We start from the raw sequence: 56,923 nt of genomic DNA, 5'->3' as shown, positions 1-56,923 counted from the left end.
GCCAGTTCCTCGTCGGTGAGCGGCGGGAATCGCAGGGCCGCGAGGTTGTGGTCCAGTTGCGCGGTGGAACTGGCGCCGATCAGCGCCGAGGTGACCTCGGGGCGGCGCAGGACCCATTGCAGCGCCAGCTGCGCCAGCGACTGGCCGCGCGCCTCGGCGATCTTGTTCAGCGCGGCGGTGCGCTGCCGGTAGGTGTCGTCGATCACCTCCGGCGACAGGAACGTGCTGTTCTGCGCGCGGGCGCCCGCCGGGATGGCCTCCAGATACTTGTCGGTCAATAAACCCTGTGCCAGTGGCGAATACACGATCGCGCCGAAGCCCTCCCGGCGGGCGGTGTCGAACAGGCCGTTGCGTTCCGGGCGGCGGTCGTAGATCGAGTACCGGGTCTGGTGGATCAGCAGCGGCACGCCGGCCTGCCGCAGCAGACCGGCGGCGGCCTGTGCGCGATCCGGCAGGTAGTTGGAGATGCCGACGTACAGGGCCTTGCCCTGCTGCACCGCGCTCACCAGGGCGCCGACCGATTCCTCCAGCGGCACTTCGAGATCGGGGCTGTGGTGATAGAAGATGTCGACGTGGTCGGTGCCCAGGTCGCGCAGGCTGTGCTCGAGCGAGGTCAGGATCGACTTGCGGGAACCGCCGCGCAGATAGGGGCTCGCGCCGATCGGGTTGCCCGCCTTGGTCGACAGGATCAACTCGTCGCGGTACCGGGCCAGATCCTTGGTGAGCACCGCGCCGAAGGTCTGCTGGGCGGCGCGATGCGGCGGGCCGTAACGGTCGGCGTTGTCGAAGTGGCTGATGCCGAGATCGAAAGCGTGCAGGATGATTTCGCGCTGGGTGGCGAACGGGTAGTCGGCGCCGAACTTCTGCCACAGGCCGAACGAGAAGGCCGGCAGATCCAGCCCGGAGGCGCCGCTGCGCCGGTAGGGCAGCTGCTCGTAGCGGTCCGCCGCGGCGGTGTAGGGACTTTCGGTCATCGGGGTCCTCTCGGATCGGTGGGGCCGGACGGTCAGAACAGTCCGGTGGTCGGTGGTTCTTCCCCGGTCAGGTGGTAGGCGCCGGCGACGGCCAGCTTCCACTGCCGCGGATTGTGATTGGCGACGGTGCGGGCGTTGCGCCAGTGCCGGTCGAAGCCCAGGGTGCGGTCGGTGATCGAGCCGCCGCCGACATCGAACAGCAATTCCGAGGCGGCGAGGGCGGATTCGGCGGCGGTGACACCGGCCTGGGCGACCTCCACCGCGGCCGCGGCACGAGCGGCGCGCGCCTGCGGGCCGGTGACGCCGCGCACCTCGGACAGGGTTTCGGCGGCCAGCAGCACGACCGCGCGCGCCGCCCGCGCCAGGGTCGCGATCCGGCCGACCGTGTGCCGGACGTAGGGGTCGTCGGTGCTGCGGGTCGCGGAACTGTGCTTGATCGGCCGGGCCCGCTCCCGGGTGTAGGCGACCGCGTCGTCCAGGGCCCGCGCGGCGATTCCGGCCTGCACGGCGGCCAGATACAACTGGGCGAACGAACCCTGCCAGGGCTGCGCCGGCGCCGGGTCGCCGACGCCGGTCACCTCGTCGGCATGGATCCGCACCTCGGTGAAACGCGTGGTGCCACTGGCGGTCAGCCGCTGGCCGACGGCGTCGAAATCGTCGAGCCGCTCCAGGCCGGCGCGATCGATGGGCACGGTGAACCGGATCAGGGTGCCGTCCTCGGCGACGGCCTGGGTGGAGAACCACGAGGCGTACAGGCCGCCGGTCGAATAGTACTTCTCGCCGTTGACGATCCAGTCCTCGCCGGCACGTCGCGCGGTGGCGTTGGTCTGCCCGCTGGCCCCACCGGTGCGCTCGTTCGCCGTGCCCGCGAACAGATCTCCGTGCCGCAACCGCTCCAGCACGGCGGCGCGATGCGGCAGATCGGCCCGGTCGGCCACCTGGTTCGCGATCAGGAATGTACTCCGGAGAGCTTGCGCCACACTGGAATCCGCGCGAGCCACCGCGATCACCAGCTCGGCCACCGCCCGCACCGAACCACCGGCGCCACCGTCGTGCCGCGGGATGCCGGTCAATGCGACACCCGCGGCCCCGAGCGCTCGTACCTCGGCGAACGCGTACTCCCTGGTCTCCTCCCGGGTCCGGGCGGACTCGCCCAGTCGCCGGAGGATCGGCTCGATCGCGGTGTGGATCCCGGTCACCGTGGGCGCGGACCCGGCGGAATCGGTCGGTCCTGCCACCGTCGCCCCCTCCTCCGGATATACTGCGGTCATCGCGGCACCGCCGCGGTCTCGTACAGGCCCAGCGAGGCCCGCAGGGTCGCTGCGGGCGAGGCGGCCAGCAGCGGTACCAGCTCGCGCACCAACGTCAGCAGCGCCTCCGCTCCCCCGGCGGTCGTCGGCTCGAGGCCGTCGAGCCGGTGGGTGGCCGCCCACTCGGCCAATTCGTCGGCTACTACTCGTGGATCACGGCCGAGGTCCACCGCCACTCGGCCGATCAGCGCGATCCCGGTGCGCCGCCGGTCCACCCGGTCCAGCGCCTCGGTCAGCGCGGCGTCCGCACCGGCGACCACGTCGGCCTCGACAATCACCACGTCCGCCGCGCCCGCGACGACCGCCCAGCCCAGTTCCGCCGGATCGGTGGCCGCGATCACCGGACGACCCTGCACCGACGACGGCCCGTCCAACGGGCCCGCGACCCGATACCCGCGGCCGTCGTGGTCGATCGCGGCGATCAGCGCGTCGTCGGCCACCAGGGCACGTTCCGCATCACCTATCAGCGCGACCCGAGGGAACGACTCCCACAGGCGGGCAAGGATTCTCGCGTACTCCGCCCAGCGTTCCGCGGCGGTGAGCGCAGTCGGGTCCGGCGTCGTCGCATCGCTGACCTCGTCGCCCGCGCCGGGCCGCAGCACCACGCCGGTGCGACCCGCGGTGGCCCGATCGAACGACAGGATCCGCCGGGCCGCGTTGTAGGGCGCGTTGTGGGTGGTGGGCAGGTCGACCAGGTAGCCGAGATCGCCGACCACGCCCGCCAGATAGGCGCCCGCGACACTCGGATCGAGGGCACGCCGCTCACCCGCCCGTTCCGGCAGCCGCAGCGCCGCCACCCCCGCCTCGCGCGCTGCCGCCGCAATGGCCACCGCATCGGACAGCGATACCGGTTCCGGTGGCGTGGCCGTATCCACCGCGGATGCCGTGCCGTCCGCCGCCGGCGCCGAGCGCGGCGGAAAATCGGCGGCCCCGACGGCGAGGTCGATCAGGATCGGGATGCCCATGGTGGTACCTCTCGGTCGGATGCGCTCATCGGGCGGCCTCCAGTGGGCCCCGATCCCACACGCCGGTCGGGACGGCGGGCAGGCCGAGGCCGAGATGGCCACGCAGCGTGGATGTTTCGTACTCGCTGCGGAACAGTCCGCGGCGGCGCAGTTCCGGGACCAGCTGATCGGCGAAATCGTCGAAGCCGGAGGGCAGTACGTCCGGCATCACGTTGAAACCGTCGGCCGCGCCGGTGCGGAACCAGTGCTCGACGTCGTCGGCGACCTGCTCGGGAGTGCCGACCACGATGCGGTGCCCGCCGCCGCCGGAGAGCTTCTTCAGCAACTGCCCCAGCGTCGGCCGCTCCCGGTCGATGATGTCCTTCACGACCCGGTAGAAGGTCTGGGAGCCACCGGCATCGTCCGGATCGGGTAGCCGGTCGGCGGGCAGGGGTTCGTCGTCGGCGAGACCGTCCAGCGAGATGCCGAGTTGGCCGGCGAGGCGGGCTCGCGCGTAGGCGTCGGGGAGCAGTTCGTCCAGCAGTTCCCGGCGGCGGGCCGCTTCGGCCTCGGTGCTGCCGAGGACGGTGGACACTCCGGGCAGTACCACGATGCCGTCCGGGTCGCGGCCGAATTGCCGTGCGCCCTCGCGTAGTTCGGTCCGGAACGCGCGTGCCGCGACGATGTCCTGTTCGGCGGAGAAGATCACCTCGCCGATCCGCGCCGCCAGCCGCTTGCCGTCGCTGGAACCACCGGCCTGCACCACCACCGGACGGCCCTGCGGCGACAGGTATTCGGTGCGTTCGGCCCAGGTGGTGACGACGCGTTCCACGAATTCGGCGGCCCGCCGGTAGCGCAGGCCGTGCTCGGGTTCGCCGGCGCGGCCGAAGTTGCGGGCCGCGCCCGGCCCGGCCGTGGTGACCACGTTCCAGCCGAACCGGCCGCCGCTGAGATGGTCGAGATCGCCCAAGCGCCGGGCCAATTCGACCGGATCGTTGTAGGACGAGGACAGCGTGCCGATGAGCCCGATGCGCTCGGTCTGCGCCGCGATCCGGGCCAGGACGGTGGTCGGTTCCAGATTGTTGCCGGGCCGGTGCCGGACGCTCGGGTCCAGTGACGGTCCGTCGGCGAGGAATACCGCGTCCAGGGTGGCCTGCTCGGCCTTGCGGGCGATCGCGGTGTAGTGCTCGACGGTGTAGGCCGCGAGCGGATCCGTGCCGGGGAAGCGCCACGAGCCGCCGAAGACACCGGCGTTGAGGATGTTGACGTTGAGGTGCAGTCGCCGGCTCATCCGGCCCGTCCCGCCGCGACCGGTGTCCGGCGCAGCGCCGGATCGGCGAGCGCGCCGGGGATCTTGCCGGTGTCGCGTTCGTGGAAATACGTTCCGGGCGGGACGATCTCGTCGATCCGATCGAGGATCTCCGGCGTGAGCTCGACCTCCGCGGCGCGGAGGTACGCATCCAGGTGCTCGCCGGTGCGCGGGCCGATGATGATGCCGGAGACGTCCGGATGCGCGGCGACGAAACCGACGGCGAGTTCGATCAGACTCAGCCCGGCCTCCTCGGCGAGCCGGGCCAGCGCATCGGCGGCGGCCAGTTTGCCGGCGTTCGCCGGGGCGCCGATGTCGAAGCGGCCGGGGATCAGCTCCGCGCGCCGCGAGGCGGGTTGCGCGCCACCGAGCCGGTAGTCGCCGGACAGCCAGCCCGCCGCCAGCGGACCGTAGGTGAGCACCCCGAGGCCGTATTTCCGTGCGATCGGCAGGGTTTCGCGTTCGATGCCGCGGACCAGCAGCGAATAGGGCACCTGTTCGCTGACCGACCGGCGCAAGCGGCGGCGGTCGGCGGCCCACTGCACCTCGATCAGTTCGGCCGGGGAGAACACCGAGGTCCCGTAGTAGCGGATCTTCCCCGCGCGCACCAGATCATCGAGCGCGCCGACGGTTTCGTCGACGGCGGTGACCGACTCCGGCCGGTGCACCTGATACAGGTCCAGGTGGTCGGTGCCCAGCCGGCGCAGCGAATCCTCCACCGCGCGAACGATCCAGCGCCGGGAGTTGCCGCGATGGGAGGGATCGTCGTCGACCGCGTTGTGGAACTTGGAGGCCAGGATCACCCGGTCCCGCCGACCGGCCAGGGCCCGGCCGACGATGGTCTCCGATTCGCCGCGGGAATACGTGTCGGCGGTGTCGATGGTGTTGATCCCGGCGTCGAGGGCGCGGTGGATCAGCGCGATCGCCTCGTCGTGACTGGTGTTGCCGCGGGCCCCGAAGTTCATGGCGCCCAGCACCAGTGGGCTGATCCGCACCCCGGTACGGCCGAGGGTACGCAGGTCGGACAGGCTCATCGGCGGGCTCCCGGAACTCGGCGGCGGAGGGTGGAATCGGTCAGCGCGGGCGGCAGATAGCCCTCGTCGGCGGCGTTGACGGTGACGCCGGGGGCGACGATCTCGTCGATCCGGTCCAGCACGTCGGCGCTCAGGCGCACGTCGACCGCGCCGAGCTGGCTGTCCAGCTGGTCGAGGGTGCGGGGCCCGACGATCACCGTGCTCACCGCGGGATGTTGCAGCACGAACGCGAGCGCGAGGTGTACCGGCGACAGGCCCGCCTCGTCGGCCAGCTTCGAGAGTTCCTCCGCCAGAGCGCGTTTGCGCTGATTGACCGGCAGCGCCGGATCGTGCCGATGCGGCTGGCGATCCAGCCGGGTGGAGGCGGGCGCGTCGGCGCCGCTGCGGTACCGGCCGGACAGCCAGCCACCGGCCAGCGGACTCCAGGTGAGCACGCCGAGTCCGTAGCGCTGCGCGATCGGCAGGGTGGCGCGTTCGGCGCCGCGGGCGAGGATCGAATACGGCGGCTGCTCGGTCACCGGGCCGCGCAACTGCCGGTCGGCGGCGATCCACTGCGCCTCCACCAGCTGATGCGGTTCGAAGGTGGTGGTGCCGTAGTAGCGGATCTTGCCCGCGGTGACGAGATCGTCCAGGGCCCAGAGGGTTTCCTCCAGCGGCACGGCAGGATCGGGCCGGTGCACCTGGTACAGGTCGATGTGGTCGGTGCCGAGCCGGCGCAGGCTGTCCTCCACCGCGCGCAGGATCCAGCGCCGCGAATTGCCCTGCGCGTTCGGGTCGGCGCCGATCTGCCCGTGGAACTTCGTGGCCAGCAGCACGTCGTCGCGCCGCCCGGCCAGGGCCCTGCCGACGATTTCCTCGTTCTCACCTTGGGAATACACGTCGGCGGTGTCGACGACGGTGATGCCGGCGTCCAGCGCACGGTGCACGATCCGGATCGCGTCGTCGTGATCGCGATTGGCCCAGGCGCCGAAATTCATGGCGCCCAAGGTGAGTGGGCTGACCAGCACTCCGGTCCGGCCCAGATGGCGGGAGGTCACAGTGTGCCCTTTCTTGTCGGGAACGACGGTGTCACGCTGCCGGTCGCAGCGGTTGGGCGAGCGAGCGCAGCATCCGGATCGCCGCGGCCACCGCCGGGCGTTCCAGCGAGGCCTGCCGGTAGGTCACCGCGACCTGCCGGATACCGTTGTCGACGGTGCAGGCGATCAGGGGCCGATGCCGGTCGGCGACCGACATGTCGGGCACGATGGCCGCGCCCAGCCCGTGCTCGACCATCTCGGCCATCCCCTCGAAGCTGCTGCTGCGGTGCTCGATCCGCGGCGCGAAACCGGCCTCGCGGCAGGCGAACAGCACCGAGGCCACCGAGGGCGCGCCGTCCAGCGCGGCGATCCAGTCGGCGTCGCGCAGCACCCGCAGCCCCTCCTCACGGGCCCGCTCCAGCCACTGCGGCGGCGCCAGCAGCACCAGCGGATCGCTGAACAGGTACTCCGACGCCAGGCCCAGCGGCAGATCGCGGGCGCGGAACGAATACGAGTAGGTGACGGCGAGATCGACGTCCTGCTGCCGGACCGCCGGAATCGACTCGACCGGCCGCAGCGCCACCAGCCGGACCCGCAGGCCCGGGTGGTCGGTGCGCAACCGCACCGCGGCGGGCAGCGCCAGCCGGGTCTGCGCGGTCCGGAAGGTGGCGACGGTGAGGGCGCCGGTGACCGCGGCCGAGGTGGCGGCCACCGCGGATTCGGCCTCCTCCAGGGCGGCCACGATCCGAGAGGTGTGATCGACCAGGACCCGCCCGGCGTGGGTGAGCCGCAGCACCCGGCCCTCCCGCCGGGTCAGCACGATGCCGACCTCCTCCTCGAGGATCCGCAACTGCTGCGACACCGCCGACGTGGTGATGCCGTGCAGCTCCGAGACCGCCGTCATCGTCGAGTGCTCGGCCAGATCACGCAGCAGGATCAACCGCCGGATGTCGTACATGTGTCCTCGTTTCGAATGCGCACCTCCGGTGTTCATCATCGGAATCCGCAACCGTCGAGGAAATCCTTACGATCAGGGCGATTCTGTGCGGTCATGGTTGCGGCACCGGCACCGGGGCGGGCACCGCGGCCAGCAGCGTCCGGGTGTACTCGTCCGCGGGTGACTCGAATACCGTTGCCACCGAACCCGATTCGACGACCCGGCCGCCGCGCATGACGGTGACGTCGTCGGCGATCAGGCGCACCACACCCAGGTCGTGGGTGATGAACAGATAGGTCAATCCGTGCTCGGCCTGCAAGTCCACCAGCAGTTGCAGGATCTGCGCTTGCACCGACACGTCCAGCGCCGAGACCGCCTCGTCCAGCACCAGCACCCGCGGCCCGGCCGCCAGCGCGCGGGCGATGGCCACCCGCTGCCGCTGCCCACCGGACAGCTCCGCCGGCCGCCGCCGCAGGTGCGCCCGATCCAGCGCCACCGCGTCCAGCAGCGCGGCCACCCGCCGCTGCCGCGCCACCCGATCCGGCAGCAGCCCGAACGCCCGCAACGGCTCGGCGATGATCCCCGCGACGTCGAAACGCGGATCCAGCGAGGTGTAGGGGTTCTGGTAGACCAGCTGGATCTGCCGCCGCAACGGCCGCGGCCGCCGCCCCGGCCCGTCGGCCCGCGCACCGTCGAGCCACACCCCACCGCTGTCGGGCCGCGCCAGCCCCACCACCAGCCGCGCCACCGTCGACTTCCCGGCCCCGGACTCCCCGACGATCGCGTGCGTGGTCCCCGCCCACACCCCGAGCGACACCTCGTCCACCGCCCGCACTCCCCCGGAGAAACTCTTGGACAGCGCGATGAGGCGGAGCAGCGGACCGGTGGCGGGCTCGGCCGCCACCCGGCCGGCCGACGGGTGCCCTGCGAGGTCGGCGGCGGGCTGTGCGGTGCCGCCCGGTGAGGGCTGCAACCGGCCGGTGTGGGCGGCGGGAGCCGCCGCCACCAGGCGTGCGGTGTACTCGTGGCGAGGTGCGGTGAGAACCTGCGCGGCGCTGCCCTGCTCGACGATGCGGCCGTGCTGCATCACCAGCAGCCGGTCGGAGCGTTCCGCGGCGACGCCGAGATCGTGGGTGACGAACAGGACGCCGAGACCCAGGGTTTCCCGTAAAGCACTGAGCCGGTCCAGGATTTGCTTCTGGACCGTGACATCGAGGGCCGAGGTGGGTTCGTCGGCGACCAGTAGCGCCGGATCGTTGGCCAGTGCGATCGCGATGAGAACGCGCTGTTTCATCCCGCCGGACAGCTCGTGCGGATACTGCCGGTACACCCGGGCCGGATCCGCCAGCCCGGCCGCGGCGAGTTTCTCGATCGCCAGTTCGCGGCCGGCGTCGGCGCGGCGGTGCAGGCGCAATGCCTCCAGTACCTGGCGTCCGGCGGGCTTCACCGGATTCAGCGAGGTGCCGGGGTCCTGCGGCACGAAGCCGACCACCGGTCCGCGCACCCGCGCCAGCCGCCGATCGCTCCACCGCGACACCTCCTGCCCGCCGAGTTCCAGTGCCGCGGAACGCACCTGCGCGGTCGGCGGCAGCAGGCGCAGCGCGGCGTGCACGGTGGTGCTCTTGCCGGAGCCGGATTCGCCGACGACGGAGACGAATTCACCCGCCGCCACCTCCAGCGACACCCCGGCCACGGCGGCCGCGGGCGCACCGCGATAGTGCACGCTCAGATCGCGAATCCGCAGCAGCGGTTCGGTATTCGTCATCGCCGCTCTCCCAGCGCCCGGCCGATACGGTTGACGGACAACACCACCACGGCGATCAATACGCCGGGGCACAGCGCGATCCACGGATAGGTGGCCAGGAAATCGCGGCCCTCGGCGACCGCGAGTCCCCACTCCGGTTGCGGCGGCGGAGCGCCGTAGCCGAGGAACCCCAGCGCCGCGACCGCGAGGACCGCCGACCCGCATTCCAGCGCGGCCAGCGACAACACGGCCCGGATCGAGTTCGGCAGGACGTGCCGGAACACCACCCGCCCGAACCCGGCCCCGGAACCGTAAGCGGCATCCACGAAGTCGCTGCCCGCCACCGTGAGCACCTGCGCGCGCATCACCCGAGCGAACGACGCGACCGCCGAAACACCCACCGCCACCGCGATGTTCACGGTGCCGTAGCCGAGCGCGGTGACCACGGTCATGGCCAGCAGCAACCCCGGAATGGACAGCAGCACATCGACGCACCGCATGATCGCCGCATCCGGCCGCCCCCCGGCGATACCGCTGAGCAGCCCGATCAGCGACCCGATCAGGAACCCGATCGCGACCGCCAGCACGGTCGCGCCCAGCGTGGTCGAAGTCCCGTAGATCGCCCGCGCCAGCAGATCCCGGCCGAGCCGATCGGTCCCGAACGGATGCGCGAGCGACGGCGGCAGGAATCCGGCATCCGGATCCCCGTCGTTCGGCCCCTTCCCGGTGAACCAGGACGGCGCCAGCGCCCACCCCAGCACCACCAGCACCAGCAACCACGCCACCGCCGGCCCCGGCCGAGTCCGGACTGTCCGCAGCAGCGCAACCGCTCGGTCACCGAGCAGCCGTATCCGGCCGGCCCCCTCCTCGGCCGTCGTCGAATCCAGCTGTGCCGCTTGCGATTCTTCGCCGGCCGCCCGGGATTCGTCGAGTGTGGCGACCACATGTGCCTCGGGAGCGAGCAGGGGTCCTGCCTCCTGATGCTTGCCGCTCATGCTGCCTCCATTCGGTGCGGTCGGGGACGTTCGCGGTGATGCTCGGTCACCGCCGGTGGCCGGTGATCGCTCGTGCGGTGCCGGTTGGGCATGCGCGGACGGCCTGCGTGGTGACGCTGCGCTCCGCTCATGCCGGGCTCCTCGTGTACAGGCGGGTCCGCAGGCGCGGATCCAGCAGTGGGTAGATCAAGTCGACGGCGAGGTTCACGATCACGAATACGAGGGCGGCCAGCACTACCGCGCCCTGGACGACGGCGACGTCCTGGGTGCGGACCGCGGTTTCGGTCAGGCGGCCCAAACCCGAACGGGAGAAGACGGTTTCGACGATGACCGCGCCGGCGAGCAGGTTGCCGAAGGTGACGCCGGCGATGGTGAGTGCGGGCAGGGCCGCGTTGCGCAGGACCTCGCGGACCAGAACCCACAGGCGGGTGGCGCCTTTCGCCAGCGAGACCGTCACGTAGCCGGAGTGCAGGCCGCTGTCGAGGTTCTCCAGCAGCAGGCGGGCGATCGGGGCGGAGACCGGGATCGCCAGCGTCACCGCGGGCAGCACCAGGGTGGCGAGGCCGTCGTTGCCGATCGGCGGGAACCAGCCCAGGCGGAACGAGAACACTTGCAGCACCGCCAATCCGACCAGGAAGACGGGTACCGACACCCCGGCCGCGGGCAGGGTGGCGAAGAATTCCGCCAGCCAGCGGCGGCCGGTGTAGGCGGCGATCAGCGCGACCGTGGTCGCCAGGGCCACCGCGAGCAGCAGGGCCACCACCGCCAGCAGGGCGGTCTGCGGCAGGACGCCGACGATCATCGACCAGGCGTCCTGGCCGGTGCGGGTCGAGCGGCCGAAATCGCCGTGTACCGCCTCGCCGAGCCGATGCAGGTACTGGCCCCCCAGCGACCGGTCCAGCCCGTAGTAGACCCTCGCGTTGTGCTTGTCCCCGGCGGTGACCAGATCGCCCTGGGCAGGGTCGAACAGCAGGTCCACCGCGTCGTAGGGCAGCACGTACAACAGCGCGAACGTGACGGTGTAGGCCCCCCACACCACGAACACGGCCTGGGCGATCTTCGCCGCCACATAGCGCAGCACCGGCATTACCTCGGATCGATCCAGGTGTCGTAGAACACGTTTCGTGATTGCGCCTCGTAGCCGACGTTGTGCACCTTGGGGCTGACCGCGGTCACCTGGGCCGGGTTGTACACCGGGACGGTGAGCACCTGCTCGTCGAGCAGGAACCGCTGCGCCTCCTCGGCGGCCTTCGCCCGTGCCGCCGGATCGAGGGTCTTGCTCAGCGCGCTGAGTTTCGCGGTCGCCTCGTCGGCGAGCGGGGTGCCCGGGGTCAGCTTGGCCATGTTGCCGTACTGCGGCGAGTACACCTGTTCCAGGACGGCGATGTCGGCGCGACTCTGGTTGGCGGCCTGGATGTTCCACCGGCCCTGCTGGGTGCTCGCCGCGGTGTAGTCCGGGATGGGCAGCACGTTCAGTTGCAGATCGATGCCGATCTTGCGCAGGTCCTGCTGGATCAGCTGGTAGGCGGGCTTGTTGTTGACCAGGTTGTCGATGCCGAGCAGATCCAGTTGCAGCCGCTTGCCGTCCTTGACCCGGATACCGTCGGCGCCCTTGTGCCAGCCGTCGGCCTCCAGGAGCTGCCCTGCCCTGCCCTGGTCCTCCTTCAGATCGGCGGAGAAGTCCACGTAGCCGGGAACCCGTTGCGACACCACCGAACTCGACACCTTGTAGCTGGAGGTGAGCACCGTCTTCACCAGTGCGTCACGGCTCCAGCCCCATTGGACGGCCTGGCGCACGGCCTTGTCGTCGGTCGGGAAGCGATCGGTCTTCAGGTCCAGCGCGATGTCACGGCCCGGGATGAGCTGCGGCACGATGCGATAGCCCTGCGCGCTCAGCGGCGCCTCGTCGGTGTTGTTGACGTCCAGGATGGCGTCCACCGTGCCGGCCCGCAGCGCGCCGGTGCGGACCCCGGCCTCCGGGATCACGTCGATCTCGACGGTGTCCAGGTACGCCTCACCGTTGTGCTTGCGGCTCGCCGGGGCCCAGTGATACCCGGCGCGCTTCTTCAGCACCGTCTTCTGCTGGTAGATGTGCTCGCCGAGGGTGAACGGCCCGGTGCCGACGATGTTCCGCGGCAGGCTGCGCTGCTCCTTGGACAGCAGCAGCGTGGAGTGGCCCAGGATGCCGGAGAAGTACAGCGACAACGCCTGCGGGAATCCGGCGCTGGGCCGGTCGAAGCTCACCCGCACGGTGTGCGGGTCCAGCACGTCGGTGCCCTGGTACCCGACCCAGTAGGCGGTCACCGGCACCACACCCAGCGCCTTGTCACCGCGGCCGAGCAGGTCGAAGTTCTCCTTCACCGAGTTGGCGTCGAATGTCGTTCCGTCGCAGAAGGTCACGTCGTCGCGCAGGTGGAAGGTGAACTGCGTGAGCGCGTCGTTGTACTCCCACGACTTCGCCAGCCACGGTTCCAGCTGCCCGGTCTGCGGGTTCTGGTAGATCAGCTTGTCGGTGATGTTGCTGGTGATCAGCGATTCCGGATACGAACTGCCGGAGTGCGGGTCGAGGTTGGCGGGGGCGTCGAGCACCCCGAACCGCAGCGTGCCGCCCGCGACCGGGGTGGCGGTGTCGTCGCTCGCGCTGGTGACCCGCTGCGCCGGGGCGGCGCAGCCGGCCAGCGCCGCCGCCGTGAGCAGGGCCGCGGCGAACGCGCCGACTCGATATCGAAGGTTGGTGTGTAGCATCACGTTTCGTTTCGGATGGATGAGACGAATTGGGGCGCAGCGATTCCCACTGCGCCCCCGTCCGATTCCGGCCGATGCCGGTGTCCTGCACAGGCTAGGCCCACCCGGCCACCCGAACCGAGGGTTGCGATCGGCAAGATCCACTACACCGACGGTGAAGGTGACCTGAACGACCGTCAGCGCCCGATCGACGCCTCGACGCCCGGCCGCGGCACCGGGAGTCCGAGATTGTCCCGCAGCGTGGTACCGGTGTATTCGGCGCGCAGGACGCCGCGGTCCTGGAGCAGCGGCACCACCCGGTCGACGAATTCGTCCAGGCCCCAGGGCACCAGATGGGAGCCGAGGATGAAGCCGTCGGAGCCGTCGCCGTGCACGAATTCGACGATGCGATCGGCGACCTGGGCGGGCGTGCCCACCAGCGGGCCGCGCTCGAACTGGTCGATCACCACCTCGCGCAGCGAGAGTCGCTCGGCCGCAGCGACTTCGCGCAGCCGCGCGGCGGTGGCGAACCGATCCTGATGCAGGAAGGCGCGGCCCTGGATGATCGGCGGCGCCTCCGGATCCGGATCGATGTCGGGCACCGGGCCCTCGGGGTCGTAGCCGGACAGGTCGCGGTTCCAGATCTGTTCCAGCAGAATCAGTGCGGTCTGCCCGGTCACCTGCTCGCGCTGTACCGCGCGATACTTCTCGATCGCCTCGGCCGGGGTGTCGCCGAGCACGAAACTCGCCGAGGGCAGGATCTTGATGTCGTCGGCGGCGCGGCCGGCCGCCACCGCGCGGGCCTTGATGTCGCGGTAGAAGTCCGCGGCCTCCGGCAGTTTCCCGTACGGGGAGAAGATCGCGTCGGCGTTGGCGGCGGCGAACGCCCGCCCCTGCGGCGACACCCCCGCTTGCAGGATCACCGGCCGTCCCTGTGGGCTGCGCGGCACGGTGAACCGGCCGGAGATGTCGAACTGGCTGCCGTGGAAGGCGAATGCCCCGGCGTCGGGCCGGGCCAGATAGCGGCCGGTGTCGCGGTCGGCCACGATGTCGCCGTCGCGCCACGAATCCCACAGCGCGCGTGTCGCTTCCAGTGTCTGCTCGGCTCGCGCGTACCGATCGGCGGGATCGAGGAAGCCACCGCGGCGGAAGTTGCCGCCGGTGAAAGCGTCGAAGGAGGTCACCACGTTCCAGGCGGCCCGGCCGCCGGAGAGGTGATCGAGGCTGGCGAACTGCCGGGCCAGTTCGTAGGGTTCGTTGAAGGTGGTGTTGATGGTGCCCGCCAGGCCCAGGTGGTCGGTGACCGCGGCCAGTGCGGCCAGCACCGTGAAGGTGTCCGGCCGGCCGATGATGTCCTGGTCGAAGATCTGCCCGGCCCGCTCGCGCAGCGCGAGTCCCTCGGCGAGGAAGAAGAAGTCGAAGCGCCCGCGTTCGGCGGTGCGCGCGGTGTGTTCGAAGGTGTCGAAGGCGATCTGGCTGCCCGCGTCGGGATGCCACCAGGCGGTGTGATGATTGACGCCGCCGAGATAGGCGCCCAGGATGACCTGCTTGGGATGAGTGCTCACGATGACCTCGCTCAGGCGGTGGCGTATCGGTTGGGAACGTCGGCGGGCAGGCCCAGCAGCGCGCGCAGCGGGCCGTCCGGATAGCCGGTGCGGAACACCCCGCGGCGGTGCAGGGCGGGCACCAACTGCTCGGTGACAGCGGGCAGATCGGTGGTCGCCACCCCGGGCCGCAGCCGGAACCCGTCGGCGCCGTGCGCGCTCCAGTCCGTCAGCAGATCGGCCAGTTCGTCCGCGGTGCCGGTGTAAATCGCCGCGTCGGAACCGAATTCGGCTCCGGCCAGCTCGTTCAGCCGGTCCAGCCGCTGCCGGCCGGTCGCCGCGGCGGTGTCCAGGAAGACGACCAGATCGGCGTAGACGCGCAGCGGCTCCCCGGTGCGGCCCACCCGCGCGGCGGCCGCGGTCACCTGTGCCGCGATCGGCGCGGGGCCGTCCTGGCGTCCGGGTGTCACGAACACCAGATCCGCACCGCGCGCGGCGAATTCGTAGATCAGCGGGGCATGCGCCAGCGCCGCGACCACCGGTTGCCCCTGCGGCGGGCGCGGGGTGATGGACGGCCCGCGGACGCTGAAGTACCGGCCCTCGAAGTCGATGCGGTGCAGCTTGTCGCGATCGATGAACCGGCGGGTCGTGACATCACGGATCTCGGCGCCGTCCTCCCAGCTGTCCCACAATCGCCGCACCACCTCGACCGCATCGGCTGCCTCGTCGAACAGTTCGCGCACCGCGTCGGCGAAACTCCCCGACGTCACCGCCGCCGCGAGTTCCGCGGCGGTCGGCTCCCGCACCGCGCGGCGTCCGAAATGCGCTGCCTCCGCGGCGGTTCCGGAGGCGCGGACCTGCCATCCGGCCCGGCCCCGCGAGGTGTGGTCGAGGGTGGCGATCGCCTTGGACACGTGGAACGGTTCGGTGTGGGTGGCGGTCACCACCGGGATGAGCCCGATGTGCCGGGTCGCGGGAGCGACGCGGGCGGCGATCAGATGTGCGTCCAGGCGCGCCCTGACCACATCCACCGCCTCGCTCGGCGGCCCGAACCGATCGCCGGGAACGGTCAGGCTGTCCTCGAGGGTGACGAAGTCCAGCAGTCCGCGTTCCGCGGTGGTGACCAGATCGGTCCAATACGCGGGCCCGAACAGTTCGGCGGGCCGCGACTGCGGCTCGCGCCAGGCGGCCGGATGCCAGCCCGCTCCGTCGAGCGCGATGCCGATGTGCAAGGGGTTCGAGGCCATCGTCCCTCATTTCTGTGCGTGCGCGGGATCGTCCCGATGCGTGCGCGGGATGCTGTTGCGGCAACGCGTGACCGGGCACGCGCCGCCCGGCCACACCCGCCGACCACCGTGTCCCTGCTCGCGCGGACCGCTCGCGTGACCGGATAACCGCAGTTCACGGCCGGGCCTCCGGTGCACATGCCGGTGCGGCGGGGTTGTCAACGATTCGGTTCAGCTCGAGTGTGGCGGAATAGGCCGTACCGCCCGGCGACCGGCACAGCCCCGCCGCGAGGTGGCGGCGCAACCGCGCCGCGCGGTCGCGGTGTTGCGATCAGGCTGATCGCGGTCATTGTGTCGCGGGCGACTGCGGCAGACAGTGGTGTCCTCGATCGAAAGAGGCAGGACGACATGGGTTCTCGGAGACTATTTCTGAACGTCGGCGTGAACAGCACCGGTTACAGCGGCCAGTCCTGGCCCGATGCCGCCGGTCGATGGGACCGGTTCGTGTCGTTCGACCATTATCTCGAGGTGGCGCGGCTCGCTCATCAGGGCACCTTCGACGCGGTGTTCCTGTCGGATCATCCGGCGCTGCAAGCGGTCAACACCGCCCGGCCACTGCATTCGCTGGATCCGATCGTGCTGTTCACCGCGCTGGCGGCCCGGGTGCCCGACATCGGCTTCGTCATCACCGCGTCGAGCTCCTACAACTCGCCCTACAACCTGGCCCGGCGGCTGGCCAGCCTGGACCACATCTCCGGCGGGCGGGTGATCTGGAATGTGGTGTCCAGCTTCAACCCCGACATCGCGGCCAACTTCGGTGCGGCCCCGCTGCCGCCGCGCGCCGAAAGATACCGCCGCGCCGACGAATTCGTCGACGTGGTGAAGAAGCTATGGCACAGCTGGGATCTGCACGCGATCACCGACCCGCAGCGGCCGGGAGATCCACTGTGGGACGACTTCTCGGCGCGGCCGATCGACCATCACGGCGAATTCTTCGACGTGCGTGGCCCACTCAACGTGCCACTGGGGCCGCAGAGTCACCCGTTGATCGCCCAGGCCGGCGCCTCCGACGCCGGGATCGATCTGGCGGGCCGGCACGCCGACCTGGTCTACGCCTCCCTGCTCGGCAAGCAGGCCGCGCGCGAATTCGGCGACCACCTGCGGGCGCGGGCCACCGCCCACGGCCGCGATCCGGGCGCGATCCGGCTGCTGCCGGGCCTGGTCCCGATCGTGGCCGACACCGCCGAGCAGGCCCGCCGCCGCCACGAGCAACTCAACGGCCACGCCGACGAAGCCGAACTGGTGACCGCCGTCGCCGCCCGCTTCGGCTTGGTCGCGGCCGAGATCGGTTTCGATACCGTCCTGGTGCCGGAGCTGTTCACCTTCGACGAGGACCAGCAGGGCCCGATCGGCTTCACCCGCGCGGTCCGCGACCTGGTGGCCGCCGAACCCCTGACCCTGCGCCAACTGGCCCGCCGCGCCGAGGGCGGCCACCGCCTGGTCGTCGGCACCCCCGACCAGGTCGCCGAGCAGATCCTGGACTGGTGGCGCGCCGGGGTCGTGGACGGCTACACCGTGCAACCCCCGGTCCTCACCGACGACCTGCGCCTCTTCGTCCGCGACGTCATCCCCCTGTTGCGCGCCGCCGGTGCGTTCGCCACCGACTACCCCGAGTCCACCGTCCGCTCCCGTTTCGACATCCCGGATCCGGTCGCGGCGCACACCACGGCCACCGTATGATCGAGATCTTCCGCATCGACAACGGCCGCATCGCGGAGGGCCGGGCCGTCGGCCGGGGCCTGCCGTACAGCGCGGGCAGCTTGGCGCACAACGATATCGCGGATGATGTCGGCGGGCAGACCGTTCCCTCGTGCGTGGTGCCCGGGTGCGGCTGTCGGAGACCGGCCACCCACGCACCGGTATTCGACGCGTTCGGACCGGTTGTGCCGCAATATGATCGGCCACGGACACCGCCGGTGGAGCGGGTATCCCCGGCGATCACCGGCGAAAAGGGCGTGCGGTCGCGTGCGGGAACCGGGCAGAATCGGTGTCATGCGGGCACGTAGCGTCACCGAGTTGATCGATGTTCTGGCGGCCGGTGAGCCGGTGAAGTATCTGCGGTTCTGGGGGCATCAGCCGCAACGGGACGGGTCGATCGGGGCCGGTTGCCTGAGCCAGTGGTGGCCTGCGGATTTCACCGTCGACGGCCGGGTCTTCCGCACCGCCGAGCACTACATGATGTGGAACAAGGCGATGGTCTTCGAGGATCGGGCCGTCGCCGAGCAGGTGTTGCAGGCGGGGCATCCCCACGCGGCGAAGGCGTTGGGCCGCAGTATCGCCGGCTTCGACGAGGCCCGGTGGGAGGCGGTGCGCTACGAGATCGTGGTGGCCGGGAACATCGCCAAGTTCGGTCAGCACGAGGAGCTTCGGCGATTCCTGGTGAACACCGGCGACCGGGTCCTCGTCGAGGCCAGCCCGGTCGACCGGATCTGGGGTATCGGGCTGGCCCCCGACGACCCGCGCGCCGAGGACCCGGCGACCTGGCAGGGGCTCAACCTGCTCGGGTTCGCGCTGATGGACGCCCGCGTCGCCCTCTGAGTCCCGGCGGCGGGGGCCGTCCACCCACCTGGCAGCGGTGGGCAGCCTCGAAGGTGTGACGGCCGGGCCGGATCACAACCGGCACAACGGCATCGGATCCGGCAGCCCACCGGTGGTCGGCGCGACCAGATATCGGCACTGGTCCTGTCCGGCGGCGACGATCACCGCGCGCACCGAATCCCATTGCGCCGGTTCGAGTGCCGGGCTGCGAGACAACACGAATCCGGACTGCGCACTCGGATCGGTGACCACCGCCCAGGCATAGTCCGGATCCAGCCCCGTCACGATGTAGTTCGTCGGCCCGTCCGGCTGATCCTGACCGGGAACGCCGGGAAAGGCGACATGGAACTGCGCGGTGGTTTCCGGATCGGTCACCGTGGCCGTGCCGTCGATCCGGTCCTGCCCGCCGGACCAGGTCGTACAGGAATTGTGCACCCCCACCACACCGTCCGCCGCCGGGGTGTACTCGGCCCGGGTGTCACGCGCGCAGTTCAGGTTGAACGGCATCGGCACGGCCGCCAGTTGATACCAGGTGCCGAGATAGCGATCCAACTCCAACTGCGCGACCGGCGCGGGCCCCGCCGCTCGCGCCGTCGCCGCTCCTCCGGCCAACGCCACGAAAACCATGGCGGTCACCGTATTTCGAGACATCCGGCGGCTGCGTCCCCGCCTCGTGATGTCGGCATGCGTGCTCTCCGGCCTCGTCATGCCTCGAGGATACCGTCCTATCGATGCGTAATCGATGCGCATCGGCGCGTCGGGTGCGCCGACCCGGCGCGGTTTCTCGCGGGGACCGTGCCGGGCCGGGCGCGCGGATCACCCCACCTCTCACGGCAGAGGTGCTGGGGACGAGGCAGTGTCGGGTTGCGCCGGGGTCCGTGCCGCCACGATCGCGAGTGCGGCCGCCGCGAAGACACCACGCCGATCTCGAAGACCAGGTCGATCCGGGCGTGCGCTGGTCCGGTGCGACGACATCCAACGACACTCCACTGCTGGTGAACACCGTGGGCTCCTCCGACCACCGTCCCGACGCGCACTGCGCCGTCTCGAACCTGTTCTTCGGCGGCGACCACGTCCGCACCTCGATCGATCCGGCAACCATGGAGGGCGCCAACGAATCCGGTCGCGGCGGCCAACGCCGTCATGGATGCCGCCGGTGATCCCGGCCCGCGCGCGGCGATCTTCCCGCTGGCGGAACCGGCCTACGGGCACTCGACGCCGACCGCTCCCGTGCCGGTCTGCCGCACTTGCTGGACGTGTGAACTCTCCGCCGCGCGCTCGGCCACCGAAACGGCGGGTCCGCTGCGTATTTCGGGCCGCGGAGCGAAAGGCCGCTGCATGATGCCGGCCACCGGATCGAATCCGGGCCGATCAGTCGGCGGGCAGGCCGAGGACGTGCTGGGCAAGGTGATTCAGCGCGAATTCGTTGCTGATCGGCCCGGATCGGGACAGCCGGGCGTCGAGGAAGACATCGCGCCAGCCGGTGCGCTCGTCCCACGCGTCGGCGCCGAGCACTTGCATCGCGTGATCGGCCGCGTCGAAGGCGAGATCGGCCGCGAGCACCTTGGCCGCGTTGATATCGGCGGTGACGGTGCGCTGGTCCGCCCGCGCATCGATGCGAGCGGCGGTGCGGTACACCAGCAATCGGGCCGCCGCCAGCCGCGCGTGCAGGGCGGCCAGCGGATGCGCGACGGCTTGGTGGACGCCGATCGGGCGATCGGCCGCGATGCTTCGCCGCCGGGCCCGATCGGTGGCGCGGAGGAGGGCGTACGCGGCGGTGCCGAGGCACAGGGCCGCGGTGAGCGCCCGTTCGACGTGCGTGAACGGCCACATGACGGCCAGGCCGCGGCCCCGCTCCCCGGCGAGCGCTTCGGCGGGCACCACCACTCGGTCCAGATCGAGCTGGAACTGCCGGACGCCCTCGCGGAACCCCATCGGGATCTCGGTCGCGCTCGCACCGGGCGCGCGAGGATCGAGCAGGACACAGGTGTAGCCGGAACCGTCGCGGCCGAAGACCAGCACCCGGTCCACCACGTCCAGCGCCGAGGTGATCCGCTTGACCCCGTCGACCACGAAATGCTCACCGTCGTACCGAATTGCGGTGCGTACCCCGAAAAGGTTGTGGCCGCTGTGCGATTCGGTGGCCGCCATGCCCAGCTGGGCCGACCCGGCGGCCACCCGTGGCAGCCAGTGCTCGCGGGCGCCCTCCGGCCCGGCCTGCGAAAGCGCATGTGCGACAGCGGCGGACAGCACCGGCAGCCACAGCACCATGCCCTCCGCGGCGAACGCCTCCAGGACCACGGCCAGGCCGAGCAGATTCCCCGCGCCGGTCGGCTCCGGAACCCCGAGTGCGCTCCAGCCGTTGCGGCGGAACACCTCCCGGAGTTCCGGGTGCATCTCGGCGTGGTCGATCAGATGCCTGCGCACCTCGACGGCGCGATCGGCGAGCCCGGCGGCGGCCTGCCGTGCCCGCTCCGCCAATTCGGCTGTCCCGAGGGGAAGTTCGAAGAATTCGGCCCGGCTCGACGCGGTGGTGGTCATCGCCCTGCTCCTGATCGCCCGACAATGTCGTCAGAGTAACACTCCGGAGCATTGCTCGGTAGGGCTCCGGAGCGTCACTCCGCAGGCGACGCCAGGCGGGTGTCGGTGGTCCCGGCGGCGACGACCGTGCCGTCGTCGTCGAGCACTTCGATCCGGATCCGGGCCGTCACCGGCCGCGGCGGGTGGCGCGGCCCGGCGGTCGGCGTGCCGGTGAGCCCGGCCACCGCGGCGTCGATCAGGTCGTCGGCGTATTCGCCGATCGGCCCGGCCAGTTGCCCCGCCAGCCACTGCTGGGCGATGCCGTGCGCGGGTCCGGTGATGACCGCGACCACCACGGTCATCGGCAGATCGCGCACCTCACCGCGGGCGATCAGCGGTGCGAGCCGGCGCCGGTACTCGGCGGCGAGTTCGTCGTTCATCGCGCGCAGCCGGTGGCCCGCCTCGGTGGCGAGATCGAGCCGGCCCTGGGAGTACACGAAGCGCGCCCGATCCGGATGCGCCTCGATCCAGCCCAGTTGGTGCCGGACGACACCGGCGACGGCCTCGGCGAGCGTGCGCGGCCCGGCGGCCAGTACCCGCCGGTACCCGTCCTGCACCGCGCGCATCGAATCCACGTACAGCTCGCCCGCGATCGCCTCCTTGGTCGGGAAATGATGGAACAGCGCACCGTTGGACACCGCGCTGCGCTCCCGGATCCGGGCGATCGTGGTGCGCTCGTAGCCGTCCTCGAGGAAACAGGCGAGCGCGGCCTCCAGTACTCGTTCACGGACTCCCACGGCAGACCAGAGTAATACTCCGCCCGGCTCGGGACGGCCGGTCCGCGCCGGAGGTGGTGCGCAGTGATCACCGTCTCCTCACTTGACTTCAGTATAGTAAAGTCAGAATACTGGCCAAGTGGCCGACTTCGACATTTCGAAGTAGCCACAGGGTTGCCATACTCGAAGTGGCACCCTGTCGAACCGCTCACGAGAGGAATCAGCGATGCAGATCCAGGACTCGGTAGCAGTCGTGACCGGCGGGCAGCGGGGCATCGGCAAGGCCCTCGTCGACCAGCTCCTCGCGGCCGGCGCCCGTACCGTCTACGCCACCGCCCGCCGGCCGGAACCCAGTGCCGACCCGCGCATCGTCCCCGTCCCGCTCGAGGTCACCGACCCCGATTCGGTCGCCCGCCTCGCCGCCACCGCGCGCGACGCCCGGATCGTCGTCAACAACGCCGGTGTCTCGGGAACCGGTCCGCTGCTGGACGCCACCGACGACGAGCTACGAAAGGTGCTGGACGCCAACCTTTTCGGACCGCTGCGCATCGCGCGGGCATTCGCGCCGATTCTCGCGGCCAACGGCGGCGGCGCCCTGGTGGACGTGCATTCGGTGCTGTCCTGGCTGGCGGGATCCGGCGCGTACGGCATCTCCAAGGCGGCGCTGTGGTCGGCGACCAATTCGCTGCGGCGCGAACTGGCGCCGGCCGGAACCCTGGTCGTCGGCGTGCACATGGGTTACGTCGACACCGACATGACCCGCGGGATCGACGCCCCCAAGGTGACACCTCGGCAGGTCGCGGCCGCGGTCGTCGCCGCCGTCGAGCACGGTGACACCGAGGTCCTGGTCGACGACCTCACCCGGCACGTGAAATCGGCGCTGTCCGGGCCGGTCGAACAGCTCGCCCTGGCGTGAGGTTCGTCGGCGGTCCGCCACCGGGTGACCGAAATCGAGTTAAGCTATTTTTTAGCTAACACGTTGCTCGATCGGCTGCGCGTGCTGAAAGGACATCCCGATGTTCCGGACGATCGCATTCATCGGCAGCGGCTCGATCGGCGGTACCCTGGCGCGGCTGAGCGTCGCGGCCGGGCTGGACGTGATCGTCAGCAACTCCCGGAGCCCGGACACCCTCGCCGACCTGGTCGCCGACCTCGGCGGACATGCCTGCGCCACCACCTGCGCTCAGGCCGCGACGACCGCCGACCTGGTGGTGGTGACGGTCCCCTTCCACGCCTATCGGAGGCTCCCGGTCGCGGCCCTGGCCGGTCGCATCGTCGTCGACACCATGAACTACTACCCCGAACGTGACGAACAGGTGCCCGAACTGGACGCGGGCGAGGTGACCTCGAGCGAACTCGTGCAACGGTATCTGGTGGACGCGCGAGTGGTGAAGGCCTTGAACAACGTGGACTTCATGCGGTTGTCGACCGCCGTGCGCCCACCGGGCGCACCCGATCGCAGCGCGCTGCCGATCGCGAGTGACGACGCGGCGGCCAAGGCGGTGGTGGCCGAATATCTGTCCCTCATCGGCTACGACACCATCGATATGGGTGCGCTGGTGGACAGTTGGCGCAGCGAGCCCGGCACCCCGATCTATCTCGATCCCTACCTCAGCCGCGCGCCCCGGGGCATGGACGAGGAGCAGGCCCGGCGCTGGTTCCGCACGTCTCCGGCCGTCCCGCTGCCCGCGGCCCGCGCGCGTGAACTCGTCGCCGAGGCCGTGCGCGCCGGCGCCCGCCGTGGCTCCTTCACCGGCCTGCCGCCGGGCTTCGTCGCCACCATCGAGGGCCGCGAATACACCATTCTCTGAGCGGCCGCGGCCGGGCGCGACCGTCGCGGAGGTTCCGCCACGGTCGCGCCCGTACGTATTCGGTTGTGCTACCGCGAGATCGGAGCGCCACAACCGAGTGGCACCGCCGGTTCGCAGGTCAGCGGGGCGCCATCCGGATGGCGCCGTCGAGGCGGATGGTCTCGCCGTTGAGCATCGGGTTCTCCACGATGTGGCGGGCCAGCGCGCCGTACTCGACCGGATCGCCGAGCCGGGACGGGTGCGGCACCTGCGCGCCCAGCGAGGCGACCGCCTCGTCCGGCAGGCCGTTGAACAGCGGGGTGTGGAACAGGCCCGGCGCGATGGTCACCACGCGGATCTTCAGGCTCGCCAGGTCGCGGGCGATCGGCAGCGTCATGCCGACGATGCCGCCCTTGGAGGCCGAGTACGCGGCCTGCCCGATCTGGCCCTCGAACGCCGCCACCGAGGCGGTGTTGATGATCACGCCACGCTCCTCGCCGACCGGCTCGGTGGCCGAGATGCGTTCGGCGGCAAGGCGAATCACATTGAAGGTGCCGACCAGGTTGACGTTGATCACCTTGGTGAAGTCCGCGAGCGGGAACGCGCCCTGCTTGCCCACGGTCTTGATCGCGTTGCCGATCCCGGCGCAGTTCACCGCGATCCGCAGCGGGCCCAGCCCGGCGGCGGCGTCGAGGGCCGCGGTGATCTGCTCCTCGTCGGTGACATCGGCGGCGGCGAACAGCACGCCGTCGCCGAGTTCCTTCGCGATCGTCTCACCGGCCGAGGACGGCAGGTCGACGATCACCACCTTCGCGCCGTGGCTGTGCAACTCCCGCACCGTCGCCAGGCCCAGGCCCGACGCGCCGCCGGTCACCAGCGCCACCGCGTTCTCGATCCGCATCTCGTTGTTCCTCTCCGTAGGGGTCGGGCTGCGACCGCTGCTCGGCCTCGCCGTGGGGCCCACCGTAGCCGTTTGTGTAACAAGCGTTAGATAGAGTGTGAAAGATCTCTCGAGCGAGTCGTTCTCACCCGTTCCCGGCCGGACGGATGTTCAGCAGTGCCAGTGCGTATTCCGCGTACCGGCGGGCGATGTCCTCGGGCGTCGACGGCCCGTCGGCGCGGAACCACTGCGGGACGGCCGTGCACATGGTGGCGATGGCCCGCCCGGCGGCGGGCAGATCGTGCGCGTGCAGTCGGCCCTCGGCGGCCGCCGCGCCGATGGCGTCGTCGAGGGTCCGTTGCAGCCGGGTGCGGGATTCGGTGATGCGCCGGCGGTTCACCGCGGTGAGACTGCGCATCTCGCTGGCCCCGATGAAGCCCAGGTCGCGGCGGTGGGCGTGGAACAGCGTGAGCGCCTCCACGATCCGGGCCACCCGTTCCACGCTGCCGGGCGCGCTCGCGGCCGCCGCGCCGACCCGCCAGTGCAGTTCGGCCATGGTGAGGTCGAGGATCCGGACCAGCAACTGTTGTTTGTCGGCATAGTGGTGGTAGACCCCGGCGACGCTGAGCCCGGCCCGCTGCGCGATCGCGCGCATGGAGGTGCCGTGGTAGCCGGTGTCCACGATGGCGCCGATCGTCGCCGTCAGCACCGGATCGAGGGTCAGCGGCGCGAAATGCCGCCAGTCGTCGGCGAGTGCGGGTGCCGCCGGTGCGCCGGCGGGGTCGTCGGGAGCGGTCAGCAGGCGGGTGACCGGCACTCCCAGGGCCGTGGCGAAGGCCCGCAACCGGGCGACGGAGACGCCGGTGCGGTCGTTCTCGACCGCGCTGACGGTGGCGGCGCTGACTCCCACGCGTTGCGCGAGTTCGCGCACCGTCAGGCCCGCCGCGCGCCGGGCGGCGCGAATGGCCGCGCCCGAGCCGGAATCTTCGTCCATCAGCTCAGTCTGTTCAGAAATGCTGAACTTGGCAAGCGCGCCTTCGGTGAAAGCAGGGCGATGTTGACGGCATATGACCTGCTGTGTGACAGTGTCATCGTTTGCAGCCGAGCGATCGTTCGGTTGGTACCCGATGAGACGAGGTGGTCCGTGCCGATCGATCTGACCTACTCCCCGGAGGTGACCGCACTGGTCGAGCGGACGCGGGAATTCGTCCGCACCGAGGTGCTGCCGGTCGAGGACGGCCACCACGGCGACATCACCGCCGCGGGCGGCGACGAGATGCGCAAGCACCTGCAGGCGGCCGCGAAGGCGGCGGGCGTGTTCGCGCCGCACGCGCCGATCGAGTACGGCGGCCTCGGGCTGGGCATGTCGGACCGGGCCCCGGTCTTCGAGGAGGCCGGGTACTCGCTGTTCGGGCCGACCGCGCTGAACATCGCCGCCCCCGACGAGGGCAATGTGCACATGCTGGCGCACGTCGCCTCCGCCGAGCAGAAGCAGCGGTTCCTGGCTCCGCTGGCCGCGGGTGACATCCGGTCGGCGTTCGCGATGACCGAACCCGCGCCGGGCGCCGGTTCGGATCCGGCGGCCCTGCGCACCCGCGCCGAGCGCGTCGGCGGGGACTGGCGGATCAACGGCCGCAAGTGGTTCATCACCGGCGCCGACGGGGCCGACTTCCTGATCGTGATGGCCCGGACCTCCGGCGAGCCCGGTCAGCGCGGCGGCGCCACGATGTTCCTGGTGCCGGCCGATACCGCCGGCGTCCGGATCGGCCGGCACATCGGCACCCTGGACAAGTCGATGATCGGCGGGCACTGCGAGGTCGATTTCGAGGATGTGGTGGTCCCGGACGAGGCGGTGCTCGGCGCGGCCGACCGCGGCTACGAGTACGCGCAGGTCCGGCTGGGCCCGGCCCGGATGACCCACGTCATGCGGTGGCTCGGTGCGGCCCGGCGGGCGCACGACGTGGCCGTGGACCATGTCGCGCAGCGCGAGGGCTTCGGTGGCCGCATCGGCGATCTGGGCATGGTCCAGAAGATGGTGGCCGACAACGAGATCGACATCGCGGCCACCCGCGCGCTGCTGCTGCGCGCCTGCTGGGAGCTGGACGCCGGCGAAGCCGCGTCGGATTCCACCTCGATCGCGAAAACCTTTGCCGCCGAGGCGATCTTCCGAATCGTCGACCGTAGCGTGCAGATGTGCGGCGGGCTCGGCGTCTCCGAGGATCTGCCGCTGGCCCGGCTCTCGCGCGAGGTACGGCCGTTCCGGATCTACGACGGCCCCTCCGAGGTGCACCGGTGGGCGATCGCCAAGCGGCGCATCGGGGCCGCGAAGCGGGCGCTGGCGGCGGGTGCGCGGTGACCCCGATGACGTTGCCGGGCATGGACATCGACGCGGTGACGCGCTTCCTGACCGAGCGCGGCGTCCCGCTGCGCGGCCCGCTGACCGCGGAGCTGATCAGTGGCGGCCGGTCCAATCTCACCTTCGCGCTCACCGACGGCGCCGCACGCTGGGTGCTACGCCGTCCCCCGACCGCCGGGCTGACCCCGTCCGCGCACGACATGGCCCGCGAATACACCGTGACCTCGGCGCTGTGGGGCACCGCGGTGCCGGTCGCCGCGACCGTCGCGGCTGATCTCGAGGGCACGGTGCTCGGCGCGCCGTTCACTGTCGTCGAATTCGTGCCCGGCCTGGTGATCCGGGACCGCGACGATCTGGTCGCGCTCACCGGCGAGCAGATCGACGCCTGCGTGCACGCGCTGGTCGACCGGCTGGTGGCGCTGCACGCCGTGGACTACCGCGCGATCGGCCTCGAAACCTTCGGCCGCCCCGACGGTTACGTGTCCCGGCAGGTGCGGTTGTGGGCCCGGCAGTGGGAGCAGGTGCAGACCCGCGAGCTGCCCGATGCCGCCCGGCTGGCCGCCGCGCTGGCGGATTTCGCGCCGCCGGCGAGCGCCTCGATCGTGCACGGCGACTATCGCATCGACAACACGATTCTCGACGCGGAACGGCCCGATGTGGTGCGCGCGGTGGTGGATTGGGAGATGTCCACCCTCGGTGACCCGCTCACCGACGTCGCGCTGATGTGCGTCTACCGCGAGCCGGTCTTCGATCGGGTGCTCGGCGTGCAGGCGGCCTGGACCAGTGACCGGCTGCCGTCGGCGGACGACCTCGCGCAGCGCTACGCGCTGGCCTCCGGCCGCGATCTCGGTTCGTGGCCCTGGTATCTGGCGCTGGCCAATTTCAAGATCGGCGTGATCGCCGAGGGGATCGCCTACCGGGCCCGGCAGGGCGCCGACGCCGGCCGCGACGCGGTCGCCGCCGCCGACGCGACCCCCGAATTCATGGCCGCCGGACTGCGCCTGCTGCGGGGGGACCGTGCGCAGGCTACCGTCACACCGAACGCGAAACCGTAAGGCAGGGAATCGATATGGGTATCCTCGACAAGTTCCGTCTGGACGGCCGGGTCGCGGTGGTGACCGGCGCCTCGTCCGGGCTGGGCGTGGCCTTCGCCCGCGCCTTCGCCGAGGCCGGGGCCGATGTGGTGCTGGCCGCCCGGCGGGCGGGCAAGCTGGCCGACACCGCCGAACTGGTGCGGCAGGCCGGACGCCGGGCGCTGGTCGTCGAGACCGACATCGCCGCCCCCGAGCAGGCCCAGCACATGATCGACGCCGCCGTGGCCGAGCTCGGCCGGGTCGACGTGCTGGTCAACAATGCCGGTATCGGCACCGCGTACCCCGCGACGCGCGAGACTCCGGAGCAGTTCCGCGAGGTCATCGACGTCAACCTCAACGGCGCCTACTGGGCGGCGCAGGCGGCCGGGCGCGTCATGGCGCCGGGGGCGTCGATCATCAACATCTCCAGCGTGCTGGGGCTCACCACCGCCGGGCTGCCGCAGGCCGCCTATAGCGCCAGCAAGGCGGGCCTGATCGGCCTGACCCGCGATCTGGCCCAGCAGTGGGGCGCCCGCAAGGGCATCCGGGTCAACGCGATCGCGCCCGGCTTCTTCAAGTCCGAGATGACCGACGGCTACAAGCCCGGATACCTCGAGAGCGTGACCCCGCGCGTGGTGCTGGGCCGGATGGGCGATCCGGAGGAACTGGCCGCCACCGCCGTCTGGCTGGCCTCCCCCGCCGGCGGCTACGTCACCGGCCAGACCGTGGTCGTCGACGGCGGCGTCACCATCGCCTGAGCCTGTTCTCCCGAAGGCTGTGCCGGTCCCGTGTGGGACCGGCACAGCCTTTTTCGTACGCAGGACAGGGTGTGCGGCCGGCGGTGCGCGGCCACGAGAATATAAGGCAAATTGATAAGGCAGCTTTATAAGCTAGGCTTACGGCATGACCGATGATCCGGATCCCGGTGAAGTCGCCGCGGCGTTGCTGGCGAGCATCAGTCTGCTGGTGCGCCGGGTGCATCAGGTGCCGCCCGGCGACGGGCTCACCATGCCCGAGCGGACGGCGTTGTCCTGCCTGGACCGCGCGGGTCCGGCCACCTCCGCGGAATTGGCCCGGCAGGTGCAGATCACCGCGCAGGCGATGGGAGCCACCGTCGCCGCGCTACGGTCCCGCGGCCTGGTGGAACGCCGCGCCGACCCGGACGACGGGCGGCGGGTGGTGCTCACGGTGACCGCGGCCGGGCTGCGGGCATTGCAGGACAAGCGCAACGAACGCTCCGAGCTCATCGCGCGGGCGCTGACCGGCAGCGCGTTCACCCCGGCCGAACTGGCACAGCTCACCGCGGCGGCGCCGCTGCTGGAACGGCTGGCCCAGCACATCTCCCTCACACCCGAGAAGCAGGCATGGCACTGACAACGATCGACCCCACACCCGCGCTCGTCGTGATCGACCTGCAACAGGGCATCGTCTCCGCACATCGCGATCCGGCCGTCGACGTCGCCGTCGAGCGGGCCGCGCGGCTGGCCGCCGCCTTCCGGCGGCACCGGCTGCCCGTGGTCCTGGTCACCGTCATCGGGCGGGCGCCGGGACGCACCGACGGCGGCCGGTCCGGCGGCGGTGGCGTCCCACCGGACGGGTGGGCCGACCTCGTCGGCGAACTCGACGCGCAGCCCGGCGACCATCTGATCACCAAGCGGCGGCGCAGCGCCTTCCACGACACCGGACTGGACACCCTGCTGCGAGATCTGGGCGCCACCCAGGTCGTGCTGGCCGGGATCTCGACCAGCTCCGGTGTCGAATCGACCGCGCGGTCGGCCGCCGACCACGGCTACCATGTCGTGCTGGCCACCGACGCCATGACCGATCCGGACCCCGAGGCGCACCGCCACAGCATCACCCGGATCTTCCCCAAGCTCGGCGAAACCGCCACTGCCGCAGAGGTTGTCGCGGAGTTGGAGGCCACCCGATGAGTATCCTCGGCCGACTGCTGCGGCACCGTCACGCGGACGAGAATCACCTTGCGTGGCATCTGCCCAACCTGCACGGCCCGGACGGGCCGACACTGACCAGCCGGAACTTCGGCGACGGTGACACCATGCCGAAGGCGCACTGCGCCAAGTACATCGGCGGTGCGAACCTGTCCCCGCACCTGGCCTGGGACGCACTGCCCGCCGGTGCCGCGCAACTGCTGCTGGTCGTCGAGGACGTCGACGTCCCGACGGCCAGGCCGGCCGTGCACTGCGTCGCCCTGATCGACCCGGCAGCGGCCGGGTCCCTGGAGCCGGGCGCGCTGGCCCGGCGGCAGCCCGGCGCCGGGGTGCGATTGCTGCGCTCCGCCGTCGGACGCGGATACCAGGGGCCCGCACCGATCGCGGGACACGGGCCGCACCGGTACGTGTTCCAGCTGTTCGCGCTCGCGGACACCCTCGACAGCGCGGCGGGCACGACGCCGCCGGAACGGATCCGGCCGCGGGCCCTGCTGCCCGCCGTCACCGCACCCGTACTCGGCCGGGCTCGCCTGACCGGTGTCTACGAAAGGTGATCGATATGCGAAACGCCATGGCTGGCAAGCGAACACCGTGGCGAATACTGCTCGTCGCGCTCGCCTCCGCGCTGCTGTTACCAGCCTGCGGGCATCCGGCGGAGGCGGCGGTTCCGAACCCCGGCAGCACCGCCGTGCCGGTCGACGCGCCGGGCGGGCAGGCGCTGCGGATCGATCCGGCGCACACCGCGCTGCTGGTGATGGACATGCAACAGGGCATCGTCTCGCAACTCGGTGGCGACGACCATGTCGTCACCGCCGTCGCCGACGCCGAGCGGGCCAGCCGGACCGCAGGCGTCGCAGTCGATTTCGAGACGACGGCGTTCGCGCCCGGATATCCGGAGGTGTCCCCCGACAACAAGGCGTTCGGGCCGATCCTGGGCAGCGGCACGATGATCCAGGGCAGTCCCGAGACCCGGATCGATCCGCGCGTGGCCCCGGCCGGTGACGAACCGGTGATCGTCAAGCACCGGGTGGGCGCGTTCGGCGACACCTCGCTGGACCAGATCCTGCGCGCGAAGCACATCGACACCCTGGTACTCACCGGCCTGGCCACCAGCGGGGTCGTGCTCTCGACGCTGCGCGCGGCCGCCGATCTCGACTACCGGGTGATCGTGCTGTCCGACGGGGTCGCCGACACCGACCCCCAGGTCGGTATCATGTTGCTGGACAAGGTGTTTCCGGCGCAGGCCGATGTCGTCGACGTGGCGGGCTACCGGAGCGCGCTGGCAGGATAGTCATTTCCGACGGCAAACCGGCGACAGGCGCATTCGCGGGCGGAGCCCGCCGAGGCCGATCCGGCGGGCGAGGAGGGATTCCACGATCGCGCCGGTCACGCCCGGGACGAGTGACCGGCCCGGTTCACCGCCGCGTGCGCGAGTGCCAGCCCCGGCGATGCAGCCGCTCGGCACCGTCGAGCACCAGATCCAGGGCGAATTCGAACTCGAACTGCTCGTCGCAGCCCTGCCCGGCCCCGGAGAGGTCGCCGCCGGTCGCGGCCGCCGCGATGGCCAGGATGTTCGGATAGCGTTGTGCGAATTCGGCCACCATCGCCGGATCGGGTGGCGGCGCGGGTTCGTTGCCGGATTCGTCGAACAGTTCGGGGCTGAATCCCCAGATGCGATTGCCGAGTGCGTGCATCACGTGATGGGTCAGGTCCGCGGAGAAGCCGCCGCGATGGAAGGCGCCGGCCACCGCATCCATGTAGCCGAGCACGGCAGGCGTGCGGCGCGTGCGGGACTCGATCACCCGCCGGGCCCAGGGATGCCGGAGCACCGCGTGCCGTGCCGACAGGATGTGGTGCCGCACACCGGGTTTCCAGTCCAGCGCCGGATCGGGGGCGGTGAACTCGGCGACCACGAGATCGACCATGCCGTCGAGCAGTTCCTCCTTGTCGGCGACGTGCTTGTACAACGCCATCGGCACCACGCCCAGTTGCTGCGCCAGCCGCCGCATGCTCACCGCCTCGACACCGGCCTCGTCGGCCAGTTCCACCGCCGCGCGCAGCACCCGATCGCGATTGAGCGGGGTGCGGCGGCCGGCCTGACCCTCGGCGGGGGTGGATGCTCGCGGGACCAAGCCGGACCTCTCCGTCGCAGCGGACGGCGCTCGGGTACCGCGCCGTCTTGACAGGTGGACACTGTACACCTAGCGTAGTCACGCATCGAGGGTGTACGTCGTACACCTCATGTCCGGGAGAGTTCGCCATGGGTACCACCGCACTCGCAGAGACACCGTCACCGGCCGGGAACACCATGCGGCGCAGCGCCTTCGCCGCCGGCGCGCTGTACCTCGTCACCTTCGTCACCTCGATCCCCACGCTCCGGCTCTACGCGCCGGTGCGGGAACACGCGGATTTCGTGCTCGGCGTGGGCAATTCCGCGAGTGTGCGGTGGGGTGCGCTGCTGGAGGTGGTGCTGGCCCTCGCCTGCGCGGGCACCGCGGTGGCGCTGTTCCCGGCGACCCGGCGGCACAGCGTCACGGCCGCAATCGGTTTCGTGTGCTCCCGGCTGCTGGAGGCGGGCCTGATCCTGGCAGGCGTCGTCGGAGTGCTCGCGGTCGTCGCGCTGCGGCACGACGGACCCGGCGCCGCAACGGATTCGGCCGCGCTGGTCGCGGCGGGCCGGGCGCTGTGGGCGATCCACGACGAGACGTTCCTGCTCGGGCAGAGCCTGATGCCCGTCATCAACGCGCTGTTCCTGGGCGCCGTGCTGTACCGCTCGGGCCTGGTGCCGCGGATCATCCCGCTGATCGGACTGTGCGCCGCCCCCCTGCTGCTCGCTTCCGACCTCGCGATCTTCGGCGGCGTCTACGCCCAGGGCACCGCCCTCGCCGGACTCGCCGCACTGCCGATCGCCCTGTGGGAGTTCGCGCTCGGGATGTGGCTGGTACTCAGGGGCTTCCGGGTCGCGACGTAGGCTCCCGCCCGTCCGCCGCCGTCGCCGTGAAGGTCGTGCCGTCGGTGTGGGACGCAGCGGTACTGGGCCTGAGAGAGTCCCGGGGAGGATGGTGCTCCTACGGCACCTCCCGACAGAGGTTCTCCCGCTGTGCGTCGACGGCGACCTTCAGGTGTGCCGACCGAGCGATACCCAGCGGTCGGTCGTTTGTCGCCCCGGCCGCCGACGGGACCGGTTCAGCGCGGCGGGCTGTCGCCGAGACCCACCTGGATGCCGACCACGCAGGTGTCGTCGTCGGCATTGGCGTCGCTGTTGTCGAGCAGATGGTCCAGACGATCGTCGAGGGTGCCGGTGAACCGGGTCGACGCGGTCAGCAGGTTGGCTACACACTCGTCGAGCGGGCGGTCGCGGCGCTCGATCAGGCCGTCGGTGTAGAGCAGCAGGATGTCGTCGGAGTACAGCTGGAGTTCGGCCTCCTCGTAGCGGGCCTCCTCCACCGCGCCCAGCAGCATCCCGTCCAGGGCGGGCAGGGTGACGGCGGTGCCGTCGCGGATCAGGATCGGCGGCAGATGGCCCGCGCGCGCCCAGCGCAGCACCCGCGTCAGCGGATCGTAGAGGCAGCAGACGGCGGTGGCGAGGATGTGATCGGTCAGCGAGCGGGTCACCGAGTTCAACCAGGTCAGCATCTGTCCCGGCCCGGCGCCGGTGGCGGCGAGGCCGCGCAGCGCGTTGCGCAGCACGATCATGCCGGTGGCCGCCTCGAGGCCGTGGCCGGTGATGTCGCCCACGGAGATCAGAATCTGCTTGGAGGGCAACACGATCGCGTCGTACCAGTCACCGCCGACCATGTGGTCCTGCTCGGTCGGCTGATACCGGACCGCGATGCGCAGCCCGAAGGCATCGATGGCCGGGGTCGCGGCGGGCATGATCGCCTGCTGGAGTTGCCGGGCCAGCCGGCTCTGCTCGGCGGCGTGCTGTTCGGTGTGCGCGAGGCGATCCTGGCTGACCGACAGCGCCGCCTCGGTCCAGTGCTGTGCCGAGATGTCCTGATAGGCGCCGCGCACGCCGAGCAGATGGCCGTCGTCGTCGACGATCGGTTCGGCGACGATCCGCAGGTGCCGCGTCTCGCCGCCGGGCCGGACCAGCCGGAACGCGGTGGCGGCCGGGCGGCGGTAGCGCAGCAGCGTCCGCAACAGCCGCCGCACCGCCTCCACGTCGTCGGCGTGGACGTGACCGGGCAACTGCGCCAACGGAATCGGATCCGCGGTCGGGGCCAGCCCGTACAACAGGTAGAGCTGGCTGTTCCAGGTGATGCCGCCGGTGACCGCGTTCTCCTCGAACCCGCCGACGCGGCCCAGGCGCTGCGCGTGTTGCAGCAGCGCGGCCAGCCGGGCGGTCTCGTCCTCGATACGCCACACCATCAGCAGGGTGTCGCCGTGGCGGCCGATGCTGAGGGCGGCCGACACGGTCAGCGGCACCTGGTCGACCAGTTCGGTCAGCAGCACCCGCTCGGCGCGGTAGGTCTCGCCGGTGGCGAAGACGTGCTCGGCCTGTTCGAACAGTCGGCCCTCGCCCGCGGCCAGCGGGTACGCCTCGAACAGCGTCGCGCCCTGGATCAGGCCGCCCGGCCGGCCCGCCGGGTCGACGAAGCACCGATTGACGTGGTGGATGCGGAAATCCGTGATGCCGTCGTCGCCGAGGCGCGGCACCAGCACCAGCGCGGGATCGAACAGCCCGTCGGCCAGCCGCACCAGATCGGCGAGATCGGGGCGGTCCGGTGTGTTGCGGGGGGCGGGATCCGGTTCCAGGGTGTGCGCGCACAGCTCCGCCAGCGCCTCCAGCTGGCGGCGCACGCGCGGCGGCTGGGTGGCCAGCGGCTGCGGCCAGCACACCTCCAGCACACCGATCAGCTTGCCGCCGGTGCCCGCGGGGATGGCCGCGCGGGCGCCCTCGCGATCACCGATCGACGGCAGGCCGGAGGCCCGCAGATCCTCGATCCACTGCGCCTGGCGTTCGGCCAGCGCCTGCCGCGCCGGGGTCACCACGCCCGGGGGCACGTAGCGCCAGCGTTCGGCCTCGTGGGCGTCGATCCCGGCGTATCCGGCCAGGGTCAGCGAGGCGTCGCTGCCCGCGGACCACAGCGCCACCGCGGTCGCGCCCAGCGGCGCCACCGCGTGTTCGAGCACCGATCGGGCGACGCGATGAGCGTCACCTGCCGCGAGCAGCCCGCTCTCGGCGGTCCGCAACTGCACGGCCGTGGCCGACCGTCCGGGAGTGGCTGTGCGCACAAGGAATTCGTCCACCAGCGCGCTGAGTTCGTCCTGCGCGGTGCGGTCGACCAGTTCGGCGGCCAGCTCCAGCGGGCTGACCCCGGAGCGGGCGGCCAGCTCCTCGAGTTGCCGCGCGGCGTGCGCGGGCCCGCAGTGCAGCCGCTCGATCAGCACCCCCTTGGCCATCTCCAGCAGCGCGCGGCCGTCGGCGGTGGCCTGCGCCCGCTGGATCTCGGCGCGCAGCCGCTCGACGGTGGCCGCGAGCCGGGTGACCGCGGGCTGCCCGGACCGGTCGCGGTCCGGGGGTGCGAGCGCCGGCGCGTCGTCCGCGGCGGTCATCGCACGCCCAGCCACTGCCGGATGCAGGCGAGCAGCGCCTCCGCGTCGACCGGCTTGGTGACGTAGTCGTTGGCGCCGGAGGCCAGGCTCTTCTCCCGGTCGCCCAGCATGGCCTTGGCGGTCACCGCGATGATCGGCAGGCCCTCGTACTGCGGCATCGAGCGGATCTTCGCCGTCGCGGTGTAGCCGTCCATCTCCGGCATCATGACGTCCATCAGGACCAGATCGGTCTCCTGGTGCGCGAGCAGGGCGTCGATGCCCTCGCGGCCGTTCTCGGCGTGCAGCACCGTCACGCCCTGGAGTTCGAGAATGCTACTGAGCGCGAACAGGTTCCGGGCATCGTCGTCGACGATCAGCACGGTCCGGCCGGTGAGCCTGCCGTCGGGCCGCTGCGGCGCGGCCGGCGGCGTCTCCTCGCCGCGCACCAGCGGCAGCACGTCACCGGGCGCCTCGGCGGTCACGTGCAGGGCGATCCGTTCGCGCAGTTCGTCCAGGCTGGACAGCAGTTCCAGCGGACGGCCCGCCGCGTGCCGGTGCAGCAGGCGTTCCCGTTCGGCGTCCAGCCGGCGGTTGTTGTGGGCGAGCACCGGGACGGTACCGGCCGCGGCGTCGCCGTCCATCGTCTCCAGCAACCGCAGGGCGGCGTGGTCGGGCATATCCAATTCCAGGACCACGCAGTGGAACGTCTCCTCGGCCATCGCCGCGGCCGCCTCCTGCACGCCGATCGCGGTGACGACCTGGACCGGCCCCCGCGGATCGGTGCTGTCGGCCAGATCGGCCACCGCGCTCTGCGCGACCAGCGACAGCAGGCCCTGCGGGCGTTCCTCCACCACCAGCAACCGGCGATGCGGCGCCGGCGCGGCGGCCGGGTGCTCGGTGCGGATGGCGGGCGAGTGCTGCGGATCCTGGCGCGGCGCCTCGTGGAAGTCCGGGCGGGCCACCGGCAGATAGAAGGTGAACGTGCTGCCGGTGCCCAGCGTGCTGTGCGCGGTGATCGCGCCGCCGAGCAGATAGGCGATCTCCCGGCTGATCGACAGCCCGAGCCCGGTGCCCCCGTATTTGCGGCTGGTGGTGCCGTCGGCCTGCTGGAACGCCCCGAAGATGGAATCCAGCTGATGTTCGGCGATGCCGATGCCGGTATCGATCACCCGGAACGCGACGGCCGGGCCGTGCCGGCGCGCGGCCGCGGGGAGTTCACCCGCCGCCGCGGGCTCGATACGCAGTTCCACGGAACCGGTTTCGGTGAACTTCACCGCATTCGACAGCAGATTGCGCAGCACCTGCTGCAATCGCGAATCGTCGGTGAGCAGTTCGACGGGCAGGCCGGGCGCGGTGGTGACCCGGAAACCGAGACTCTTCTGCGTGGTCATCGGCCGGAAGGTGGCCTCCACGTAGTCCACCAGTTTGCGGACCGACACGGCCTCGGGCGTGACGTCCATCTTGCCCGCCTCGACCTTGGACAGATCGAGGATGTCGTTGATCAGCTGCAACAGATCCGAGCCCGCCGAATGGATGATGCCCGCGTACTCCACCTGTTTCGGGGTCAGGTTGCGGGTCGGGTTCTGGGCCAGCAGTTGCGCGAGAATCAGCAGGCTGTTCAACGGGGTGCGCAGCTCGTGGCTCATGTTGGCGAGGAATTCCGATTTGTACTTGGAGGCCAGCGCGAGTTCCTGGGCGCGGGTCTCCAATTCCTGCCGGGCCTGTTCGATCTCCAGATTCTTGGCCTCGATGTCGCGGTTCTGGGTGGCCAGCAGCGCGGCCTTCTCCTCCAGTTCGGCATTGGACCGTTGCAGCTCCTCCTGCTGCACCTGCAATTCCTCGGAGCGGGCCTGTAATTCGGTGGCCAGGCGCTGCGATTCGTCGAGCAGTTCGTCGGTGCGCGCGTTGGCGACGATGGTGTTGACGTTGACGCCGACGGTTTCCATCAACTGGTCCAGGAAATCGTGGTGGGTGCGGGTGAAGCGATGCACCGAGGCCAGCTCGATCACACCCAGCACCTGATCCTCCACCACGATCGGCAGCACCAGCAGATTCGCGGCCACGGTCTGCCCCAGCCCGGAGGAGATCAGGTAGTCGCCGGGCACGTCGTCCACGGCGATCGTGCGGCGGCTGCGCGCGGCCTGCCCGACCAGCGATTCGCCGAACGCGAACCGGGACCGGCCGACCGGCTGGCCCGGACTGCCGTAGGAGCTGATCAGCCGCAGCTCCGGCCGCTCGGCGGTGTCGTCGGCCAGGTAGAACGCGCCGAACTGCGCCGACACCAGCGGCACCAGCTCGTCCATGATCAGCTCCGCCACCACGTGCAGATCGCGCTGCCCCTGCATCAGGCCGGAGATGAGGGCGAGGTTGGTCTTCAGCCAGTCCTGGTCGCGGTTGGCGCGGGTGGTCTCGCGCAGCGACTCGACCATCGCGTTGATGTTGTCCTTCAGCTCCGAGACCTCGCCGGAGGCCTCGACGGTGATGGACCGGGTCAGATCGCCCTCGGCGACGGCACTGGTCACCTCGGCGATGGCACGGACCTGCCGGGTGAGGTTGCCTGCCAGCTCGTTCACATTCTCGGTCAACCGCTTCCAGGTGCCCGACACGCCCTCGACCTCGGCCTGGCCGCCCAGGCGGCCCTCCGAGCCCACCTCGCGCGCGACGCGGGTCACCTCGGCGGCGAACGCGGAGAGCTGGTCGACCATGGTGTTGATGGTGGTCTTCAGCGCCAGGATCTCCCCGCGCGCGTCGACGTCGATCTTGCGGGTCAGATCGCCCTGCGCGACCGCGGTGGTGACCTGGGCGATGTTGCGGACCTGATTGGTCAGGTTGTTCGCCATGGAATTGACGTTGTCGGTGAGGTCCTTCCAGGTGCCGGCCACGTTCGGCACGCGCGCCTGGCCGCCGAGGATGCCCTCGGTGCCGACCTCGCGGGCGACGCGGGTGACCTCGTCGGCGAAGGCCGACAGCGTGTCGACCATGGTGTTGATCACCCAGGCCAGCGCCGCGACCTCGCCCTCGGCCTCCACGGTGATCTTCTGGCTCAGGTCGCCACGCGCGACCGCGGTGGCGACCTGAGCGATCGAGCGCACCTGACCGGTCAGGTTGGACGCCATCACGTTGACGTTGTCGGTCAGGTCCTTCCAGGTGCCCGAGACGCCGCGGACCGTGGCCTGGCCGCCCAGGTTGCCCTCGGTGCCGACCTCGCGTGCCACGCGGGTGACCTCGTCGGCGAAGGAGGACAGCTGGTCGACCATCGTGTTGATGGTCTCCTTGAGCTCCAGGATCTCCCCGCGCGCGTCGACCCGGATCTTCTGGGTCAGGTCGCCGCGCGCGACGGCCGTGGTGACCTGGGCGATCGAGCGGACCTGCGCGGTGAGGTTGTCGGCCATGACGTTGACCGATTCGGTGAGGTCCTTCCAGGTGCCCGAGACGCCCTGGACGTCGGCCTGCCCGCCGAGGCGGCCCTCGGTGCCGACCTCACGGGAGACGCGGGTGACCTCGTCGGCGAAGGAGGACAGCTGGTCGACCATCGTGTTGATGGTGTTCTTGAGCTCGAGGATCTCCCCGCGCGCGTCGACGGTGATGTTCTGGGTCAGATCGCCGCGCGCGACCGCGGTGGCGACCTGGGCGATCGAGCGCACCTGACCGGTCAGGTTGGACGCCATCACGTTGACCGATTCGGTGAGGTCGCGCCACGTTCCGGACACGCCCTGCACGTCGGCCTGGCCGCCGAGCATGCCCTCGGTGCCGACCTCGCGGGAGACGCGGGTGACCTCGTCGGCGAAGGAGGACAGCTGGTCGACCATGGTGTTGATGGTGGTCTTCAGCGCCAGGATCTCCCCGCGCGCGTCGACGTCGATCTTGCGGGTCAGATCGCCCTGCGCGACCGCGGTGGTGACCTGGGCGATGTTGCGGACCTGCGAGGTCAGGTTGCCCGCCATGAAATTCACCGAATCGGTGAGGTCGCGCCAGACGCCGCCGACCCCGGGCACCTCGGCCTGCCCGCCCAGCTGTCCCTCGGAGCCCACCTCGCGCGCGACGCGGGTGACCTCGGAGGTGAACTGCGACAACTGGTCCACCATGCCGTTGAACACCGTCGCGATCTCGCCGAGCAGGCCGTCCGCGTCCGTCGGCAGCCGCGTGCCGAAATCGCCGTCGCGGACCGCCGTCAGCCCGGCCAGCAATTGATGCAGTTCGCCCTGGTCGGCGGCCTGCTTCGTCGCGGTGGATACCGCGGCCGCCGTCGTGTCCGTCATCGTCACCCTTGCTCTGGTCAACCGGATCGAACCGGAAGCCCGTCCGGTCCCGGTGGGAACGTCGGCGCGCCGCGGGTCGGTGCACCGCCGGCCGGTGAGTGGCGACGTGCTCGCTGGTCACCGCACACACTGTACTTCGCCGGAAAACCCGGTGGTGACCGTTGGTATGGTGGCGGCGATGGTGACCGAAGAAGGTTTCGATCGCCGGATCGAACCGTTCCGGCCGGAGCTGCTGGCCTACTGCTACCGCATGCTCGGCTCCGCGCACGACGCGGAGGATCTGGTCCAGGACACGTACCTGCGGGCGTGGCGGGCCCGCGAGCAGTACGACGAGACCCGCGCGTCGGTGCGGACCTGGCTGTATCGGATCGCCACCAACGCCTGCCTGACCGCGCTGGAGGCGCGCGGCGGCCGGCCGCTGCCGTCGGGGCTGGTGGCCGCCTCCGATCCGCTCGGCCCGCTGGTCCGGGGCGAACACGCCGCATGGTTGCAGCCGGTGCCGGATTCGTTGCTGGATGCCGGCGATCCGGCGGTGGCCGTCATCGACCGCGGCAGCCTGCGGCTGGCGTTCGCCTCCGCGCTGCAACATCTGTCGGCGCGGGAACGCGGCGCGCTGATCCTGCGTGACGTGCTCGGCTTCTCCGCGGCGGAGACCGCGGCGATCCTCGGCGCCACCGTCGCGTCGGTGAACAGTGCCCTGCAACGGGCCCGCGCCCGCCTGAAGACGGCCGGGGCCGGGCAGACCCCGGTCGACGAGCCGGCCGCGGCCGACCAGCGCGCCTGGATCGAGCGCTATCTGCGCGCCTTCGAACGGGCCGACGTCGAGGGGTTGAAGCGGCTGCTCACCGACGACGTGATCATGGAAATGCCGCCGATGCTGAACTGGTTCGCCGGCCGGGACAACTACGGCCTGTTCATGACCTGGGTCTTCGAGGCGGCCGGAACGGACTGGCTGCTGCGGGAGGTCACCGCCAACGGCGGCCAGCCCGGCTTCGCCGCCTACCAGCGCGTCGGCGACGGCTACCGGTTGCACACGCTGCAAATTTTCACCGTCCGCACCACGGGCATCAGCCGGAATTCGGTGTTCCAGGACACCGAGGTCTTCGAAACCTTCGGCCTGCCGACGGCTCTCGACGCCGCGGGACGGACCGCCCCGGCCGGGTGAGTAGGCCGCCCCGGCAGCTGCTGCCGCGGCCGCGATGAGTTCCGGGCACACCGCCGGTATGTATTCCCGAGTTCGCCGGGGACGTCCGGGCGAGCCGTTCCCAAGGGAGATTCCGATGTCGAACAGTCGTGCCCAGGACGAGGCCGCGATCGAGGCCGTGCTGGCGCAGTCCTACCGGGCCTGGGCGGCCGGCGACGCCGACGGTATGGTCGCCGACTACACCCCCGACGCGACCGCCATCATGCCCGGCTCGCTCCGCGACAGCCGGGATGTGATCCGCAGCAGCATGGCCGCCGCCTTCGCGGGCCCACTGGAGGGCAGCTCGACCTACAACAAGACGCTCAGCATCCGCTTCCTCGGCCGCGACGGCGCGATCGTGGTCAGCGAATCCGCCATCCTGTTCGCGGGTGAGACCGAGGTGCCCGACGACCTGCGCAAGGTCAACGCCACCTGGGTACTCGAGAAGCGCGACGACCGGTGGCTGATCGCGGCGTATCACAACAGCCCGGTACCGGCGGTCGCCGGGTGATTCCGGCCACGCGAATCCTGTTGCCGGACCGCTGATCTCGCAGTGCACAGCGGCCACCGCCCGGCACCGCGCCACGCAGGCGCGGTGCCGGCGGTGGCCGTGAGGGGATTCGCTCGCGACAGTAGGCTTCCTCCCATGACTCGTGAAGGCGGCGGCACTGCTCGCGACGCCGCTCATACCCGCCGGCCCCACGCCAGGACTCCGGGCGAGCGGGCCGGACTGGATCTCGACCTGATCGTGTCGGCGGCGCGATCGCTCGGCCCCGACGAGTTCACGATGCAAGCGGTCGCCGATCGGCTCGGCGTCGACCCCAAGGCGCTGCGCCACCACGTCGGCGACCGGGAGAATCTCCGGCGCCTGGTCGCCATGGACACCTTCGAGACCAACTTCGCCGCGGTCGAGATCGCCGGCCAGGGCCGGTGGGAGGACGCCTGCCGCGCCTACGCGACCGGGCTGGCGGACAGTCTCATCGCCACCGGTGGACTCATCGAGTACCTCCCCCTGGAGGACCCGATCGTGACCAGATTCCTGGAGCCGACCGAGACCCTGCTTGCCGCCTTCGCCGAAGCCGGTTTCACCCGGTCCGTCGCACAACGCTCCCTGGTGATGCTCACCGCGGTCGGCGTCACCTTCGCCCGTGACGCCCTGCGCGCCGCCCGGGAGGCCGAACGCCCCCGCTCCCGCATCCTGCGCGAGCTACTGCGCAGCCGCGACCCCGGCCGCTACGAGAACCTGACCAAGATCAGCGCCGACCCGATCGACACCTACGACCGCTCCCAACTGGACTTCAGTATCGACGTCTTCATCCGCGGCGCAAGAGTATTGAGCGCCGCAGGCCCGGAGACCGAAGCCCGCCCCTGACCGGTTTCAGTGGGTTCGGGGGGTGGACGGGTCGGGGGCGGTCAGTGGGTAGGTCGTTCCGGTCAGTCGTTCCGATTCCGCCCACAGGCGGCGCTGGGACGCGGGGTCGTGGGACGAGGGGATCGACTCGACCAGGACCGGGTAGCCGGTCCATTCGTTGTTGCCGTCGGGGCCGTAGTACTCGCCGCCGGTGGCCGTGGGGTCGACCGCGGCGCGGACCGTCGGCAGCGCGGCTCGTTCCGGGTTCTGGAGCAGCCACCAGGTGAGTATGCGCAGTTGGGGGCGGGTGAAGGTCCGGATGTGGAATCGGTCGCCGCCGAAGGCGGTGCGGGCATTGCCGGGATGGGCGGCCACCGCGATCGTCGGCGCGCCGGCGGCGGTCAGCCGGCGCTGGAGTTCGTAGGTGAACAGCAGGTTGGCCAGCTTCGATTGGAAGTAGGCGTGAGCGGCGCGGTAGCCGTCCGCGAAATGCAGGTCGTCGAAGTTCATCACGCCGCGCTTGTGGCCGACGCTGCTGACGGTCACCACGCGTGATCCCGGTGTGTCCAGCAATCGGGGCAGTGCCAGGGCGGTGAAAGTGAATGCGCCGAGATGGTTGGTGGCCAGGGTCTGCTCGAATCCGTCCTCGGTCACCGTATGGCGGCGGATCAGGGCGCCCGCGTTGTTGATCAGCAGATCGATGCGCGGATATTCGTCCAGCTGTTCGGCCGCGCGGTGGATCGAAGCCTGTGAGCTCAGGTCGAGGGTGAGGGTGTGCACCGCCGCGGCGGGGGTCTCGTGCAGGATGCGGGCCCGCGCCGCGGCGGCCCGGTCCGGGTTCCGGCAGGCCAGCACCACGCGGGCGTGGTGCCGAGCGAATATCCGGGCGGTCTCGAAACCGAGTCCGGAATTCGCCCCGGTGATCACGACGGTCCGGCCGTCCTGATCGGGAACGTCGGTCTCGGTCCAGCGTGTGGTCATGATGATCGCTGTCCTCCATGGCTGGGGAAGTGAATGCAAACAGGTTGGGGCCGTGTGCTCTACGACTCCCGTATTATCGGGATGCCCGTCCCGCTTCCAGGATCCGGGACGGCCATCCCGTTTGTCAATGGACAGGAGCAGGTCTGTGAACGAAGCCGCGGATCGGCCGTTGCGCGCCGACGCCCGGCGCAACCGCGAGCGCGTGCTCCACACCGCCGCAGCCGTTTTCGCGGCCGAGGGGCTGTCGGTGCCGGTGCACGAGATCGCGCGCCGGGCCGGTGTCGGCACCGGTACGGTCAGTCGGCACTTTCCGACCAAGGAATCCCTCTATGCCGCAGTGCTGCTCGACCGCATGGGGGAACTCGCCCGGCACGCCGACCGGCTGGCCGCCGAGAACGACCCCGCCACCGCGTTCTTCGCGCTGTTCACCCGCTTGATCCACGAGGGCTCCGCCCATCGCGGTCTGGCGGAAGCTCTGGCGGGCAGCGGATTCGACCTCGAGGCCGCCGCGGCGGCGGTGGATGTGAACGTCTCCGAACGGCTGCACAGCCTGCTGTCCGAGGCGCAGCGGGCCGGCGCGGTCGACGCCGCTGTCACCTTCGCGGACCTCAAGGCGTTGACGGCGGGTTGCCTGGCCTACGAGGGTGACGACCCCGCGCGGGTCATCGAGGTGGTCTGCCGCGGCCTGCGCTCGGCGTAGCTCCCGCCACCTATCGTGGGCGCGTGGAACTTCGTCAGCTCAGCTACTTCGTCACGGTGGCCGAGGAACTGCATTTCGGCCGGGCCGCGCAACGGTTGCACATCGTGCAGCCCGCGGTGAGCCAGCAGGTTCGCAGGCTGGAGCGGGAACTCGGGGCCGATCTGTTCGCGCGCACCTCGCGGCGGGTGACGCTGACCGAGGCGGGCACGCGCTTCCTGCCCGCCGCGGGCGAGGTCCTGGCCGCGGCGAATCGCGCCCGTGCGGTCGTCGCCGATCTGGTGCCCGCGACCGTCGTCCGGCTCGGCACCAGCAGCGGCATCGGCGATCACCTGGACCGGGTACTGGAACGGCTCACCCCCGCCGTCACCGTGGAACTGGTCACCGAATCGACCCGGGCGCGGATCGATCGCCTGCTCGCGGGCGGGCTCGATGCCACGTTCGTGCGCGGACCGGTGGAACACCCGCAGCTGCGCCGGATCCCGCTCTGGGACGACCCGCTCTATGCGGCGTTGTCGGCGCGGCATCCGCTGGCCGGAAGTGACGAGGTCCGGCTCGCCGATCTGGCCCCGTATCCGTTGCGGCTCATCGAACGTCGCCACAACATGCCGCTGGTGGACCTCGTCGTCGACGCCTGCCGGAACGCCGGTTTCGAGCCGGTCCCCGCGGGTGCGAACGGTGCGCTGTCGGACACCCTCGCCATGATCGGCACCGATACCAGCTGGACCGTCGTCTACGCCGCCCATGCCCGGCAGGTGCACAACTCGCGCGTGGTGTTCCGGCCGTTCACCACACCCGGATTGCTGTTGCCGACGGCATTGCTGGTGCGGTGCGCCACGCCGCCCGCGCTGCTGCCCGCGCTGCTGGCCGCCTGCCGGATCGATAACGAATCATGATGGATGTACGACCCCGATCGGCCATTGGTCCGGGCCCCGATGTCGGATGAACTGGAGTTCGCCGCCGGAAGTGCCGGCGGATCACACCCGAGGAGTTCGAAATGCCCAACGTCATCGTCCAGCAACTGCCGAAGGATCCGGAAGCCACCCGGGAGCTGGTCCGCCGGATCACCGACGCGTTCGTCGACGCCTACCGGACCCCTGCCGACGCCGTCCACGTGTGGATCGAGGAGTATCCGGCCAACCGCTACGCCGTGGCCGGAAAACTGGTGGCCGACAAGTAGATCCGGCACCGTGGTCCATCGGATGCCCGGTCACCGTGCCGAATGGATCGTGCGAATCGGGTGGGCCAGGGCTGCACCCAGTGCGAGGGCAGTCAGAACGAACAGCGCGGCAAGAGATTTCACCCCGTCGGTGAACGTGATGCCCGCGTCGCCGACGGCGGGTTGCAATGCGGTGGTGGGCAGGTAGGGCTGAACCGCGTGCACGGTCGCCGCGAGCAGGCCGAGCACGTACACCCCGGCGCCGGCGCCGGCCGCGGCCCCGGTGGAACCGGTGCGCGCGGCCGTCGCGGCGGCGAACACGGCGAACAGCACCACTGCGATCCATTGCACCGCAAGCACACTCGCCGCCGCGCCGAGCGGGTACGCGCCGAACAGTGCCCGGCATTCGTACGCCGCGACCACCGCTCCCAGCAGCGCCGCGACCCCGACAGCGGCGGCCGCGACCAGCAGCCGCGGCAGATACAGTCGTGCCGGGGAGGTTTCGCGGCTGAGGTAGTACACGCCGACCGGGTCCGTGCCGCGCACGGCGCAGGATTGGGCGGCCAGTACCAGCGAGACCGCGGAGAGCAGCAGGCCCGCGTTCTTGACGTACTGCTGGATCCCGTCGCGCCAATCCGGTGTGTGCAGCAGCTGTATCTCCGCGGAGTGGCCGATCAATTCGGGCAGGTATCTCGCGCCGAACAGCGACAGGCACCCGAACATCAGGAAGGCCGCGACCAGCGCGATCAGCCGCCGGGTGCGCAGCCATCGATAGTACTCGACCCGGAACAGCATGCGGTTCATGGCGTTTCTCCGATGGCGGCGAAGAACGCATCGCCGAGCGAGGGCCGCGTGATGCGGATGTCGTCGATGTCGGCACTGTGCGCGGACACCTCGGCCAGTGCCGGGCCCCACTGCGGCGGCGCGGATTCGACGATCCGGCCGCCGGTCAGCGCGATCCGCAGCATCGGCACGCCCGCGTGGGCGGCGCGGAAGTCGGCGGCGCTGCCCTGGAACACGACCCGCCCGTGGTGCAGCACCAGCAGCCCCTCGGCGAGTTCCTCGACATCGGCGAGCAGGTGACTGGAGAACACCACGGTCATCCGTTCGCCGAGGTCCCGGATCAGGGCCAGCACCGCGGCCCGGCCCTCGGGATCCAGTGCGCTGGTGGGTTCGTCGAGGATCAGCATCTCGGGATCGCGCACCAGCGCCGCGGCGATTCCCAAGCGCTGCAACATACCCCGGGAGAAGCCGCCGACGCGCCGGTGCCCGGAGCGTTCCAGTCCCACCGTCGCGAGGACGGCGTCGACCGGTTCGCGCGCGCGATCACGGCGGGCCGCCCCGATGGCCCTGGACTGTTCGAGCACCTCCCGTGCGGTCAGCCACGGCTCGAAACCCGGTGTGTCCGGGCAGTATCCGACCGCGGCCAGCCCGATCGGGACCTCGACCGTGCCCGCGGTGACGGACTGCAAGCCGAGCGCCACCCGGATCAGCGTGCTCTTGCCCGCGCCGTTGAGCCCGATCAACCCGACGACGCCGGTGCCCTCGACACTCCAGTCGACCCCGTCCAGCGCGCGGAAATCCCCGAAGCGCACCGACACTCCCGATACCTCGAGGCGAGGGTCAGCCACGCTCGGCGGCCCCGTCCCGTCCGACCAGCAGGTACACGATGCCGCCGAGCGGGATGCTGATCAAGCAGATCACCGCCCACAGCCAGCGCGGCAGGTACTTCACCCGCGACCGGGACAGGTCGTACCAGCAGTATCCGACGAACCCGATGGCCAGCAGCACCAGCGGTACCAGCGCGGCCGGCGAAACACTCCCCACGGGGTCGGTCCTCCTCACCCGAACGACCTCTTCGTTCCCGACGAACTGTACCAACGACCGCGAATTCGCCACCTCGTCCGCATCGTCCACATGCCGGATCTTGTCGGTAGCCCCCGGCCGGAACATCTCGAGCATCTGCACCGGCTCGTCACCCACGTTCTCGATGAAATGGCCCATGTTGCGTGGAAGGGGTAGCTGCTGATGGCTGCGCCCGACCGGCCGAAGGCGGTCACGGCGACGGCGCGGTGTTCCCGGTGCTCGTCGCGCAGCGTCATGCCATGCCGTGCCGATACGCCGGTCGGCGGCGTTGCGTGTTGACATATGCAGGTAAATGCCTGCATAATTTCCGGCGTGCAATCCGAACCCGAGATGGACGCGGTTTTCAAGGCGCTGGCAGACGGCACCCGCCGACTGGTGCTGGACCGGCTGCGGGAGCACAACGGCCAGACGCTGCGGGAGCTGTGCGAGCGGGTCGACATGGCCCGGCAGTCGTTGACCCAGCATCTCGACATTCTCGAGCGGGCCGGGCTGGTGACCGTGCTGCGGCGCGGGCGCGAGCGGGTGCACTACATCAATCCGACACCGATTCACGACATCGAACAGCGCTGGATCTCCGTGTTCGACCGCCCCCGGCTGGATGTTCTGCGCGCCATCAAGAACCAAGCAGAGGAGTACGCCATGACCGCCACGGTGCCGAGCTACGTCTACGTCACCTATATTCACGCCGGCGCCGAGCAGGTGTGGAAGGCGCTGACCGACGCCGACCTGACCGCCCAGTACTGGTTCCACGAGAATGTGTCCGACTGGCAGCCCGGTTCGCCCTGGGAGCACCGCCGCGCCGACGGCTCCGGCACGATCGACGTCGTCGGCACGGTGCTCGAGTCCGAACCGCCGACGAAGCTGGTCCTCACCTTCGAGGATTCCCCCGAGGAGGACCGCTCGCCGTCCGTGGTCACCTTCCTGGTCGAGTCCTACCGGGACATCGTCCGGCTCACCGTCACCCACGAGAATCTGCCGAACGATCAAATGCTGCAAGGCATTTCGCGCGGCTGGCCAGCGGTGGTCGCCAACCTCAAGTCTCTGCTGGAAACCGGCGAGGTCCTCCCCCAGGCCCCGTGGGAAATGGACTCGGCGGCGCACGCCTGATGTTGGACACCACCGCATTGCGCGAAGCCTACGACTCGCTCCTGGAAGCCGCTGTCGCCGTGGCCGATTCGACCCACCTCCGGACGCCCCCGCCGGGTGAATGGAATGCCGATCGGATCCTGGCGCACGTCTGTCTCATCACCGCGGGCACCATCGCCGCGGTGGCGGCGGTCGCGGCGGGCGAACACACCACCTACGACAACCGCCACGCCCTCGACACCTGGACCATCGACCGCGTGGCCGAGTGGGCGGGCGGGTTCTCCGGCCTGCGTGAGCGCCTGCGCCGTCAGGCCGAGATCCTCTGCGGCTTCGCCGGACCCGCCCTGTCCGATCCCGAACTCGACAGCCCCGTCCCGCTCCTCGGGCTCTCCGCGGGCACCCTGCTCACCGATGCGGTCGTGCCGCTGCGCGGGCTGTTCGAGGGCCTGGCCGACATCGAAATCCCCAGCCACACCCGGCAACTGCTCGCCCTACTGCCCGAGGCGGCCGCCGTCTGACCCACGGAAACATCGACGAGCGCCAGGCGAGGGGAATCCTCGCCAGCCACGTCTGCTGTGCCCCGCTCCGGGGCCCGTCCGAGTGACAGTCCAAGATCGGACAGACCTGGGTGGTCGTCTCGACGTGCTCGCCCGAGGGACCACAGCGTAGATCCGACTCGACCGGCCCCGGCCGGGTGCGAGGTCGCCTCCGGGCCCCTGAGCTGCACAGACGATACGCCGCGACACGTCCGATCACGCTGGTTCGAGTGCCGCGGGCCCGCTGCCGCGCCGAGCCGCCGCCTCATGCAGGCCACGATCTCGCAGCGCTGCGCCGCTTCTGTCAACCACCGGGGTGACCTCCGGTAGCGAAAACCGTACTACCGCAGCGCCTTCTCGGTGGATTCGAGGTTGTTGAGCAGGCGGCGCAGGAAGCGGCGGGGCGGGATGCCCGGCCCTTCCGGGGCGCCGTGCAGGGTTTCGAGGACCGGCGCGATCGCGGGGCCGCTGCTGTCGATGGCGAAGCGGGCCAGGCCGAGTTCGGCGCAACGGCACAGGGCGGGGACCATCTGCTCGATCGCCTCCGCGGTGCGGCCGCCGGAGATCAGGCAGCAGCCGTACAGTAATTGCGCCTGGAGCAGGGCGCGCGGGCGTTGTTGCCGGCCGATCTCCTCGTACATCCGCGCGGCGCGTTCGATGGCTCGCGCGGTGGCGGCGGGAGTACGTTCCGCGAGCAGCGTGCGGATGGCCGAATCCTGCGCGAGTTCCGTGGCGTTGGCGGTGATGTGGTCCGGCCGGCGGTGGTAGGGGTCCAGCTGTCCGAGCCGGTGCTGCTCGTCGTGGGTGATCGGCAGGCCGAGCCGGATGCGTTCGTCGAGCATGCGCGCGGACAGGCGCGGCATCGAATGTTCGTGTGCGACACGGTGTCCCTGATTGAGCAACTGCTCGGCGGCGGAGCGGTCACCGTGCACGGCGGCCAGCCGGGCGGCGGTGCCGTAGGCGGCCATCAGGTCCTCCACGATCGCCGTGTCGATGTCCGGGCAGTTCGGCAGGAGTTCGTCGGCTTCTGCGAATTGCCCTGTGTGGTACAGCAATTCGGCGAGCTTCACGGATACGACGAATCTCGTGGCATGTGGCCGGAACCCGGATTCGAGCGCCAGGTCCAGGGCGCCGCGCAGGATCGTCTCGGCCGCTTCGACGTCGAGCTGTTCGAAAGCGGCCATCGCGGCGATGATGTCGAGGCATACGATGTGGAACTGGCTGCCGGAGGCGCGATACGGCGCCCCCCAGTCGCGCCACCGCCCGGCCTCCGCGAAATCGAACCGGTACAGGGCCGACATCCCCGCCGCGGCGGCCCCGACGGCGGCGACGAACGGGCGGGTCGGCTGCCGCAACCAGGCCAGCGCCGCGGGCGACGGGTCGGCGGCGCGGTCGGACAAGGTCTCCAGGCCGACCCGCACGAACTCGGTCTCGAATCCGATGTTCGCGGTGGTGTCGTCCGGCGGGCGAGCGGCCAGTACCGCGTCGATCCGCCGGCACGCGGCCGTGACCGCCTCGGTACCCAACGTCGGCAGCTGTGCCCAGGCCATGCTCAATTGCAGCTGCGGATCCGAATCAGCCAGTGCCGGTGGCAGTTTCGCGGCCAGAGCCAGGAAGGACGCCATCCGGCAGTCGGCCAGGTAGGTATCCGCGTGATCGACGATGAGATGCAGTGCCCGTTCGGGATCGCCGGCGGCGAGGGCGTGGTCGACGGCTTCGGTGAGCATGTCGTGCTCGGCGTACCAGGTCGCGGCGGTGGCGTGCAATTCGGTGGTGAGGCCGGGCCGGGCGCGGGTCAGGCGGTGGCGGAGGAAGTCGGCGAACAGGCTGTGGTAGCGGAACCAGCGCAGATCGTCGTCGGTGCTGCGGAGGAACAGGTCGCGGCGGCGGATGTCCTCGAGCAGGTCCTGGGCGTCGCGACGGCCGGTCAGTGCGCCGGCGAGGCCCGCGCAGGTGGTGTCGGTGACGGCGGTGCGCATGAGGAAGTCGAGCAGTTCCGGGTCGAGGTCGTCGGCGACGTTCTCCATCAGATAGTCGCCGATGGCGTGGTGGTGTCCGGAGATGCGATCGATGTGCTCGGCGAGGTCGGTCTTGCCACGCACGGACAGCGAAGCCAGTTGCAGGGCCGCGACCCAGCCTTCGGCGGTGTCGCGGAGGTGGTCGATATCGGTGTGATCGAGTGCGAGCCCGCCGATGTCGAGCAGTAGTCGCTCGGCCTCGACATTGTCGAATCGCAGTGCGGTTTCATCGATTTCGACGAGTTCGTCGCGAACGCGCAGGCCGGCCAGCGGCAGTCCGGTGGAGGTGCGGCTGGTGACGACGAGACGGAGGTGGTGACAGGCGTTGTCGAGCAGGAAGCGCATGGCCTCGCGGACCTCGCGGCTGTGGATGCGATGCCAGTCGTCGATGACCACCGCGACGGTCCGGTCTCCGGCGTGGATCTCGTCGATGAGCGTGGTCAGTACGTAGCGGGCCGCGTCGCAGGAACCGTCCTCGAGGATCTGCGCGAGTTCACCCGCCAGCCGCGGCTGGATCCGGCGGACCGCCTCGACCAGGCGGGTGAGGTACCAGGTGAGGTTGTTGTCGTCGGGCACCAGGCTCAGCCAGGCGACCTGGATGTCCTCGGCGGCCAGTTCGGCGGCCCACTGGGCGGCGAGCGTGCTCTTGCCGTAGCCGGGTGGCGCGTGGATCAGCACCAACCGGCGGGACCGGCCCTCGCGCAGGGTCTCCAGCAGCCGGGGACGGTGTACCAGGCGGTGCGACGAGGTCGGTGGCCGGAACCGGGTCGCGGGCGTCGCGACCAGGGCGCGATGCCCGCGGGAACGTTTCGCCGTCGTACCGGCGGCGCGCGCGGCGGCGGGTTCCGCCGGCAGATCCGACACCAGGGCGTCCACCGGCAGGCCGGAGGCGAACTGGATGTTGCGTAACCGCGCGGCGAAGGTGCGCGCGGAGGCGGGCCGGTCCGCGGGTTGCTGTTCCATCGCGGCCTCGATCGCGGCGCACAACGTGTCCGGGACGCCGTCGGCCCGCAGGTCCGGCACCGGTTCGGCGCCGATCCGGACGAACTGCGTGACCAGGGATTCGCCCTCCCTCCGCGCGAAGGCCGCATGGCCGGTCAATGCGGTGAACAATGTCGCGCCCAGCCCGTAGAGGTCCGACGCCGCGAGTGCGGTTCGAGCGGGCGCACCACGATCTCACCGCTCTCGCCGGGCGGCAGCAACCGGTCGGTGGCGTCGACGATGCGGACGTCGAGCCACGGAACCGCCCTGCCCGCACTGGGTTTCAGCCGGTCGCGGGACCAGGCGCCCATCGTGGCCGGAACGACCTCGGTCTGGCCGTAGCCCTCGCACAGCACCCGGCAGCCGAAACGGTCCTCGAATTCCTGCTGCACCTGGGGTGCGGCCGGAATGAACACCGCCCGTTCGACGGTGTGGTGGGTGTCGTCGGCGCGCACCGGGGTGCCGAGGGTCGCCGTCGCCATCGCGCCGACCCCGAAGATCTGGGTCGCGCCGAGGGCACGGGCCCGGTCGAACAGGCCGGAGGCGCTGAACACCGGGTCGAAGCCGACCCGGCACCCGGCCACCAGCGCGTCCATCAGCGCGCTGATAGCGAACCCGTGGTAGAGCGGCAGCGGGCACAGGGAGGTGTCGGTGCTCTCGAACCAGCCGTACAGCAGATGGGCGCGCGACATGTTCACCAGATATCCGGCGTCGACCATGCAGCCCTTGGGCGCTCCGGTGGTGCCCGACGTGTACAGGATGCAGGCCAGATCCTCGGGCGTGGGCTCGGGCCACAGCTGTTCGGCCTCGATCACGAGGTCCTCGAATCCGGTGGCCCCGGGAACGGGGTCGTCGAGCGTCACCAGTTGTGCGCCCGACAGTTCCGGTGCCCTCGCCAACTCGCGGATCGCTGTCACCGCCGCCGCATCCGCGACCACCGTCGACGGTGCGGCGTCCACGAGCTGGTAGCGGAGGAATTCGCCCTTGAGATACACGTTGAGCGGCACGTGCACGGCGCCGAGTTCCGCGCACGCGAAGAACAGGTCGAAGGTCTCGGGGCGGTTGGTCATGATCGAGGCGATCCGGTCCCCCGGCCGGACCCCGGACCGATACAACCCGGTCGCGAGGCTGCGGGCCCGCCTCCGCACATGCCCGGCGGAGAGCCAATCCCCTCCGCAGGCAACGAAATCCCGGTCCGGATCGGTATTCGCCCGCTCGCGCAGCCACGCGGGCACGGTCGTATTCTTGCTCATCGGCACGTCCTTCGTGAGTGCCGCAGCCGCCCGGCTCCGGTGGCCACGATGCCGTCTACGTTGTCCATCCGCCGCTAATAACCAAACAGACGGTTGACATCGAATCACCGGACGGTCGTGAAGTCAACGGCAGCCGCTCGGCGGCTGGTCGAATCCCAACTATGCGGTTGGCAAAATCGCGGCGTCGCGGATCGGCCCATGCCGTTCACGGTCCGCCGCTCGATGCCGCACCGGCGCCATCGATCCGGCCGCCGGTCAACGAAAGATCAGGGCTCGGCCAGGAATTCGATGATCGCGGTGGCGAGTTCGGGTGCGACGAAGGCGCTGCCGTGGTCACCCGGTACCCGGACGAAGGTGGCGTTCGGCAGCAGCGCCGCCAATTCGTCGGCGTCGGCACGTTCGTCCCGGTCGCCGATCGCGACGAGTACCGGGACCGTGATCTGCCCCAGGGCCGCTTCGGGGGTGGGAACCAGCGATCCCAACACGCCCAGCAGCGCGCGCGGATCCGCCCCGCCCATCGTGATCATGCGGGCGGTGCGGGCATCGGGTGAATCCGGTTCGAATGCGGTTCCGGCGACGAGTGCGGTGAGCACGCGCTGATTCGCGCCGCCGCCCTGGGGGCCGCTCACCTTGGCCAGCCCCTGTCCGGCCGCGATCGCACGGCGTGGCGTGGCTCCGCGTGCCAGCATCCGGATCGCGATCCGGGCCCCGAGCGAATATCCGCCCAGGTCGTAGTCGCCGTCACCGAGGCCGAGATGTCCGAGCAGGGCGAACTGGTCGTCGGCCAGCGCATCCGGAGGATATCCGGCGGAATCGTGCACCGCCGCACTGTCGCCACTGCCGCGGAAGTCCGGGAGGATCACCCGATGTCCCCGCGCGGCCAGCGTCGCGGCCGGGCCGTATTCGAGCAGGCGCACGCTGCTGCCACCGAAGCCCGGCAGCAGGATCAGCGGCCGGCCGGATCCGATTTCGTGCCAGGCCAGTTCGACGCCGTCGTCCGTGGTGAAGCGGTAGGTGCCCATGATGTATCGAATCCTAGCCCGTGTCCGGCCGATGCCGTTGCGGCGCTGCGTGGCTCATCGCGCCGGGGTTCGCGCGATCACCCCCTCGGCGCTGCGTGCGGCGGCGCGGCAGGCCGCGGCGGTGATCGGATCGTGCCGGGGATCGGCTTCGCGGTCGCGCCAATACCGCAGGGCCCGTAGCGCCGTGCGGTGGATCTCGGCCGGTGGTGCGTCCGGGGCGAGGCCGAGGCGCCGCGGCGCGGAGATGCCGTGGTCGCCCAGCAGTGCGGCGGCGCGGTCCCGGTCCGCCGGGGTCAGCCGGGATCCGGGAAGAGTTGCCAGCGTGCGTAATTCGGTGAAGGTGTGGGTGTCGGCCAGGCGGGCGGTGACCTCGCGGGCCAGCTGCTCGGTGCCGGGCCGCCGGTACCGGCGCAGGACGCGGTCCAGGCCGCGCAGTGCCGCATGGGCTTTCAACTGCTCGTTGCGTTCGCCGAAGCGGGTCGCCACGATGTGTTGCAGATCGGTCAGTCCACCGGCGCGCACGAGATTTTCCGCCAGGGTCGCCGCGTCGCCGACGCCGGCGCGGATCATCGCCACCGCGAACCGGATTCCCGACACCCCGAAGTCCTCGATCAGCCGGACCCGCTCCGGCGCCGGGACCGGCAGTGCCCGTTCGGGTGCGGTGAATCGGCCGGTGGAAATCAGTGCCGCCGCCAGATCCGCCGGGGGCACCGCCGACAATGCTTGCAACGCTTGGAATTCCCGCTGGCGCAGGGTTCGTCCGCGCACCGCCAGGCGACCGGAGACCGGCAGGAACTGGGTGTGCAGGGCGGCCAGCGCGGGATCGGCGGCCAGTGCGGCGCTCGCCGCGCGGGCGGCGGCCAGCGGATCCGCCGGATCGTCCGCACCGCCGAGCTCGTCGGCGCGCGACAACACGCCCACCACGCCCAGCGGACCGGTGCCCGCCGCCATCCGCTCCCGCAGCAGCCGCAGCAGCGCCACATCGTCGTCGTGCACCGTGTGCAGCAGGTAGACGACGACATCGGCGGGACAGATGCCGTCGTCGGGAGCCAGCAACTGCCGGGTGCGCTCGGACACGCCCGGAGTGTTCGACGACATGCCCGGGGTGTCGATGACGGTGTAGTCGCCGAGCAGGGCCGACGGCCAGCCCACCTCCAGCTGCCGCACCCGATCGGTGGCGATGCCGGCCAGATCCAGCGTCAGCCGGCCGTCGGTGCGGCGCACCGGAAGTGGGCGCCGCTCGTCGGCCACCACCTCCACCCGCGGGGCGTCGGCCCGCCGGTACCAGGTGACCACCCGGGTGCACTCGGTGGCGTCCGAGGGGGCGATCTCCTCGCCGACCAGGGCGTTCAGCAGGGTCGACTTGCCCGCCTTCAGGGTGCCCGCCAGCGCCACCCGCAGTGGCTCGTGCAACCGGCGCTCACAGGCGGCCAGTTCCGTCGCGCCCGGCGCACCGGGACCGTACTCCGCGCGCGCGGCCCGCACCAGCCGCTGCGCCCCGGCCGGCCCGGACATCAGCCCTCCACCTCGAACAGTGCGGCGGTGCGTGACCGGATGCCTTGCAGCCGTTGCAGATCCGAATGGATCGTGGCCACCCGGTCGCGGCGGTCGGCGTCGTGCCGGTCGACCGCGCGGCCGGCGGCGGCGATGGCCTCGTCGGCGGACCGCAACCGCTGATCGGCCACCTCGGTGAAGTGGTCGCGCAGGGTGCGCTGCACCTCCCGCAACCGCTGCTTGGACTGCGTCCCCACCTGGAACGACACCTCGTCCAGCAGCCTGGCCACCGCGATCTTCGCCTCGGCCCGGCGGCGCGACTTCAGCGATTTGCGGTCCTCCCAGACGGTGTGCGCGCCGAGCAGGGCGCCGGCGGCGATCGACCACGGGTTCACCAGCGCCAGCCCGGCCAGTGTGGTCGCCACGCCGATCATCAGCACGCCGCTGTAGGAGCCGCGCAGGGCGCTGACCGCCCGTTGCGCCACACCGTTCTTCGAGCTGTCCAGCGGTTCCAGATTGCCGTAACCGGACAGCACCCCGGCGGTGCCGTCGATCCGCAGCCGGGGTGCGGCGTACCGCTCCTCCTCCGCGAACCTCAGGGCCACCTTCTCCGTCAGCTCGACCGAAAGTCGCTGTGCCAGCACGAAATTCTCGCTGACCTCGGTCTCGATCCGCTCGTCGAGCCGACTGCGGAACTCGTCCCAGCGGCGGGCCGGATCGGATTTCGCGATGTCCTGCTCCGATTCGCGAATCAGCGCGCGCAACCGGTTGCGCAGATCGTGCTCGACGGCCACGTTGAGTTCGGTGATGCCGTCACCGAGGACATACTGCCAGTTGGCCGTCCGGGCGTGCAGGGCGGCGGCCGCCCCGCGGGCCTGTTCCAGTTCGGCCAGCACCGCCGCGCCGTGCCGCGGGTCCTGAATGCTCGCCAGTTCCGAATTCAGCACCAGCGCAACCTGATCCGAGACCACCCGGACATCGTGCAGCACCGATTCGCGGGCGACGGCGTCGGTGCGGGCCAGCAGGTGGTCCCGGATGAACCCGGTCAGCTGTGGGACGCCGGACTCGATGATCAGGCCCGGATCGTCGAGTTGCACGCCGGTGCGGTGCAAGTGGGCCGAGACCGGCAGGATCGGCAGATCCAGCCCGGCGTCGGTGAGGTGTTTGCGGTCCGCCTTCTGGATGTCGGCCCAGCGCGGATAGGTGTCGATCTTGTTGATCACGCACGCTACCAGCGGGCACACCTGCCGGATCTGTTGCAGGTAGCGGATCTCGGCTGCGGTGAACTCGCGCGCGGCATCGGTCACGAACAGCACCGCGTCCGCCGTCGGCAGCAGCGCCAAGGTCGCCGCGGCGCCGCGCGATTCGGATCCGGTGACACCCGGGGTGTCGATCAGCACGACCCCGTCGGCCAGCAGATCGGACGGGGCCGCGGCGACCACGCCGTCCGGCCCGGCGGACCGGGTCACCCGCTCGCCGTGCTCGATCACCGTCGGCTCCCGGGTGGGCCGGCCCGCCCGGCAGACATCCGCCGCGACCAGCGCGTCGGCGACCGAGCTGAGCCCCTTGCGCGATTCGCCGGTGACGACGATCCGCAGCCGGGCATCCCCGATGCGCTCGCGGGCCGCGGTGAGGCGGCGGGACAGATCGGCCCGCCCCGCGGTATCGGTGACCGACCGCAACTCGGTCAGCAGCCCGGCCATCACGGTGGTCGATTCGGAGGCGTCGCGTCCGGACAGGGTGGGTGCGCTCATGGTTCGGAACTCCTTCCTGGAGAAGCGATCCCGCCGATTCCGGCGG

Annotated in this window: 50 protein-coding genes, 1 pseudogene and 1 riboswitch (1 of these 52 cut by a window edge); of the genes and pseudogenes, 21 read left to right on the top strand and 30 right to left on the bottom strand. The window is 70.7% G+C overall.

All coding sequences use genetic code 11. The features are described from left to right. The 13 genes from LBW94_RS43470 to LBW94_RS43410 all read right to left on the bottom strand — a co-directional run. Positions 1-974, bottom strand: the 5' portion of a protein-coding gene (locus LBW94_RS43470) for an aldo/keto reductase (RefSeq protein ID WP_225060151.1). The gene continues 46 nt to the left of window position 1, outside the view; the window shows 974 of its 1,020 coding nt (coding positions 1-974); its start codon is at positions 972-974; its stop codon lies off the left edge, out of view. Between the two features lie 32 nt (positions 975-1,006). Next, positions 1,007-2,245: an acyl-CoA dehydrogenase family protein gene (locus tag LBW94_RS43465; RefSeq protein WP_225060152.1), complete on the bottom strand. Its 1,239-nt coding sequence runs from the start codon at positions 2,243-2,245 to the stop codon at positions 1,007-1,009. Continuing rightward, the gene (locus LBW94_RS43460) at positions 2,242-3,249 is read right to left on the bottom strand and encodes an LLM class flavin-dependent oxidoreductase (RefSeq protein WP_225060153.1); all 1,008 of its coding nucleotides are present in this window, start codon (positions 3,247-3,249) and stop codon (positions 2,242-2,244) included. The genes LBW94_RS43465 and LBW94_RS43460 overlap by 4 nt, the downstream gene beginning before the upstream one ends. Before the next feature lie 25 nt (positions 3,250-3,274). After that, positions 3,275-4,519 (bottom strand): LLM class flavin-dependent oxidoreductase, encoded by a 1,245-nt coding sequence (locus LBW94_RS43455; RefSeq protein ID WP_225060154.1) that lies wholly within the window; start codon positions 4,517-4,519, stop codon positions 3,275-3,277. Further along, positions 4,516-5,571, bottom strand: coding sequence for an aldo/keto reductase (locus LBW94_RS43450; protein ID WP_225060155.1), 1,056 nt, complete (start codon positions 5,569-5,571; stop codon positions 4,516-4,518). Before LBW94_RS43450 ends, LBW94_RS43455 begins: the two co-directional genes overlap by 4 nt. Continuing rightward, positions 5,568-6,608: an aldo/keto reductase gene (locus LBW94_RS43445; protein ID WP_225060156.1), complete on the bottom strand. Its 1,041-nt coding sequence runs from the start codon at positions 6,606-6,608 to the stop codon at positions 5,568-5,570. Before LBW94_RS43445 ends, LBW94_RS43450 begins: the two co-directional genes overlap by 4 nt. Positions 6,609-6,639: 31 nt before the next feature. Beyond that, positions 6,640-7,545 (bottom strand): LysR family transcriptional regulator, encoded by a 906-nt coding sequence (locus LBW94_RS43440; protein ID WP_225060157.1) that lies wholly within the window; start codon positions 7,543-7,545, stop codon positions 6,640-6,642. 91 nt (positions 7,546-7,636) lie between these two features. Next, positions 7,637-9,289, bottom strand: a complete 1,653-nt coding sequence (locus LBW94_RS43435; protein WP_225060158.1) for a dipeptide ABC transporter ATP-binding protein — start codon at positions 9,287-9,289, stop codon at positions 7,637-7,639. Continuing rightward, positions 9,286-10,263 (bottom strand): ABC transporter permease, encoded by a 978-nt coding sequence (locus LBW94_RS43430; RefSeq protein WP_225060159.1) that lies wholly within the window; start codon positions 10,261-10,263, stop codon positions 9,286-9,288. Before LBW94_RS43430 ends, LBW94_RS43435 begins: the two co-directional genes overlap by 4 nt. A 127-nt stretch (positions 10,264-10,390) precedes the next feature. Beyond that, positions 10,391-11,350 (bottom strand): ABC transporter permease, encoded by a 960-nt coding sequence (locus LBW94_RS43425; RefSeq protein ID WP_225060160.1) that lies wholly within the window; start codon positions 11,348-11,350, stop codon positions 10,391-10,393. Further along, on the bottom strand, positions 11,350-13,008 hold the full coding sequence (locus LBW94_RS43420; RefSeq protein WP_225060161.1) for an ABC transporter substrate-binding protein: 1,659 nt from the start codon (positions 13,006-13,008) through the stop codon (positions 11,350-11,352). Before LBW94_RS43420 ends, LBW94_RS43425 begins: the two co-directional genes overlap by 1 nt. Before the next feature lie 176 nt (positions 13,009-13,184). Continuing rightward, on the bottom strand, positions 13,185-14,552 hold the full coding sequence (locus LBW94_RS43415; RefSeq protein ID WP_225060162.1) for an NtaA/DmoA family FMN-dependent monooxygenase: 1,368 nt from the start codon (positions 14,550-14,552) through the stop codon (positions 13,185-13,187). An 11-nt stretch (positions 14,553-14,563) separates the two neighbouring features. After that, on the bottom strand, positions 14,564-15,778 hold the full coding sequence (locus LBW94_RS43410; RefSeq protein WP_225060163.1) for an LLM class flavin-dependent oxidoreductase: 1,215 nt from the start codon (positions 15,776-15,778) through the stop codon (positions 14,564-14,566). Between the two features lie 420 nt (positions 15,779-16,198). On the opposite strand from LBW94_RS43410, the gene LBW94_RS43405 reads away from it, so the two are divergent. Then, positions 16,199-17,497: an NtaA/DmoA family FMN-dependent monooxygenase gene (locus LBW94_RS43405; RefSeq protein WP_266273562.1), complete on the top strand. Its 1,299-nt coding sequence runs from the start codon at positions 16,199-16,201 to the stop codon at positions 17,495-17,497. Between the two features lie 312 nt (positions 17,498-17,809). Next, positions 17,810-18,355 carry an NADAR family protein gene (locus LBW94_RS43400; protein WP_225060165.1) on the top strand — a complete coding sequence of 182 codons (546 nt, stop codon included), beginning with the start codon at positions 17,810-17,812 and terminating at the stop codon, positions 18,353-18,355. A 72-nt stretch (positions 18,356-18,427) separates the two neighbouring features. On the opposite strand, the gene LBW94_RS43395 is transcribed toward LBW94_RS43400, so the two are convergent. Further along, positions 18,428-18,982: a lipocalin family protein gene (locus LBW94_RS43395; protein WP_225060166.1), complete on the bottom strand. Its 555-nt coding sequence runs from the start codon at positions 18,980-18,982 to the stop codon at positions 18,428-18,430. Positions 18,983-19,293: 311 nt separating this feature from the next. Between LBW94_RS43395 and LBW94_RS43390 the strand changes: the two are divergent. Further along, positions 19,294-19,617: pseudogene (locus tag LBW94_RS43390) on the top strand (FAD-dependent oxidoreductase); the annotation flags it as partial. A 109-nt stretch (positions 19,618-19,726) separates the two neighbouring features. On the opposite strand, the gene LBW94_RS43385 reads toward LBW94_RS43390, so the two are convergent. Further along, positions 19,727-20,896: an acyl-CoA dehydrogenase family protein gene (locus LBW94_RS43385; protein WP_225060167.1), complete on the bottom strand. Its 1,170-nt coding sequence runs from the start codon at positions 20,894-20,896 to the stop codon at positions 19,727-19,729. Positions 20,897-20,970: 74 nt separating this feature from the next. After that, positions 20,971-21,672, bottom strand: coding sequence for a TetR/AcrR family transcriptional regulator (locus LBW94_RS43380; RefSeq protein WP_225060168.1), 702 nt, complete (start codon positions 21,670-21,672; stop codon positions 20,971-20,973). 205 nt (positions 21,673-21,877) lie between these two features. Between LBW94_RS43380 and LBW94_RS43375 the strand changes: the two genes are divergently transcribed. Then, complete coding sequence (locus LBW94_RS43375; RefSeq protein ID WP_225060169.1) at positions 21,878-22,567, top strand: SDR family oxidoreductase; 690 nt, start codon at positions 21,878-21,880, stop codon at positions 22,565-22,567. A 100-nt stretch (positions 22,568-22,667) separates the two neighbouring features. Continuing rightward, entirely contained in the window at positions 22,668-23,462 is a 795-nt protein-coding gene (locus tag LBW94_RS43370; protein ID WP_225060170.1) for an NADPH-dependent F420 reductase, read from the top strand. A gap of 118 nt (positions 23,463-23,580) precedes the next feature. Here LBW94_RS43370 and LBW94_RS43365 read toward each other — a convergent pair whose 3' ends face one another. Continuing rightward, entirely contained in the window at positions 23,581-24,342 is a 762-nt protein-coding gene (locus LBW94_RS43365; RefSeq protein ID WP_225060171.1) for a 3-hydroxyacyl-CoA dehydrogenase, read from the bottom strand. A 124-nt stretch (positions 24,343-24,466) separates the two neighbouring features. Next, entirely contained in the window at positions 24,467-25,315 is an 849-nt protein-coding gene (locus tag LBW94_RS43360; protein ID WP_225060172.1) for a TetR family transcriptional regulator, read from the bottom strand. A gap of 150 nt (positions 25,316-25,465) precedes the next feature. Here LBW94_RS43360 and LBW94_RS43355 point away from each other — a divergent pair, with 150 nt between their 5' ends. The 7 genes from LBW94_RS43355 to LBW94_RS43325 all read left to right on the top strand — a co-directional run bounded on the left by LBW94_RS43355 (position 25,466) and on the right by LBW94_RS43325 (position 30,990). After that, entirely contained in the window at positions 25,466-26,677 is a 1,212-nt protein-coding gene (locus LBW94_RS43355; protein WP_225060173.1) for an acyl-CoA dehydrogenase family protein, read from the top strand. A 5-nt stretch (positions 26,678-26,682) separates the two neighbouring features. Continuing rightward, positions 26,683-27,732: a phosphotransferase family protein gene (locus LBW94_RS43350; protein WP_225060174.1), complete on the top strand. Its 1,050-nt coding sequence runs from the start codon at positions 26,683-26,685 to the stop codon at positions 27,730-27,732. A 14-nt stretch (positions 27,733-27,746) separates the two neighbouring features. Further along, a complete protein-coding gene (locus LBW94_RS43345) occupies positions 27,747-28,508 on the top strand; it encodes an SDR family NAD(P)-dependent oxidoreductase (RefSeq protein ID WP_225060175.1) in 762 nt (253 codons plus the stop codon). A gap of 145 nt (positions 28,509-28,653) precedes the next feature. Further along, positions 28,654-29,124 (top strand): MarR family winged helix-turn-helix transcriptional regulator, encoded by a 471-nt coding sequence (locus tag LBW94_RS43340; RefSeq protein WP_225060176.1) that lies wholly within the window; start codon positions 28,654-28,656, stop codon positions 29,122-29,124. Next, complete coding sequence (locus LBW94_RS43335) at positions 29,115-29,681, top strand: cysteine hydrolase family protein (protein ID WP_225060177.1); 567 nt, start codon at positions 29,115-29,117, stop codon at positions 29,679-29,681. The genes LBW94_RS43340 and LBW94_RS43335 overlap by 10 nt, the downstream gene beginning before the upstream one ends. Continuing rightward, a complete protein-coding gene (locus tag LBW94_RS43330; protein ID WP_225060178.1) occupies positions 29,678-30,253 on the top strand; it encodes a YbhB/YbcL family Raf kinase inhibitor-like protein in 576 nt (191 codons plus the stop codon). Before LBW94_RS43335 ends, LBW94_RS43330 begins: the two co-directional genes overlap by 4 nt. 17 nt (positions 30,254-30,270) lie before the next feature. Continuing rightward, positions 30,271-30,990: a cysteine hydrolase family protein gene (locus LBW94_RS43325; RefSeq protein ID WP_225060179.1), complete on the top strand. Its 720-nt coding sequence runs from the start codon at positions 30,271-30,273 to the stop codon at positions 30,988-30,990. A gap of 124 nt (positions 30,991-31,114) precedes the next feature. Here LBW94_RS43325 and LBW94_RS43320 read toward each other — a convergent pair whose 3' ends face one another. Next, positions 31,115-31,831, bottom strand: a complete 717-nt coding sequence (locus LBW94_RS43320) for a TetR/AcrR family transcriptional regulator (protein WP_225060180.1) — start codon at positions 31,829-31,831, stop codon at positions 31,115-31,117. A gap of 128 nt (positions 31,832-31,959) precedes the next feature. Between LBW94_RS43320 and LBW94_RS43315 the strand changes: the two genes are divergently transcribed. Then, positions 31,960-32,670: a DUF4386 domain-containing protein gene (locus tag LBW94_RS43315; RefSeq protein ID WP_225060181.1), complete on the top strand. Its 711-nt coding sequence runs from the start codon at positions 31,960-31,962 to the stop codon at positions 32,668-32,670. Positions 32,671-32,717: 47 nt separating this feature from the next. Beyond that, positions 32,718-32,807, bottom strand: a riboswitch (glycine riboswitch). 78 nt (positions 32,808-32,885) lie between these two features. Here the strand turns inward: LBW94_RS43315 and LBW94_RS43310 are convergent. Together LBW94_RS43310 and LBW94_RS43305 are read right to left on the bottom strand one after the other, a co-directional pair. Then, positions 32,886-35,258: a SpoIIE family protein phosphatase gene (locus tag LBW94_RS43310; RefSeq protein ID WP_225060182.1), complete on the bottom strand. Its 2,373-nt coding sequence runs from the start codon at positions 35,256-35,258 to the stop codon at positions 32,886-32,888. Next, positions 35,255-39,496: a HAMP domain-containing protein gene (locus LBW94_RS43305; RefSeq protein ID WP_225060183.1), complete on the bottom strand. Its 4,242-nt coding sequence runs from the start codon at positions 39,494-39,496 to the stop codon at positions 35,255-35,257. The genes LBW94_RS43310 and LBW94_RS43305 overlap by 4 nt, the downstream gene beginning before the upstream one ends. A gap of 178 nt (positions 39,497-39,674) precedes the next feature. On the opposite strand from LBW94_RS43305, the gene LBW94_RS43300 reads away from it, so the two are divergent. From LBW94_RS43300 to LBW94_RS43290, 3 genes are all read left to right on the top strand, one after another. Then, positions 39,675-40,661: a sigma-70 family RNA polymerase sigma factor gene (locus LBW94_RS43300; protein ID WP_225060184.1), complete on the top strand. Its 987-nt coding sequence runs from the start codon at positions 39,675-39,677 to the stop codon at positions 40,659-40,661. Positions 40,662-40,776: 115 nt separating this feature from the next. Next, entirely contained in the window at positions 40,777-41,190 is a 414-nt protein-coding gene (locus tag LBW94_RS43295) for an SgcJ/EcaC family oxidoreductase (protein WP_225060185.1), read from the top strand. A gap of 135 nt (positions 41,191-41,325) precedes the next feature. Then, a complete protein-coding gene (locus tag LBW94_RS43290) occupies positions 41,326-42,051 on the top strand; it encodes a hypothetical protein (RefSeq protein WP_225060186.1) in 726 nt (241 codons plus the stop codon). Between the two features lie 6 nt (positions 42,052-42,057). On the opposite strand, the gene LBW94_RS43285 is transcribed toward LBW94_RS43290, so the two are convergent. Then, positions 42,058-43,011 carry an oxidoreductase gene (locus tag LBW94_RS43285; protein WP_225060187.1) on the bottom strand — a complete coding sequence of 318 codons (954 nt, stop codon included), beginning with the start codon at positions 43,009-43,011 and terminating at the stop codon, positions 42,058-42,060. Positions 43,012-43,156: 145 nt separating this feature from the next. Here LBW94_RS43285 and LBW94_RS43280 point away from each other — a divergent pair, with 145 nt between their 5' ends. The 3 genes from LBW94_RS43280 (at position 43,157) to LBW94_RS43270 (ending at position 44,888) form a co-directional block, all read left to right on the top strand. Further along, complete coding sequence (locus LBW94_RS43280) at positions 43,157-43,711, top strand: TetR/AcrR family transcriptional regulator (RefSeq protein WP_225060188.1); 555 nt, start codon at positions 43,157-43,159, stop codon at positions 43,709-43,711. 23 nt (positions 43,712-43,734) lie between these two features. After that, entirely contained in the window at positions 43,735-44,604 is an 870-nt protein-coding gene (locus LBW94_RS43275) for a LysR family transcriptional regulator (protein ID WP_225060189.1), read from the top strand. Positions 44,605-44,705: 101 nt separating this feature from the next. Further along, a complete protein-coding gene (locus LBW94_RS43270; protein ID WP_225060190.1) occupies positions 44,706-44,888 on the top strand; it encodes a tautomerase family protein in 183 nt (60 codons plus the stop codon). Positions 44,889-44,918: 30 nt separating this feature from the next. Here LBW94_RS43270 and LBW94_RS43265 read toward each other — a convergent pair whose 3' ends face one another. The 3 genes from LBW94_RS43265 to LBW94_RS43255 are packed head-to-tail and all read right to left on the bottom strand — an operon-like array spanning position 44,919 to position 46,871. Beyond that, the gene (locus LBW94_RS43265) at positions 44,919-45,671 is read right to left on the bottom strand and encodes a hypothetical protein (RefSeq protein WP_225060191.1); all 753 of its coding nucleotides are present in this window, start codon (positions 45,669-45,671) and stop codon (positions 44,919-44,921) included. After that, positions 45,668-46,468, bottom strand: a complete 801-nt coding sequence (locus LBW94_RS43260) for an ABC transporter ATP-binding protein (RefSeq protein ID WP_225060192.1) — start codon at positions 46,466-46,468, stop codon at positions 45,668-45,670. The genes LBW94_RS43265 and LBW94_RS43260 overlap by 4 nt, the downstream gene beginning before the upstream one ends. Before the next feature lie 22 nt (positions 46,469-46,490). After that, a complete protein-coding gene (locus LBW94_RS43255; RefSeq protein ID WP_225060193.1) occupies positions 46,491-46,871 on the bottom strand; it encodes a PLD nuclease N-terminal domain-containing protein in 381 nt (126 codons plus the stop codon). 192 nt (positions 46,872-47,063) lie between these two features. On the opposite strand from LBW94_RS43255, the gene LBW94_RS43250 reads away from it, so the two are divergent. After that, positions 47,064-47,840 (top strand): ArsR/SmtB family transcription factor, encoded by a 777-nt coding sequence (locus LBW94_RS43250; protein WP_225060233.1) that lies wholly within the window; start codon positions 47,064-47,066, stop codon positions 47,838-47,840. After that, positions 47,840-48,337, top strand: coding sequence for a hypothetical protein (locus LBW94_RS43245; RefSeq protein WP_225060194.1), 498 nt, complete (start codon positions 47,840-47,842; stop codon positions 48,335-48,337). Before LBW94_RS43250 ends, LBW94_RS43245 begins: the two co-directional genes overlap by 1 nt. Before the next feature lie 359 nt (positions 48,338-48,696). Here LBW94_RS43245 and LBW94_RS43240 read toward each other — a convergent pair whose 3' ends face one another. From LBW94_RS43240 to LBW94_RS43220, 5 genes are all read right to left on the bottom strand, one after another. Beyond that, entirely contained in the window at positions 48,697-51,474 is a 2,778-nt protein-coding gene (locus LBW94_RS43240; protein WP_225060195.1) for an AAA family ATPase, read from the bottom strand. After that, positions 51,471-52,607, bottom strand: coding sequence for a class I adenylate-forming enzyme family protein (locus LBW94_RS43235; protein ID WP_225060196.1), 1,137 nt, complete (start codon positions 52,605-52,607; stop codon positions 51,471-51,473). The genes LBW94_RS43240 and LBW94_RS43235 overlap by 4 nt, the downstream gene beginning before the upstream one ends. A 266-nt stretch (positions 52,608-52,873) precedes the next feature. Beyond that, the gene (locus LBW94_RS43230) at positions 52,874-53,629 is read right to left on the bottom strand and encodes an alpha/beta fold hydrolase (RefSeq protein WP_225060197.1); all 756 of its coding nucleotides are present in this window, start codon (positions 53,627-53,629) and stop codon (positions 52,874-52,876) included. 54 nt (positions 53,630-53,683) lie between these two features. After that, complete coding sequence (locus LBW94_RS43225) at positions 53,684-55,144, bottom strand: dynamin family protein (protein WP_225060198.1); 1,461 nt, start codon at positions 55,142-55,144, stop codon at positions 53,684-53,686. Then, positions 55,144-56,877 carry a dynamin family protein gene (locus LBW94_RS43220; RefSeq protein ID WP_225060199.1) on the bottom strand — a complete coding sequence of 578 codons (1,734 nt, stop codon included), beginning with the start codon at positions 56,875-56,877 and terminating at the stop codon, positions 55,144-55,146. Before LBW94_RS43220 ends, LBW94_RS43225 begins: the two co-directional genes overlap by 1 nt. Between the last annotated feature and the right edge of the window lie 46 nt (positions 56,878-56,923).

This window comes from Nocardia sp. alder85J (assembly GCF_020176955.2).
Classification (GTDB): domain Bacteria; phylum Actinomycetota; class Actinomycetes; order Mycobacteriales; family Mycobacteriaceae; genus Nocardia.
Note: the sequence above shows the minus strand (reverse complement) of the source record. Positions and strands in the feature narration are given on the sequence as shown.

Coding starts and splice junctions, on each gene's coding strand:
- LBW94_RS43335 (WP_225060177.1), top strand. CDS start 29,115: ATGGCACTGACAACGATCGACCCCACACCCGCGCTCGTCGTGATCGAC.
- LBW94_RS43245 (WP_225060194.1), top strand. CDS start 47,840: ATGTTGGACACCACCGCATTGCGCGAAGCCTACGACTCGCTCCTGGAA.
- LBW94_RS43450 (WP_225060155.1), bottom strand. CDS start 5,571: ATGAGCCTGTCCGACCTGCGTACCCTCGGCCGTACCGGGGTGCGGATC.
- LBW94_RS43400 (WP_225060165.1), top strand. CDS start 17,810: ATGCGGGCACGTAGCGTCACCGAGTTGATCGATGTTCTGGCGGCCGGT.
- LBW94_RS43250 (WP_225060233.1), top strand. CDS start 47,064: ATGGACGCGGTTTTCAAGGCGCTGGCAGACGGCACCCGCCGACTGGTG.
- LBW94_RS43385 (WP_225060167.1), bottom strand. CDS start 20,896: ATGACCACCACCGCGTCGAGCCGGGCCGAATTCTTCGAACTTCCCCTC.
- LBW94_RS43420 (WP_225060161.1), bottom strand. CDS start 13,008: ATGCTACACACCAACCTTCGATATCGAGTCGGCGCGTTCGCCGCGGCC.
- LBW94_RS43255 (WP_225060193.1), bottom strand. CDS start 46,871: ATGGGCCATTTCATCGAGAACGTGGGTGACGAGCCGGTGCAGATGCTC.
- LBW94_RS43325 (WP_225060179.1), top strand. CDS start 30,271: ATGGCTGGCAAGCGAACACCGTGGCGAATACTGCTCGTCGCGCTCGCC.
- LBW94_RS43375 (WP_225060169.1), top strand. CDS start 21,878: ATGCAGATCCAGGACTCGGTAGCAGTCGTGACCGGCGGGCAGCGGGGC.
- LBW94_RS43410 (WP_225060163.1), bottom strand. CDS start 15,778: ATGGCCTCGAACCCCTTGCACATCGGCATCGCGCTCGACGGAGCGGGC.
- LBW94_RS43315 (WP_225060181.1), top strand. CDS start 31,960: ATGGGTACCACCGCACTCGCAGAGACACCGTCACCGGCCGGGAACACC.
- LBW94_RS43285 (WP_225060187.1), bottom strand. CDS start 43,011: ATGACCACACGCTGGACCGAGACCGACGTTCCCGATCAGGACGGCCGG.
- LBW94_RS43225 (WP_225060198.1), bottom strand. CDS start 55,144: ATGTCCGGGCCGGCCGGGGCGCAGCGGCTGGTGCGGGCCGCGCGCGCG.
- LBW94_RS43345 (WP_225060175.1), top strand. CDS start 27,747: ATGGGTATCCTCGACAAGTTCCGTCTGGACGGCCGGGTCGCGGTGGTG.
- LBW94_RS43270 (WP_225060190.1), top strand. CDS start 44,706: ATGCCCAACGTCATCGTCCAGCAACTGCCGAAGGATCCGGAAGCCACC.
- LBW94_RS43440 (WP_225060157.1), bottom strand. CDS start 7,545: ATGTACGACATCCGGCGGTTGATCCTGCTGCGTGATCTGGCCGAGCAC.
- LBW94_RS43305 (WP_225060183.1), bottom strand. CDS start 39,496: ATGACGGACACGACGGCGGCCGCGGTATCCACCGCGACGAAGCAGGCC.
- LBW94_RS43295 (WP_225060185.1), top strand. CDS start 40,777: ATGTCGAACAGTCGTGCCCAGGACGAGGCCGCGATCGAGGCCGTGCTG.
- LBW94_RS43235 (WP_225060196.1), bottom strand. CDS start 52,607: ATGAGCAAGAATACGACCGTGCCCGCGTGGCTGCGCGAGCGGGCGAAT.
- LBW94_RS43455 (WP_225060154.1), bottom strand. CDS start 4,519: ATGAGCCGGCGACTGCACCTCAACGTCAACATCCTCAACGCCGGTGTC.
- LBW94_RS43350 (WP_225060174.1), top strand. CDS start 26,683: ATGACGTTGCCGGGCATGGACATCGACGCGGTGACGCGCTTCCTGACC.
- LBW94_RS43430 (WP_225060159.1), bottom strand. CDS start 10,263: ATGAGCGGCAAGCATCAGGAGGCAGGACCCCTGCTCGCTCCCGAGGCA.
- LBW94_RS43310 (WP_225060182.1), bottom strand. CDS start 35,258: ATGACCGCCGCGGACGACGCGCCGGCGCTCGCACCCCCGGACCGCGAC.
- LBW94_RS43460 (WP_225060153.1), bottom strand. CDS start 3,249: ATGGGCATCCCGATCCTGATCGACCTCGCCGTCGGGGCCGCCGATTTT.
- LBW94_RS43465 (WP_225060152.1), bottom strand. CDS start 2,245: ATGACCGCAGTATATCCGGAGGAGGGGGCGACGGTGGCAGGACCGACC.
- LBW94_RS43220 (WP_225060199.1), bottom strand. CDS start 56,877: ATGAGCGCACCCACCCTGTCCGGACGCGACGCCTCCGAATCGACCACC.
- LBW94_RS43370 (WP_225060170.1), top strand. CDS start 22,668: ATGTTCCGGACGATCGCATTCATCGGCAGCGGCTCGATCGGCGGTACC.
- LBW94_RS43300 (WP_225060184.1), top strand. CDS start 39,675: ATGGTGACCGAAGAAGGTTTCGATCGCCGGATCGAACCGTTCCGGCCG.
- LBW94_RS43330 (WP_225060178.1), top strand. CDS start 29,678: ATGAGTATCCTCGGCCGACTGCTGCGGCACCGTCACGCGGACGAGAAT.
- LBW94_RS43340 (WP_225060176.1), top strand. CDS start 28,654: ATGACCGATGATCCGGATCCCGGTGAAGTCGCCGCGGCGTTGCTGGCG.
- LBW94_RS43290 (WP_225060186.1), top strand. CDS start 41,326: ATGACTCGTGAAGGCGGCGGCACTGCTCGCGACGCCGCTCATACCCGC.
- LBW94_RS43365 (WP_225060171.1), bottom strand. CDS start 24,342: ATGCGGATCGAGAACGCGGTGGCGCTGGTGACCGGCGGCGCGTCGGGC.
- LBW94_RS43425 (WP_225060160.1), bottom strand. CDS start 11,350: ATGCCGGTGCTGCGCTATGTGGCGGCGAAGATCGCCCAGGCCGTGTTC.
- LBW94_RS43435 (WP_225060158.1), bottom strand. CDS start 9,289: ATGACGAATACCGAACCGCTGCTGCGGATTCGCGATCTGAGCGTGCAC.
- LBW94_RS43395 (WP_225060166.1), bottom strand. CDS start 18,982: ATGGTTTTCGTGGCGTTGGCCGGAGGAGCGGCGACGGCGCGAGCGGCG.
- LBW94_RS43360 (WP_225060172.1), bottom strand. CDS start 25,315: ATGGACGAAGATTCCGGCTCGGGCGCGGCCATTCGCGCCGCCCGGCGC.
- LBW94_RS43230 (WP_225060197.1), bottom strand. CDS start 53,629: ATGGGCACCTACCGCTTCACCACGGACGACGGCGTCGAACTGGCCTGG.
- LBW94_RS43265 (WP_225060191.1), bottom strand. CDS start 45,671: ATGAACCGCATGCTGTTCCGGGTCGAGTACTATCGATGGCTGCGCACC.